This window comes from Streptomyces luteolifulvus, from assembly GCF_008806595.1.
Classification (GTDB): domain Bacteria; phylum Actinomycetota; class Actinomycetes; order Streptomycetales; family Streptomycetaceae; genus Streptomyces; species Streptomyces luteolifulvus.
Genome location: NZ_VZRB01000030.1, coordinates 1 through 57,671, shown reverse-complemented (window position 1 = coordinate 57,671; position 57,671 = coordinate 1). Strand labels below are relative to the sequence as shown.

The following is a 57,671-nucleotide window of genomic DNA, read 5'->3' as shown; positions in this document are numbered from 1 at the left end:
ACAGGCCTCCGCCTGGTCGATACGGCCCACCAGGTCGTCCAGATGGCTCAGCAGCTCGTCGGGCGGCAGATCGAGCGTGGAGAAGTTGTGCACCGCGGTCCGCAGCCGCCCCATCGTCGCGGCGGCATGGAGGCCGTGGCCGACGACGTCGCCGACGGCCAGCGCCACCCGGTTCCCCGACAGGGGGATCACGTCGAACCAGTCCCCGCTCACTCCCGAGTGGGCGGGGATGTAGCGGTACCCGACGTCGAGGGCGCTCTGCTCGGGCAGCGCCCGCGGCAGCAGACTGCGCTGGAGGGTGACCGCCATGGCGTGCTCGCGGGTGTACCGGCGGGCGTTGTCGATGCTGACCGCGGCACGGGCCACCAGCTCCTCCGCCAGTGACAGCTCCTCCTCGTCGAAGGGATCGTGCCGCTTGGACCGCCAGAAGTTGGCCATGCCCAGCACGACGCCGCCGGCCTGGATCGGGGCGCTGATCAGTGAGTGGATGCCGTAGTCGACGATCTCCCGGGTGCGCTCCGGGTCCTGTGCCTGCCAGCCCGTCGCGCTCGCCAGGTCGGTGACCAGCTCGGCGCGGCCGGTGCCGTAGCCGCGTGCCTGCGGTGTGGAGGGCAGGAAGTCGATCAGCCGGCCCTTCTCGTAGAGCGGGTGGTCCTCCCGGAAGCCGTAGACGGCGATCCGCCGCATGTCCGTCGCCGTGGCCGCCGGCTCCTCGCCGTGCACCACGCCGTCGGCCAGGTCCACGGTGACGAAGTCGGCGAAGCGCGGCACGGCGACCTTCGCCAGCTCGTCGGCCGTACGCACCACGTCGAGGGTGGTGCCGATGTTCAGTCCCGCGTCGTACAGCAGCTTGAGCCGCTCACGCGCGACCTCCGCCCTGCCGGACACCGCCTGGAGCTCGGTGGAGTCGCGGAGGGTCACCACGGTGCCTCTGGGTCCTCCGTCGCGGTCCGTGGGCCGCTGGTTGACCGCCAGCAGCCGTTCCCCGGCGAGATGCACCTCGTCGGTGGCCTCCCGCCCGGAGGCGAGCAGGGCCACCATGTCCTGGTCGAGGCCGCACAGCTCCCACACATGCCGCCCCTCGGCGTCCGGGGACAGCTCCAGCAGCCGTCTGGCCTCGTCGTTGGCCAGCAGCAGCCGTCCGTCGTCCGCGACGATGAGCACTCCTTCCCGCACCGAGTGCAGCACCGTGTCGTGGTGCGCGTACATACGGGTCATCTCGTCCGGTGCGAGGCTGTGGGTCTGCCGTCGCAGCCGCCTGCTCACCAGTGCCGTGCCGCCGGTCGACACGACGAACGCACCGGCCCCGGCGGCCAGGATGATCGGCAGCTGACGGTTCACCTCGCTGGTCACGTTCTTGACCTTCAGCCCGGCGGAGACGAGGGCGGTGACCGTGCCGTCGGCGGCACGGATGGGAACGGTCGCCTGCACCTCGTGGCCCAGCGGGCCGTGGACGCTCTCGGTGTAGACCCTGCCTGCCAGGGACGGCTCGATCGTGCCCACGAACCGCTTGCCGATCCGGTCCGGCATGGGATGGGTGTAGCGGATGCCCTTGGTGTCCATGACCACGATGAAGTCGACGCCCGCGGCCCTGCGCCCCGCCTCGGTGAGCGGCTGGAGCACCTTCGACGGCTCGGTGGTCTTCAGCGCCTGAAGGACACCGGGGGAGTGCGCGAAGGTCTGGGCGACGGCTATGGAGCGGCGCTTGGCCTCGGCATTGGTGTCCCGCTCCGACTGCAGGACCAGGGCGATGACCGCGCAGACCACGAGCACGACGACCAGCGCCACCTGCAGGACGAAGACCTGTCCGGCGACGCTCCGGGGGCTCTTACGGACCAGGGAGCGCAATGAGAAGCGCCTATATCGGCCGGATTGGTCCGACATGCGGGTATTTCTAGCAGCGGCGAATCCTGGCTGGCTATGGATGGTCCACCAGTTGGACACCGTAGGTGCGCTCCTGTGGTCGCGCCTGTACGGGCCGTACGGAGCGTCCACCAGGGCGCCCCGGCTTCACGGCAGGGGCGGGAGTGCTCCTGTCGCGGCTGCGAGTCCGCTGTGGCTGGGCGCGCAGCTCCTCGCGCCCTTTGGGTGGCTTGTGGCGACGCGCGCGGTGCGACAACGTTGTCGGATGGTCCGGACATGACTCTACCGCCCGAACCGACAACGATGTCAAGCGAGGTGCAGCTCTCTTGTACGCGCCCTTCCGTGCCACCGGTGGCGCACGCTACTGTCCCTGCGGCTTGTGCGACCCGTGGTGCGCGACCCGTCCGAAGGAGAAGAGCCGCGCCATGCGCTTACGTCCCCTGTCCCTGCTGCTGGCCGCAGTTCTGGCGGCCGGCGGTGCCACCCCCGCCCTCGCGGCGCCCGACGCACCGCCCGAACTCGTCGACGATCCCATCGCATACGTCGATCCGCTCATCGGCACCAAGAACGGCGGCAATGTCTTCCCGGGCGCCGTCGTCCCGTTCGGCATGCTCTCCTGGAGCCCCGAGAACACCCGGGGCGACGCCACCCGGACGGCCGCCCCGGGCGGCTACCACTACGACGCCACCCGCATCCGCGGCTTCAGCCTGACCCATATGTCCGGCACGGGCTGCGCGGGCGGCAGCGGCGACATCCCGTTCTTCCCGTACGCCGGCCAGGTCACCTCCTCCCCGGCGAGCGACACCAAGGACGCCGTGTACGCGTCGGGCTTCGGCCACGCCGACGAGACCGCGGAGCCCGGCCACTACAAGGTGGGCCTTTCCTCAGGCGTCACCGCCGACCTGACGGCCACGGCACGCACGGGTTCCGCCCGCTTCACGTACCCGGGCGACAAGCCGGCCTCCCTGCTCATCCGCACCGCCAACTCCGAGGTGGGTTCCACCGACTCCTCGGTCGAGATCGACCCGGTCACCCGCACCGTCTCCGGTTCCGTCACCTCGGGCAACTTCTGCGGCTATCTCGACCCCGAAGGGCGGCGCGCCTACTACACCCTCCACTTCACCGCCCGCTTCGACCGCCCCTTCAAGGCGACCGGCACCTGGCAGGACGACAGGCTGAACCCCGGCTCCACCTCCGCCGGCGGCGGCACGGGCGGCTTCTCGAACGGCGGGCGGCCCGTCGCGGGCAAGGGCGCGGGCGGCTACGTAGAGTTCGCGCCCGGGACCGACGCGGTGGGCGTGAAGGTCGGCATCTCCTACGTCAGCCGCGCGGGCGCCGCGGCGAATCTCGCGGTGGAGAACCCGTCGTACCGCTCCTTCGAGGCCGTCCGGGACGCCGCCCGCCGGGCCTGGCGCGACCGACTCGACGCGATCCGGGTCGGCGGCGGCACCGAGGCCGAGCGCACCACCTTCTACACGGCCCTGTACCACTCCCTGCTGCACCCGAACGTCATCAGCGACGCCGACCGCAGATACCGGGGCGGCGACGGAAAGGTGCACACCGTCACCCGCGGCCACCAGGCCCAGTACGGCACCTTCTCCGGCTGGGACGTCTACCGCGACCAGGTGCAGCTGCTGACCCTCCTCGGCCCCCGCACCGGCTCCGACATCGCCCAGTCGCTGTACGAACTCGCGCGCCAGAACGGCGGGATCTGGGACCGCTGGCTGCACGGCGCGAGCGGCACCCATGTGATGAACGGCGACCCCTCACCCGCCGCCCTGGCGGGCATCCGGGCCTTCGGCGGCACCGGCTTCGACCTGCGCGGCGCCCTGGACTCCCTGGTCCGGGCGGCGACGGTGCCCACGGAGCAGGATCTGTCGTCGGCCGGAAAACCCGTGATGTCCGTGGGCCAGCGGCCCTCCCTCGACAAGTACCTGAAGCTGCACCACATGCCGTCCGTCTCCAACGCCTGGGGCGGCGCGGCCGAGACGCTGGAGATGTCCGGCGCCGACTTCGCGCTGTCCCAACTCGCCCGCGCCGCGGGGGAGAAGGAGACCGCCGACACCTTCGCCCGGCGCTCGCAGTGGTGGCAGAACAACTTCAACATCGCCGCCGATCCGGGCGGCGGTTACATCGCCAACCGCAAGGCCGACGGCAGCTGGGTAACGGGCTTCACCCCGGCCACCGGCAACGGATTCGTCGAGGGTACGGCGGCCCAGTACACCTGGATGGTCCAGCACAACCCGGCCGGACTGTTCGCGGCGATGGGCGGCACGGACAAGGCCTCGGCCCGCCTCGACGCCTTCTTCCACGACGCAGACGGCGGCTGGGCCTTCACAGGCAGCGGCGGCGAGAAGTCCGAGCTGGACAACGAGCCGTCGATCAACGTGCCCTATCTGTATGCCTACGCGGGCACGCCGTACAAGACGCAGGAGACGGTCCGCGCCGCGATGCGCGAGCTCTGGTCGACCGGACCCGGTGGAATCCCCGGCAACGACGATCTCGGCGCGATGTCGTCCTGGTACGTGTTCTCCGCGCTCGGCATGTACCCCCAGGTGCCCTCCCGCGCCGAACTCGTCCTCGCCTCACCGCTGTTCCCGCGCGTCGAGATCGACCGCCCGTACGGCAACGACATCTCGGTGCGCGCGGAGGGTGCCGGCGCCGACGCGCCGTACATCAGGTCCTTGAGGGTGAACGGCCGTACCAGTGACCGTCCTTGGCTGCCCGCGTCCTTCGTGCGGGAGGGCGGACGGCTCGACTACACGCTCTCCGGTACGCCCGACAGGGCCTGGGGGAGCTCCCCGTCCGACGCCCCGCCCTCCTTCCGCGCGGGCGAACAGCCGTACCAGATCGGGGTCGGCCCGACCACGGCGACCGTCGCGCCCGGCGGCAGCACCGAGGTGGGCATCCGCGCCCTGTCGCTGAGCGGCGGCACCGGCCCCGAGGTGCGCTTCCGTGTCGAGACCCCGGACGGCATCACGGCCACTCCGGCCGAGGGCTCCGTGACCGACGGCTCACAGGAGATCACTCTGACCGCGGCCGACGACATCCACCAGGGCTTCGACACCGTCAAGGTCATGGTGACCTCGGGGGACACCGCGTACGAACAGCCGGTCTCGCTGACCGTGGCCGCCCCCGGCACTCTCCTCGCGGCCTACAACAACACCGGCATCTCCGACGACACCGGCGACCACGACGAGGCCGACTACGACGGCGGCGGCTGGAGCTACTCCCGCCGGGCGCTCGGTGCGGCAGGGCTCACGCCCGGCGCGCAGGGCACGGTGAACGGCCTGGCCTTCACCTGGCCCGACTCCCCGAGCGGCCGCCCGGACAACGCCTCGGCGGCCGGTCAGGTCGTCGAACTCACCGACCCCGCAGGCACGTTGTCCTTCATCGGCAGCGGCGTCAACGGCAACCAGCAGTCCAAGGCCACCGTCACCTACACGGACGGCACCACCGACACGATCGACCTCTCCTTCACCGACTGGACCGTCGGCGGAGGCGGCGGCACCGTCCAGTACGGCAACGAGGTCGTCGCCAAGAGCGCGTACCGCAATGTCGCGGGCGCGGACAAGGACCCGGTGGCGACGTACGTCTTCGCGACCAAGCCCTACGAGGCGCCGGGCGGCAGGACCATCAAGAGCGTGAAGCTGCCGCAGGACACGGACCTACACGTCTTCACCCTCGCCACCGGCTGAGCCTGCACACCCGAGGGGGCGGACCCGGCTCGCGGGTCCGCCCCCTCGTCCGTCAGGCGGATCAGGCCAGCAGCTCCACCTCCGCCAGCGTCGGCTCGCCGTCGAGGACCAGTCGGTACTTCGCGTAGGTCCCCGGTGCGCCGATGGTGAACGCCCTGGTCTGCCGGTCCCACCTGAACGATTCACCGGAGCGGTGGTCCAGGGTCTGCCAGGTGGTGCCGTCCGAGGAGCCCTGGAGGGTCCACCCGGTCGGTGCCTTGGTGTGATCGGCGGACGAGGTCAGGGTGTACTGGACGGGCTCGGCGGCCTCGGCCACCGGCAGGTCCACGGAGCCGGACGCGCTCGCATCCGTCGCCGAGGTGTTGTCGAACAGGGCGCCGTCACCCTTCAGCACGTCCGCACGGGGCGTGGGCACCTCGTCGTCCCGGGTGATGGACACCGGCGCCGCGTTCTTGCCGGTGCCCCAGGAGGACGGCCGCGGCCCCATGTCGAAGTCCAGCACCCCGCCCTTCGCGAGCAGCGAGTGGGGCAGCGAAGTCGACGTCCAGGTACGGCCGTTGACCTTCAGGCCCTGAACGTACAGGTTCCGCGCGCTGTTCCTGGGCGCCCTGACGACCAGATCCCGGCCGTTCTCCAGATGGACCGTCGCCTCGGTGAACAGCGGGGAGCCGATCGCGTACTCGCCGCTGCCCATCACCAGCGGGTAGAAGCCCAGCGCGGAGAACAGGTACCAGGCCGACTGCTCGCCGTTGTCCTCGTCGCCGTGGTAGCCCTGGCCGATCCTGCTGCCGGTGTACAGCCGCGAGAGCACCTCGCGGACGTTCCGCTGTGTCTTCCACGGCTGTCCGGCCGCGTCGTACATGTAGTTCACATGGTGCGCGACCTGGTTGGAGTGCCCGTACATGCCCATCCGGACATCCCGTGCCTCCGTCATCTCATGGATGACCCCGCCGTAGGAGCCGACGAAGTCGGGCGAGGCCGTCTCCGGGGTGGCGAAGTACTCGTCCAGCTTCTCGGCGAGCCTGCTCCGGCCGCCGTACAGATTGGCCAGGCCCTGGCTGTCCTGCGGGGCGGTGAAGGCGTAGCCCCAGCCGTTGGTCTCGGTGTAGTCGTAGCCCCACACACGCGGGTCGTACTTCTCCGACGCGACGCGCCACTCGCCCTTGTGGTCGCGGCCCTGGAAGAAGCCGGCCTTGGAGTCGAACAGGTTGACGTAGTCCTGGGCGCGGTCGAGGAAGTACGCGGACTCCTCCTGGTAGCGCTTCTCGCCGGTCTTCTCGTACAGGGTCCGGCCCATCCCGGCGATGCCGTAGTCGTTGAGGAAGCCTTCCAGGGCCCACGACAGGCCCTCGTGCGTGTCGGTGCTCGTGTAGCCGAGGAAGGGCGAGGTCGCCATGCCCTTGCGGCCGACGCCCGAGGTGGGCGGCACGACCGTCGCGTTCTTCAGGGCCGCCTCGTACGCCGCCTTCGCGTCGAAGTCCACGCCCTTGACGTACGCGTCCGCGAACGCGACGTCCGAGGAGGTGCCCGTCATCAGGTCCGCGTACCCGGGCGAGGACCAGCGCGAGGTCCAGCCGCCGTCCTTGTACTGCTGCACGAACCCGTCCACCATCTCGCCCGCCTGACCGGGTGTCAGGAGTGAGTAGGCGGGCCAGGTCGTCCGATAGGTGTCCCAGAAGCCGTTGTTGACGTACACCTTGCCGTCCACGATCTTCGCGCCGGTGTGCGTCGGGGTGTCGGGACCGGGCATCGGCGAGAAGGGGGAGGCGTACTGGTCCTTCGAACCGACCTTCTCGAAACCGGAGTTGGGGTACAGATACAGCCGGTACAGACTGGAGTACAACGTGGTCAGCTGCTCCGGCGTCGCACCCTTGACCTCGACCTTGCCGAGCAGCCGGTCCCATGCCCGCTGGGCCCGCGACCGCACCGTCTCGAAGGAGGTGCCGTCCGGGACCTCCTGGCGCAGGTTGTCCTTCGCCTGGTCGATGCTGATGAGCGAGGTGGCCAGGCGCAGGGTCACCGTGCGGTCCTCACCGGCGGCGAACCGCAGATACCCCTTGACCCCGCTGGAGTCGCCGGCGGTCACCGGCCTGTCGAACACCCCGTACACGAAGAGCCGGGTGGCCCCGGTCGACAGGCCGGACTTCACGTCCGAGTAGCCGGTGATCACTGAGGCGTCCTTGTCGAGCGTGAGGCCCGCCTGGTCGGTCACGTTGTCGAACAGGACGCTCGCGTCGCCGCCGGGGTAGGTGAAGCGGAGCACGGCCGCGTGGTCGGTCGGGGTCATCTCCGCCTTCAGCCCGTTCTCGAACCGGACCCCGTAGTAGTACGGCCGCGCGGTCTCGTTCTCGTGCCGGAAGGCGAGCTCACGGGCCGCACGCCCCGTCTCGGGCGTCCCCGCCGCGGCGGACGGCATGACCTGGAAGGTCTGCCGGTCGCCCATCCAGGGGCTCGGCTCGTGGCTGGCGCTGAAGGCCTGGACGGTCGGCAGATTGTCCGCGTTGTTCGCGCGTGCATAGTCGTACAGCCAGTTCAGCGAGGACGCGTTGGTCACCGGCGTCCAGAAGTTGAAGCCGTGCGGGACCGCGGTCGCCGGGAAGTTGTTGCCGCGGGAGAAACCGCTGCTGGAGTGGGTGCCGCGGGTGGTCAGCGCGTAGTCCGACAGATGGGCCTTGCGCTTTTGTGCAGGGGCGACCCGCAGCGTCACGTCGTCCAGCCAGCCGCGGAACTTCGCCGGGCCCTCGGGCGAGTCGTATGCCACGAGGATCCGGTCGACCGTCCTTCCCGCCGCGACCGACCCGATCCGCGAGACCACGTCGTTCCACTGGTTGACGTACAGCACCTTGGCGGCGCCCTGCCCGCGCGGCGACAGCGCGAATCCGTGCTGGTCCCTCGCGGCGAGGTCGCTCAGATATGTCCCGTCCGTGAAGGCCAGGTCCACCGCCACGTTCGTGGCGTCGTAGTCGCGGTCGCCGCCGGCCATCGACGGGAAGATCCGGTACGCCAGCTCGGTGTCCCTGCGCACCGCCACGTCCACGTCGAAGACCTTGTTGTACGAGTACGCCCGCCCGTCCGCCGTGTGCCGGCCGGCGTAGCGCAGGGCCCGCTTGCCGGTGAAGCCGGCGCCCGCCTTCGCGGTCGGCGAGCCGCTCGGGCCGCGGTCCACCAGGGAGAGCATGTCCTGCGGTACGGGCCCGTCGCCGCCGCCCGTGGAGAACTGGACGTCGGCCAGCTGCAGGATGCCCGGGGCCCCGGCGTTGCCGGTGATGTCGAGCCGGAAGTGCTGGTACTCGGCCGGTGCGGCGAGGTCGTACGTCTTTGTCTGGAACCGCTCGCCGAAGGATTGCCCGGCGCGGGTGTCGAGGGTCTTCCAGTCCTTGCCGTCGGCGGAGCCCTGGAGGGTCCAGTCCTTCGGGTCGCGCTCGGCGTAGTCATTGGCCGAAGTGAGTGCATATGTCACGATTTTCACCGGTTTGGCCAGGTCGAATTCGACCCAGCCGGCGGGCTCGAAGGTCAGCCACTTGGTGCCCGGCTCTCCGTCGACGAGGTTCTCCTTCACCTCGCCGGCGCCCGAGTGCTCGCCGCTCGCCCGGACGTCGGTGACCTGGTCGGTCACATTGCCCGGAATGCCGCTGCTGTAGCCGCCGTCGACACCGGAGGCCCGCTTGCCGCCGTCCGCTGCCGTGTCGACCGTGTTCAGCCAGTCGGGCGCCGGATCGCCCGCCTCGAACGACGAGGCGAACTCCCGGTCGGCGCCCGGCTTCGCCACCGGCAGCGCCACGGCGGCCCCCGGTAAACCCACCGCCAACACGAAGGCGGCCACACCGAGGACCGCCGATCTGTACCGAGTTCCGTGCTGCATCTGCGAGCACCCTCCCTGCGCTGTGGATCGTTCGAACTGGACAACGTTGTCAGTCACTTGGCGCAAGGATCAGTTGTGGCTCAAGTACTCAGGCATGTCAAGGGTGTTGGATGAGGTGTTCGGGGCGTATGTCGCGGATTTTTCCGGCAAGGCGCGCACAGCCCGTTCATATGTCCGAGAGGTCTCAACTCGGAAACTCCCATGACCAACCTTGCATTCGATCTTGCCCAGTCGGCCGGAAGTGGACTATACCTGTCGGCGATTCACCACGATTCGCACTTCCTGCACGACCCAGCTTGACCCGACCGCGGTGCCGGTAAGGATCCGGTTCACCGCCTGAGTCCTGGAGAAGGCGAGGACTTGAGCATGGGATCCAACTCCGCAGCGAACAACGGCTCCACAGGGGTGGGCCGCCGCGATCTGATCAAGCGGTCGGCCGCCCTCGGGCTGATCTCCGTACCGACGATGAGCTTCCTGTCCGCGTGTGCCAGCGGCGGGGGCGACGACTCCACCGACGACTCCCAGGGCAAGACCTCCAAGTCCAACCCCTTCGGCGTGCAGAAGAACAGCAAACTCGACGTGGTCATCTTCAAGGGCGGCTACGGCGACGACTACGCCAAGGCGTGGGAGACCAGCTTCCAGAAGAAGTGGGGCGTCACCTCCACCCACACCGGCACCCAGGAGATCACCGGCAAGCTCCAGCCCCGCTTCAACGCGGGCAACCCGCCGGACATCGTGGACGATTCGGGCGCCCAGCAGATCCCGATCGACGTGCTCCACAAGAACGGCCAGCTGCTCGACCTCGCCGCGGTCCTGGACGCCCCGTCGATCGACGACCCGAGCAAGAAGGTCCGCGACACCCTCATCCCCGGCACGCTCGACGCGGGCATGCAGGAGAACAAGGTCGTCGCCCTCAACTACATCTACACGGTCTGGGGCCTGTGGTACTCCGGCAAGCTCTTCAAGGAGAAGGGCTGGGAGGAGCCCAAGACCTGGGCCGACTTCCTCGCCATCTGCAAGGACGCCAAGTCCCAGGGCATCGGCGGCCTCGCCCACCAGGGCAAGTACCCGTACTACATCAACGTCGCCATCATGGACCTGATCGCCAAGAAGGGCGGCCTGGACGCCATGAAGGCGATCGACAACCTCGACCCCAAGGCGTTCGTCGGCTCCGAGGCGGCGCAGGCCGGCGTCGAGGCGATCTACGAGGTCGTCGAGAAGGGCTATCTGATGCCCGGTACGAACGGCCTGACCCACACCGAGTCCCAGACCCGCTGGAACCAGTACAAGGCGGCCTTCATCACCTGTGGCTCCTGGCTGGAGAACGAGCAGCTCAAGCAGACCCCGGACGACTTCGACATGAAGTTCATGCCGATGCCGCTGCTGCCCGACAGCAAGCTGCCCTACGAGGCGATCCGGGCCGGCTCCGGCGAGCCCTTCATCATCCCGGCCAAGGCCAAGAACCTGCCCGCGGCCAAGGAGTTCATGCGGATGATGCTCTCCAGGGAGTGGTCGACGCTGTTCGCCAAGGAGGCGAACTCGCTCACCATCGTCAAGGACGGCGTCGACACGAACGTCCAGCTGCGTCCCGGCACCCAGTCCACGGTCGTCGCGTCCAAGGCGGCCGGCGACAACACCTTCCGTTACCTGTACACCGAGTGGTACAGCGAGATGGGTACGGCGATCGAGAACGCGTCCAACGAGCTCATGGCCAAGCGCATTCAGCCCAAGGAGTGGCTCAAGCGCGCCCAGGCCGCGGTCGACAAGCAGGCCAAGGACCCGGCCTCGAAGAAGAACCACCGCGACTGATCTCGATCGGCCGACCGCATTCCGGGCCGGGAAATCCCCGGCCCGGAACGGGACACCAGGGGCAGGAACGCCAATGCGCAAAGGGCAGTACCGGTTCGTCGCGGGATTTCTGTTCGTTCCCGTGGCGCTCTATCTGATCTTCGTGATCTGGCCGTATGTCCAGACGTTCGGCTATTCGCTGACCGACTGGAAGGGGCAGTCCCAGACCTTCAAGTTCGTCGGACTCGACAACTACAAGGCGCTGTTCCAGGACGACATCTTCATGGGTGCCATCTGGCACAACATCCTGTTCCTCGTGTTCATCCCGGTGATCACCATTCTGCTGGCCCTGTTCTTCGCCTTCATGCTGAACGCCGGCGGACGCGGCCGGGCCGGCGGGGTTGCGGGTGTCGCCGGGTCCAAGTTCTACAAGGTCGTCTACTTCTTCCCGCAGGTGCTCTCCCTGGCGATCATGGCGGTGCTGTTCGGGGCCGTCTACCGCAGCGACAGCGGCGGCATGCTCAACGGCGTCCTGATCAAGCTGGGCCTGGTCGACGCCGAGAACCCCGTCGAGTGGCTGAACGAGCCGAGCCTGGTGCTGTGGGCGCTGATCCTGGTGGTCGTCTGGCACGGCGTCGGCTTCTACCTGGTGCTGTTCTCCGCCGCCATGCAGTCCATCCCCCGGGACATCTACGAGGCCGCGCTGATCGACGGCGCCGGCCGCGCCCAGTCCTTCTTCCGCATCACCCTGCCGCTGCTGTGGGAGTCCGTGCAGACCGCCTGGGTCTACCTCGGCATCGCGGCGATGGACATGTTCATCCTGGTCTCCACCATGACCTCCGGGGACTACGGCGGCGGCCCCGACCACCACAGCGAGGTCATGGCGACCGTGATGATGCGCAACTTCCTCCTGTACGGCAAGAGCGGCTACGCCTGCGCCATGGGCGTGATCATGCTGCTCCTCACCCTGATCGTGTCCGTGGTCATGCTGCGCGCCACCCGCCGCGACCGTATCGAGTTCTGAGCGGGAGATACGACGATGAGCGCACCCCTCAAGGAGACCGCGGCCGTCCCCGCCCAGCGGTCCGCCGGCAAGACCCCCCTGCGCCCCGGCGACAGCCGCACCGAAGGCGTCACGCTGAACGTCTTCTCGCACGGCTTCCTCGCCCTGTGGGCGCTGCTGATCGTGCTGCCCCTGCTGTGGCTCGTGCTGAGCTCCTTCAAGACCGACGCCCAGATCGGCGGCTCGGCCTTCGGCTGGCCGGAGACCTGGTCCCTCGACGTCTTCTCGCGCGCCTGGGACAAGGGCATCGGCGACTACTTCCTCAACACCGTCATCGTGCTGGTCTTCTCCGTGCCGCTGACGATGCTGTTCGGCTCGATGGCCGCGTACGTCCTCGCCCGCTACCGGTTCTGGGGCAACCGCCTGCTCTACTACTTCTTCGTCGCGGGCGCGATGTTCCCGGTGTTCCTGGCCCTGGTCCCGCTGTTCTTCATGGTCAAACGGCTGGACATGCTGAACACCTACCAGGGTCTGATCCTGGTGTATGTCGCCTACTCCATGCCGTTCACGGTGTTCTTCATGCACGCCTTCTTCCGGACCCTGCCCACGGCCGTCTACGAGGCGTCGATCCTGGACGGGGCCTCGCACACCCGGACCTTCTTCCAGGTGATGCTTCCGATGGCGAAGCCGGGCCTGCTCAGCGTCGGGATCTTCAACACACTCGGCCAGTGGAACCAGTTCATCCTGCCGACGGTCCTGATGCAGCCGCAGAGCGGCGACGACCCCGAGCGCTATGTGCTCACCCAGGGCCTCATCCAGCTCCAGCAACAGCAGGGATACGCCTCCGACCTGCCGGTTCTCTTCGCAGGCGTGACGATCGCCATGATCCCGATGCTGGTCGTGTACCTGTCCTTCCAGCGCCAGGTGCAGGCGGGTCTGACCTCGGCCACGCTCAAATAGACAGCGCTCCGCAACCCCGCGTGTGCACGCCGTACCCAAGCCTAGGGGGACGGCGCGCACCCGTGTGGGCAAACTCCGGATCCAGTTCAACCTCTTGACGTGAGGCAACCCGAACGGCTCAGCTTAGAGTTCACTAGTTGGACATAGACGGGGCCTCACCGAAGCGGCCCCGCGCGCAGGAGGTCGTCGTGGAGACTCCGGGGTCGCAGTCGTCGCTGCACCGAGCCAACCTGGAGCGGGTCGTACGTGCCGTGCGGCTGGCCGGGTCCCTCACGCAGGCGGAGATCGCGAGGACGACGGGTCTGTCCGCTGCGACCGTCTCCAATATTGTGCGCGAACTCAAGGACGGCGGAACCGTCGAGGTGACGCCGACTTCGGCGGGTGGACGCAGGGCCCGCAGCGTGTCCCTGAGCGGGGACGCCGGCATTGTCATCGGCGTCGACTTCGGGCATACGCATTTGCGCGTCGCGGTCGGGAACCTCGCCCACCAGGTGCTGGCGGAGGAGTCCGAGCCGCTCGATGTGGACGCCTCCTCGACGCAGGGCTTCGACCGGGCGGAACAGCTGGTCAGCCGGCTGATCGCGGCGACGGGGGTGGACCGTTCCAAGATCGCCGGCGTGGGCCTCGGCGTACCCGGACCGATCGACGTCGAGTCCGGCACCCTGGGCTCGACCGCCATCCTGCCCGGCTGGACCGGCACCAGGCCCGCCGAGGAGCTGCGGGGGCGGCTCGGCGTGCCGGTGCACGTGGACAACGACGCCAACCTCGGTGCCCTCGGAGAGATGGTCTGGGGCAGTGGCCGGGGGGTGCGGGACCTCGCGTACATCAAGGTCGCGAGCGGTGTCGGCGCCGGTCTGGTGATCAACGGGAAGATCTACCGGGGTCCCGGCGGCACCGCCGGTGAAATCGGACATATTACACTTGATGAATCCGGTCCCGTCTGCCGTTGCGGAAACCGGGGCTGCCTGGAGACCTTCGCGGCCGCCCGCTATGTGCTCCCGCTCCTCCAGTCCAGTCACGGCACCGACCTGACGATGGAAGGTGTCGTACGGCTGGCCAGGGACGGAGACCCGGGCTGCCGTCGGGTGATCGCCGACGTCGGCCGCCATATCGGCAGTGGAGTTGCCAATCTCTGCAATCTGTTGAACCCGAGCCGGGTGGTCCTCGGCGGTGATCTCGCCGAGGCCGGCGAGCTGGTGCTCGGGCCGATAAGGGAGTCGGTCGGCCGCTACGCGATCCCTAGTGCGGCACGTCAACTGTCCGTTCTTCCAGGGGCACTTGGGGGCCGTGCGGAGGTACTCGGAGCGCTTGCTCTCGCACTGAGCGAGATGGGCGATTCGACCCTTTTGGACGGCACGCTGCATGCAGTAACTCCTGCCTTCACTTAGAGAACGCAGACGCCGTTGCCATCTCGTTAAGTATTTACTTCTTGACGTCGCTCGCGTGGCCGAGTTGACTTCCAGCCACCTCGGCCGCAACGACGCGGCCTCGTCAGGGAGGTTTGTGAAGTGAACACGCACATGCGTCGTGCCGCCGTTGCCGTAGTCGCCGGGGCGCTCGCCGTCTCGGTGGCCGCTTGTGGCAAGGCCGGTGACAACGAGGACAGCGGCAGCGACTCCGGCAACAAGTCGATCGGTCTGCTCCTGCCCGACAGCGTCACCACCCGCTACGAGAAGTTCGACCGGCCGCTGTTCGAGGCGAAGGTCAAGGAGCTCTGCTCCGACTGCACCGTCAACTACGCCAACGCCAACGCCGATGCGGCCAAGCAGGCCCAGCAGGTCAGCAGCATGGTCACCAAGGGCGTCAAGGTCATCGTGATCAGCGCCCAGGACTCCGCCGCGATCAAGTCCTCCATCCAGGCCGCGGTCGACAAGGGCGTCAAGGTCATCGCGTACGACCGCCTCGCCCAGGGTCCGGTCTCCGCCTACGTCTCCTTCGACAACGTCAAGGTCGGCGAGCTCCAGGGCCAGGCCCTGCTCACCGCCATGGGCTCGAAGGCCACGCCGAAGTCCAAGGTCGTCATGATCAACGGTGACGACGCCGACCCGAACGCGGCGCAGTTCAAGTCCGGTGCCCACAAGGCCCTGGACGGCAAGGTGGACATCGCCTACGAGCAGTCCGGCCTGTGGAAGGACAGCATCGCCGCCCAGAAGATGTCCGCCGCCATCACCCAGCTCGGCGCGAAGAACATCGCGGGCGTCTACTCCGCCAACGACGGCATGGCCGGTGGTATCGCCACCACCCTCAAGGGCGCCGGCATCAGCGGCATCCCGCTGACCGGTCAGGACGCGGAGCTCGCCGGTATCCAGCGCATCGTCGCCGGTACCCAGTCCAGCACCGTCTACAAGGCCTTCAAGCCGGAGGCCGACGCGGCCGCCCAGCTCGCGGTCAACCTGCTCGAGGACAAGGACATCAAGTCCCTCGCCACCGAGACGCTGACCAGCGGCTCCGGCGACAAGGTGCCCTCGCAGCTGCTGACCCCGGTCTCCGTGACCAAGGACAACATCAACGACACCGTGGTCAAGGACAAGCTGTACACGATCCAGGAGATCTGCACCCCCGCCTACGCCAAGGCGTGCAAGGCCGCAGGCCTCGAGTAATCGCCGCCCGGGCGTGTTCTGCGGAGTCGGGTACTCGTAGGACACGCCCCGCGGCAGCAGAGCCTGTCCGGCGCCCGCCCCACCTCAACCCCGCTGCGGGGCGGGCGCCGGACGGAAGCATGAGGCGCAGCCGTTGCCAAATGGCACGGCCGCGCGCATGTTCATCTTGTAAATCAGTGCCTTCGCGGCACAACCCTCCGCGCCTTTCGACAAGCGCGGCATCCCCGCCGGTCAGGCGGCGAAGGAGATGGTTCACGTGTCCGCTACGCCCGTGCTGGCGTTGCGCGGAGTCTCCAAGCGATTCGGTGCGGTGCAGGCCCTCACCGACGTCGAGCTGGAGGTCCACGCCGGAGAAGTAGTCGCACTGGTCGGCGACAACGGTGCCGGAAAGTCCACTCTGGTCAAGACCATCGCCGGTGTGCACCCCATCGATGAGGGAGTCATCGAGTGGGACGGCAAGCCGGTCAGCATCAACAAGCCGCACGACGCCCAGGGACTCGGCGTCGCGACGGTCTACCAGGACCTCGCCCTGTGCGACAACCTCGACGTCGTCGGGAACCTCTACCTCGGCCGTGAGCTGCTCCACCGCGGCGTCATCGACGAGGTCTCGATGGAGAAGAACGCGCGTGAACTGCTGAGCACGCTCTCCATCCGCATCCCGAGTGTGCGCATCCCGATCGCCAGCCTCTCCGGTGGCCAGCGTCAGGTCGTCGCCATCGCGCGTGCCCTGATCGGCGACCCCAAGATCGTCATCCTCGACGAGCCCACCGCCGCCCTCGGCGTCGAGCAGACCGCGCAGGTCCTCGACCTCGTCGAGCGGCTGCGCGAGCGCAACCTCGGCGTCATCCTCATCAGCCACAACATGGCCGACGTCAAGGCGGTCGCGGACACCGTCGCCGTCCTGCGCCTGGGCAAGAACAACGGCTCCTTCCCGGTGAAGGACACCACCCACGAAGAGATCATCGCCGCGATCACCGGTGCCACGGACAACGCCGTGACCCGCCGTGCGGGGCGTCGCACCACGGAGGCGGCAAAGTGAGCGACACGTCCAAGACCGTGAAGAAGGACCCCGAGCTCCAGGAGACGGTGGCTCCCAGCGACGACCCCACGGCCGCACCGGTCTCCATCGTCGACCCCCGCCTGCTGGTCCGCGAAGAGGGCCTGAAGGGCTACTGGACCGAGTTCAAGCGCAAGGTGAAGGGCGGCGAGATCGGCTCGCTGCCGGTCGTGCTCGGACTGATCGTCATCTGGACGATCTTCCAGCTCCAGAACGACCGCTTCCTCAGCGCCGACAACCTGTCCAACATCAGCTACTACATGTCGGCCACCGGCATGCTCGCCATCGGCCTGGTGTTCGTACTGCTGCTCGGCGAGATCGACCTGTCGGTGGGCTCGGTCAGCGGCCTGGCGTCCACGCTGTTCGCCGTCTACGTGGTCAATCACGGGTGGAACGTCTGGCTCGCCCTGTCGCTGACGCTCGTCATCGGCGCCCTCATCGGCGCGCTGCAGGGCTGGTTCTTCGCGAAGATCGGCGTACCGGCCTTCGTGGTGACCCTGGCCGGCTTCCTCGGCTGGAACGGTCTGATGCTGTGGCTGCTCGGTGCGAGCGGCACGATCAACATCCCGGACGAGGGTCCGGTGCACCTCTTCGGGCAGAGCTCGTTCTTCATGGACCAGGCCGTCATCGGTGCCTACCTGCTGGCCGGCCTCGGTGTCGCGTCCATGCTCTTCGGCTCGCTCATCGAGCAGCGCCGACGCCGCGCGGCCGGAGTGCCGTTCAGGCCCACCAGCGAGATCGCGCTGCGGGTCGGTCTCCTCGCGGTGGCCGCGTTCGTCTCCGCGTACGTGCTGAACCAGTCCGCCGGTGTCACCAACTCCCTGGTGATCTTCCTCGCGGCGCTGGTGATCGTCGACTTCGTGCTGCGGCGTACCCCGTACGGCCGTAAGGTCTTCGCGGTCGGCGGCGGCATCGAGGCGGCTCGCCGTGCGGGTATCAACGTGCCCATGATCCGTATCACCGTGTTCGCCCTCTCCGGCTTCTTCGCGGCGGTCGGCGGCATGTTCTTCGCCGGGCAGACGCAGAGCGCGACGCTGAACGCCGGCGGCGGCAACACGCTGATGCTGGCGATCGCGGCGGCGGTCATCGGTGGGACGAGCCTGTTCGGCGGGCGGGGGACCGTCTGGTCCGCGCTGCTGGGCATGCTGGTCATCCAGTCGATTCAGACGGGTCTCGACCTGCTGAACATGAACACGTCGATTCAGTACATGATCACCGGTGCGGTGCTGCTGGGTGCGGTGGTCATCGACTCCGTCTCGCGCAAGTCGCAGAAGGCTGCGGGGCGCGCGTAGCGCGTGGCGCGTGGCGCATAGCGCCGTAAGGGGTGCGGTGGTTCGGCGGGTGCCGGTCCGATGTGGCTGGTCACGCAGTTCCCCGCGCCCCTGAGGGGGTGACTGTTGCCCGGTACCAATGGGGGTACCGGGCAACAGTCGTGTCGTAGGGGAGGGCCTTCCTGGGTAGGGCCGATCGCGTGATGTATGACGCACTGCCCGGGCTCCGGGCGCGCAGGCGGAACATTAGACTCGACAAGCCCGGCAACAGCTCGATCAGCTCTACTGCAAGGAGGCACGGGTGCCGCTGCTGACCCGCATCAGGGGACCGCGCGATCTGGACCGGCTCAGCCTGGAGCAGCTGGACCAGCTGGCAGAGGAGATCCGGAGCTTCCTCGTCGACGCCGTCTCCAAGACCGGCGGCCACCTCGGCCCGAACCTCGGCGTCGTCGAGCTCACCATCGCCCTGCACAGGGTGTTCGATTCCCCCAAGGACAAGGTGCTCTGGGACACCGGACACCAGTCCTACGTCCACAAGCTGCTCACCGGCCGGCAGGACTTCTCGAAGCTGAAGATGAAGGGCGGCCTGTCCGGCTACCCCTCGCAGGCCGAGTCCGAGCACGACGTGATCGAGAACTCGCACGCCTCGACCGTCCTCGGCTGGGCCGACGGTCTCGCCAAGGCCAACCAGGTGCTCAAACGCGACGACCACGTCGTCGCCGTGATCGGTGACGGCGCCCTCACCGGCGGTATGGCCTGGGAGGCGCTGAACAACATCGCCGACGCCAAGGACCGCCCCCTGGTCATCGTCGTCAACGACAACGAGCGGTCGTACGCGCCGACCATCGGCGGCCTCGCCAACCACCTCGCGACCTTGCGTACCACCGACGGCTACGAGCGTTTCCTGGCCCGTACCAGGGACCTCCTGGAGCGCACCCCGGTCGTCGGCAGGCCGCTCTACGAGACCCTGCACGGCGCCAAGAAGGGCCTGAAGGACTTCATCGCCCCGCAGGGCATGTTCGAGGACCTGGGGCTCAAGTACGTCGGCCCCATCGACGGGCACGACATCGAGGCCCTGGAGTCCGCCCTCGCGCGCGCCAAGCGCTTCGGCGGACCGGTCATCGTGCACTGTCTGACCGAGAAGGGCCGCGGCTATCAGCCCGCCCTCCAGGACGAGGCCGACCGCTTCCACGCCGTCGGCAAGATCCACCCCGACACGGGCCTGCCGATCGCCACCTCCGGCGCGGACTGGACGTCCGTGTTCGGCGACGAGATGGTCGAGCTCGGCAGGGAGCGCAAGGACATCGTCGCCATCACGGCGGCCATGCTCCAGCCGGTCGGCCTGGACAAGTTCGCCAAGGCCTTCCCGGAGCGGGTGTACGACGTCGGCATCGCGGAGCAGCACGGCGCCGTGTCCGCCGCGGGCCTGGCCACGGGCGGTCTGCATCCGGTGTTCGCGGTGTACGCGACCTTCCTCAACCGGGCCTTCGACCAGGTGCTGATGGACGTCGCCCTCCACAAGTGCGGCGTGACCTTCGTACTGGACCGGGCCGGTATCACCGGCACCGACGGCGCCTCCCACAACGGCATGTGGGACATGTCGATCCTCCAGGTCGTCCCGGGTCTGAGGCTCGCCGCGCCGCGCGACGCCGAGCAGGTGCGCGCCCAGCTGCGCGAGGCCGTCGAGGTCACCGACGCGCCGACCGTGGTCCGTTTCTCCAAGGGCGCCGTCGGTCCCGCCGTACCCGCCGTGGGTCGGGTGGGCGGCATGGACGTGCTGCGTGAGGCGGGCACGGACACGCCCGACGTGCTCCTCGTCTCCGTGGGAGCCCTCGCCCCCATGTGCCTGGAGATCGCCGGACTGCTCGACCGGCAGGGCATCACCACCACCGTCGTCGACCCGCGCTGGGTCAAGCCCGTCGACGAGGCCATGGCCCCGCTCGCCGAGCGGCACCGGGTGGTCGTCACCGTCGAGGACAACTCCCGCGCCGGCGGAGTCGGTTCGGCGGTCGCGCAGGCCCTGCGCGACGCGGGCGTCGACGTCCCGCTGCGCGACTTCGGTATCCCGCCGCGCTTCCTCGACCACGCCTCCCGCACCGAGGTCATGGCCGAGATCGGCCTCACGGCCCCGGACATCGCCCGCCAGGTCACCGGCCTCGTCGCCAAGCTCGACGGCCTCCCCCACTCCCGGCTTCGCTCGAGCGGGGGGACCCCCACCGACCGTACGGCGGCCGCCATCGACTCAGTGGAGCCCGCACGCGACTGAGGCCTGTCGTTTGGATCACGCCTGGGCCGCGGGTCTTGGCACGCACATCTGCGGCGTTGTCGTCGGTTGCCAACGCTCCGCGTTGACGCCCTCCTCCGCCTTGCAGCTGCACGCACCAAGACCCGCTCACCGGCAGCCATGCGGCACCGTGGCCAGAAGCCGGAGTGATCCAAACGACCGACCCTAGCCCGCCACGTCTCGTCCGGATGGGCCGGTTCCGCCACGTCGAAGGGTGGTGAAACCGGCCCATCTGCGTGAATCCCCTCGCGTCGGGGCATACGCACCACGCCCCCTCTCGATCATGTCGGGGACGACAAGCGTGGGAGGTACGCCCGTGAGCAGCACCCTCTTCCGGACCAAGAACGTCGAGCAGTCGATCCTCGACACCGAGGAGCCAGAGCACGCGCTCAAGAAGTCCTTGTCCGCGGTGGATCTGACCGTCTTCGGCGTCGGTGTCATCATCGGCACGGGCATCTTCGTTCTGACCGGCACGGTGGCCAAGAACAACGCCGGTCCCGCCGTGTCCCTGGCCTTCGTCGCGGCCGGCGTCGCGTGCGCGCTCGCCGCGCTCTGCTACGCCGAGTTCGCCTCGACGGTCCCGGTGGCGGGCTCCGCGTACACGTTCTCGTACGCCTCTCTGGGCGAACTGCCCGCCTGGATCATCGGCTGGGACCTGGTGCTGGAGTTCGCGCTCGGCACCGCGGTGGTCGCCGTCGGCTGGTCGGGCTACATCGCCTCGCTGCTCGACAACGCGGGCTGGCATCTGCCGGATGCCCTGAGCGGGAGAGAGGGAGCCGAGGGCTTCGGCTTCGACATCCTCGCCGCGGCCCTCGTGCTGGTGCTCACCGGCATCCTCGTGCTCGGTGTGAAGCTCTCCGCGCGGATCACCTCGCTCGTGGTCGCCATCAAGGTGACCGTGGTCCTCACCGTGATCATCGCGGGTGCGTTCCTCATCAACGGCGACAACTACGATCCGTTCGTCCCGAAGACGCAGACCGTACCGGCCGGTGAAAGTCTCCAAGCCCCGCTGATCCAGCTGATGTTCGGCTGGGCCCCGTCCAACTTCGGGGTGATGGGCATCTTCACCGCCGCCTCCGTCGTCTTCTTCGCCTTCATCGGCTTCGACGTGGTGGCCACCGCCGCCGAGGAGACCCGCAACCCGCAGCGGGACATGCCCCGCGGCATCCTCGGCTCCCTCCTCATCTGCACCGTCCTGTACGTCGCCGTCTCGATCGTCGTGACCGGTATGCAGCACTACAGCAGGCTGTCCGTGGACGCCCCGCTCGCCGACGCGTTCAAGTCGACCGGGCATCCCTGGTTCGCCGGCTTCATCAGTTTCGGCGCCGCGGTCGGCCTGACGACCGTCTGCATGATCCTTCTCCTCGGGCAGACCCGGGTCTTCTTCGCGATGAGCCGCGACGGACTGCTGCCCCGGTTCTTCTCCCAGGTCCACCCGAAGTTCAAGACCCCGCACCGGCCGACCGTCCTGCTCGGTGTGCTGATCGCGATCCTGGCGGGCTTCACCAGCCTCAGCGAGCTGGCCGAGCTGGTGAACATCGGCACGCTGTTCGCGTTCGTGGTCGTCGCGATCGGCGTGATCATCCTCCGCAGGACCCGCCCCGACCTGCCCCGGGCGTTCCGCACCCCGTGGGTGCCGGTCCTGCCGATCCTCTCGGTCCTCGCCTCCCTGTGGCTGATGCTGAACCTGCCCGCCGAGACATGGCTCCGCTTCGGCATCTGGATGGTCGTCGGCTGCGTCGTGTACTTCCTCTACGGCCGCTCCCACAGCCGAGTGGGCCGCCACGAGGAGACGACCCGGGCGGAGGTGCTGCGGGGGAAGCCGGGCGGTCCCCAGTAACCGGAGTGACCTACGGCCGGACCGTCCGCGGTCCCGCCACCCTCGATCCCAACTGCTCGACCCTGCGGCGCAGTTCGCGGTCCGCTGTGACCGTCAGGACGGGGCGGCCGCCGGCCTCGGTGACCAGGGCGACGATATGGTCGTCCCCGCTGCCCGGTGCCGACTCGACCCGTACGCCCGGTGCGGACTCCACGCCGCGCGCCGCGCCCTCCACCACGAGGACGATCTCCACGGGGCCCTCGTGCCCCGGCACCCCGTCCGCCGCCAGCCGGTCCCGCAACCGCTCCGCGGCACCGCGCCGGTCGCGCCACCAGCCGTCGGGCACCGATCCGACGACGTTCGCGGCATCGACGATCACCAGGAGCGGGGTCATGGGAACAGGGTGGCACGCCCGTCGTCCCACCCGGAGCGAGCCGGGCGGCCGCGCCATAGAGTGATCCGGTGAACGGCGACTGGCTCGTACGCGGCCGAGACGGGCGGCTCAGTGTCTATCTGTTCTCCGAGGACGCCGTCCTGTGCCGGGCGGAGCACGGACCCGGCGGCCCCTGGGACCCGCCGCGCACAGTGGGCGGCGGCCAGAAGCTGCACCCGTCGGTCGCCGTCGGCCGGGGCAGTGACGGCTACGCCCATCTGGTCGCCTGGCGGCCCACCGTGCCCGGCGAGTCCGGCCTCGTCCACTCCACCCATTTCCGGCCCCGGCTGGCCGCCCTGGACTGGAACCCCCTCGGCCACCCCGACGGGAGGGGCGACCGCACCGGCACACCCGCCGTCGCCGTGGACGCCCAGGGCCGCGCCCATGTCTTCGTCCGCAACGCCTCGGGCGGGATCGGCATGCTGGCGCAGAAGGAGAAGGGCGGCTGGGACCCTTGGCTCGACCTCAAGGGACGTGATGTCCAGGAGGGGCTCGCCGCGGTCACGGGGGAGTCCGGCCGGGTCGAGCTGTACGCCGCCGTGCCCGGCGCGATCCTGCACTGGAGCCAGGAGGAGGCGGGCGCACGACCGGTGCTGGACGAGGCGCTGGAGGCCGCGGTCCGCCCCGGCACCCTCCGCGCGCTGGCGACGTCCCCGCAGAGCACGACGCTCTACTTCACCGACGACTCCGGCCATCTGTGCGCCTGGCGCCCCGGTGCCAAGCCCGCCACCCTGCTCACCGCCGCCGGCCCCGGCCCGGTCTCCGCCGTCCGCTGCGAACTCGACGGCCACGACTGCACGCTCCTCGCCCAGCGCTCGGCAGGCGGCCGCGTCGCCTTCGCCGCGTACCCCACCGAGCAGGAGACGGCCGGCGCCTGGTGGACCGAGTCGGGTCCGCAACTGCCCCCCGACGCCGTGGTGTCCCTCACCCTGGACGAGACGGACCGCGTGGTCGCGGCGACCTCGTCCCCGTCCACCGGGCAGCTGCTCCTGACCCGGCGCAAGGAGGAGCCGGGGCTGGCGCTGACGGCCTGGCAGGAGATCTGAGCGCGGGACCGGCCTCGTGGTCGCCCACGTGGGCGTCGCACACTGTTCACCGAACGATCATCTTATGATGGGCCCGCTCGGCCTCCCGTACATGGGTTCGGGGCAGGCAGGTAAGCCGCGCCGAGACTCATGGAAGGGGCAGGTCTCGTCATGCGGACCAGATCCGGGCGCGGCGCCGCCCGCGAGAGAGCGGTCGGGGGTACGGACCGCACGGCGACCGGGCGGTACGCGGCCCCGGGCACCCTGCTCGGTCGCTGGCTGGTCCGCGGCAAGGACGGCAGGCTGACCGCCTACGCCCGCACCGACGCCGGCCTGCTGCGCTGGACCGAGATCCGGCCGGGCGGCCCGGACTGGACCGGCCCCGATGTCTTCCCGGTCGCGAACCTGACCGACCTGTGGGTGACCCAGGGCGCCGACACCTACGTCCACTTCCTCGGCCGGCGCGAGGTCCGTCAAGGCGACGGTCCGCCGGCCGTCGATGTCGTGCACGCCATCCAGTACCAGAGCGGACGCCCCGTCACCGAGTGGCGCTCGCTCGGCAATCCGCACAAGGAACGGGAGAAGGCGGCCCGCCTCGGGATTCCGGCGGCGGCGGTGAGCTCGTCCGGCATCGTGCACGTCTTCGTGCGCAACGCGGGCGGCGGCCTGATGCTCCGGCGAGAGCTGCCGGGCGGCAAGTGGGGTCCGTGGACCGACCTCCAGGGCAGCCTGGTCCAGGACCCGCCGGCCGTGGTCGCGCATTCCTCCGGACACGTCGAGGCGATGGCCGGCGGCCAGGACCTGATCATGCGATGGGTGCAGGACCAGCCCGACGGCGAGTTCCGCCGAGCCCTCAACATCCCGGTCGCGGTGACCCGGGGTACGGCGGCGGTGCTGGAAACCGCCCCCGACCGCGCCACGTACTACTGGACCGACCCGGCCACCGGAGGGATCGTCGCCCACCGCCCCGGCAGTTGGCTGATTCCCCTCGGCGGCGCGCCGGCCGGGGCGCCCGTGGCGGTGCTGCGGGCCGTGCTGGACGGCTACGACTGCACGGTGCTGGCCCATCGCGACGCCGAAGGACAGATCCTGCTCGCCGTCTGCGGGACGGAGCAGGAACAGTCCGGGCTGTGGTGGTCACCGGCCGGCGACCGCGGTGTCGGTGCGCCGGCGCTGGAAATCGACGCGTACGGCCGTGTGGTGCTCGCCGTGATCGGCGAGGACGGGGGGCTGCACATCGCCCGCCAGACCGACGAGGGGGGCCTGGCGATGGCTCCCTCCGTCCGGGTCTGAAGCGCCGCGCGCACGAGGCGGGCTCCACCACGTGGTGGAGCCCGCCTCGTCACATCCCGGACCTCCGGTGCCGCCTCGGGTCAGGAAGTGCCGCCGGTGGCCGGGGACTTCTTCGCCGACTCGGGAATCTCCGCGTCCGTGCGGATCGCCTTCCACAGCTTCGTCGCCTGCGGTTCGGCGGCCACGACCCGGTTGGGGTCGGTCTTGTCGTACTCGACCGGGAGCATGATCGTCTCCATGTTCTCCGGGTCGACGCCGTTCATGCTCCGGCCGAAGTCGGACAGCGCCTTGAGCGAGGCGAGGTCGGAGTCGGTGGTGAGAGCCGAGGTGAGCTCGTCGGCGATCTTGTAGGTCTTGGTGGGGCTGCCCAGCAGGTCCTGCTTCTTGATCTCGGAGAGCAGCGCGGTCATGAACTGCTGCTGGAGGGTGATGCGTCCGAGGTCGCTGCCGTCGCCGATGCCGTGCCGGGTGCGCACGAACTGCAGGGACTGGGTGCCGTCCAGCTTGTGGGTGCCGGCGGTCAGGTCCAGGCCGCTGGAGGTGTCGTGGATGTTCTGGTCGACGCTGACGGTCACCCCGCCGATCGCGTCCACCAGCCCCTTGAAGCCGGCGAAGTCGATCTCGACGTAGTGGTCCATGCGGACCCCCGAGATCTGCTCGACGGTCTTGACCACACAGGCCGGACCGACCTGCGAGTAGATGGAGTTGAACATCACACGCTTCGCGGATGCGACCGTCGAACCGTCCGACGTGCTGCACTCGGGCCGGGTCACCAGGGTGTCGCGCGGAATGCTGACGGCGACGGCCTTGGTGCGGCCCTCGGGTATGTGCATCACCAGCGCGGTGTCGGAGCGCGCCCCCGAGACGTCGGCCTTGTCCAGCGCGGCGTTGGCGCCGGAGCGGGAGTCGGATCCCAGGATCAGGATGTTCTGGCCCGACGTGGGCAGCTTCTCGGGCCGGTCGTCGCCGAGCGCCTGGTCGAGGTCTACGCCCTTGATGTTGCCGTCCAGGCTGCTGTACAGCCAGTAGGCGGTTCCGGCGCCGGCCAGGACCAGGACGACGAAGCCCAGAGCGATCCAGCGCCACACCCGGCGGCGCGGCGGCTTGGAGCGTCCGCCGTTCGGCGCACGCCTGGATCTGCGGGGTTGTTCCGACTCCGTCAGGGCGTGCGTCATGCGGCGCTGTCCTCTCTCACTGGTGGCTCGTTGCCGTACGGACTTGGGGAGGGCACGAGTGGGGGGAGAGGCCGGGCCCGGAGGCGGCTGCGGACGCCGCGATCTTTGTCCGAACTATAGACCGACTTCCGGACATCACCGTCGGCGCCCGCGTCACCCGCCGGACACCCTCTGTTGAACCGATGTGTCGATTGCTGTGCGTTTGCTGTCATTGCGGTGTGTTGTTGACACGCGAGTAACCACTAGTGATGATGTGACGGACGTGTGAATGGTTAAGTTTTGGTGTGAATGACGCCGGCAGTGTTGCCGGCGTAGGAGTGACCGCGTTTTTCGAGCCGGGGGGCTGGAGGGCGCGCGGTCAGGGGGGTTCCCGGCCCACGGGCCGGGATGCAGAAGGAGAGGGTGTCTGTGTTGCTGCATGCGTTCGCCCAGGAAGGGCGGCGGGTGTGACAACTGTTTCCGAACCTGCCGTCCAACGGGCGGTGGGCGGTGTCGGGCGTGCCCAGGGGGGCGCCGACGGTGTTCCACGCCAGACCCGGGCCCGGCAGCCGCATCCGGCGGGCTCCACGGAACGCGACGACGTCTATGTCGAGCCCGGCCTGACCCCGCTGGCGGCCAGGGAGGCCAACCGCTCCGCGGTCACCGCGCTGCTCGACTCGGTGGGGGTGCCGCACTTCGCCGTACGCGGCACCTCGGACCACGGGACCGTCGTCGCCGTTGCCGAGGAGCACCGTGAGCGGGTGCTCGGCGCTGTGTTCCAGGGACTGAGCCGGTACCCCGGGCACCTCAGTGTGATCGACCCGGACGCGCCGCGGCCCGCCCGCCCGGTCTCCTCGCGCGACTCGAAGGCCTGGCGCGATGTCGTTGCCGCCCGCATCCTGCAGATCAGCTGGTACCGCACCGATCCCGGCCGGCACCTGCTCCTCGGGCACGAGTACGGCTGCGCCATCGAGTTCTGGAGCCCGCACGGCACCCACCTCCTGGCCCCCCGCGCCAACCGCGCCTGCTGGGCCGTCGCGGCGGCCGGCCCCCATGTGCTCGGCGCCGCCCGCCTGTTCAGCCGCTTCGTGTCGGACTGGACCCCGCAGCACCTCGCCCCCGCGCTCCCCACCCGGCCGGAGTTCCTGGTGAAGTGCGCGGACGACATCGTTTTCCCCGTGGACGCCGTGTACACCTGGGTCGACGGCAACGACCCCGCCTGGCAGCAGCGCAAGGCGCAGGCCAAGGGTGAGGTGTACCACGCCGAGTCGGCGAGCGACGCCCGCTTCATCAGCCGCGACGAACTGCGCTACTCGGTGCGCTCACTGCACCTCTTCGCACCCTGGATCCGCACCGTCTACCTCGTCACCGACGACCAGGTCCCGGCCTGGCTGCGCGAGGACGTGCCCGGGCTGCGCATCGCGACCCACCGCGAGATCTTCCGCAACCCCGCGGACCTGCCGACCTTCAACTCGCACTCCATCGAGAGCCAGCTGCACCACATCGAGGGGCTCGCCGAGCACTTCCTGTACTTCAACGACGACATGTTCATCGGCCGGCCGGTGGCGCCGCACGCCTTCTTCACCCCGACCGGCACCGCCCGCTACTTCCCCTCGCGCAACCGCATCCCGCAGGGCCCGGTGGTCGAGACCGACACCCCGGTCGACGCGGCCTGCAAGAACAATCGCGCGCTGCTGAGTGAACGATTCGGCAGAGTGATCACCCAGCCGATGGAGCACATTCCGTACGCCCTGCGGCGCTCGGCGATGGAGGAGGCGGAGCGCGACTTCCCCGAGGCATGGGCGAGAACCGCGGCGAGCCGGTTCCGCGCGATGACCGACCTCTCGCCGACCTCGTCCTTCGCGCTCTACTACGCGGCACTCACCGGACGGGCCCAGCCCGGTTCGATGCCCTTCACTTATCTCCAGCTGGCGGTGCCCGACCTTGCGGAGCGGCTGCAGAAACTCCTCGACGGCAGGGACCAGGACTCGTTCTGCCTCAACGACGCGTTCTCGACTCCCGAGGACATCGAGGCCCAGCAGGAACTGCTCGACGGATTCCTCCATTCCTATTTCCCCACCCCCAGTCCCCACGAGCGATGAAACGGAGTTCATGACGTGTCCGATGCGACGTCGATGAGCTCCGCCGCCCACGTCTACAAACGTCTCGTCCCCCAGCCCGTGCGCTCGGCCGCCGCGACCACCGTGCCCGCCGGCGTCCGGCGCAAGGTCAAGCGCGGACTCGCCCGGACCCTCGGCCGCCGTGAAGCACGGCTGCACCGGCGGGCCCTGCGACGGGTCCGGAAGGTGGAGTTCGGGCATTCCGAGCGCCGGACCAAGGCCCCCGACGGCCGGATCGGGCACGTCCACAGCGGGCTGACCGTCGATCTCGCCCGCCGCCTCGACCACGACCTGGTCACCTACGCCCTCGACGCCGCGGACATCCCCTGGTTCGCGGTGCCCGCCCTCGACGACCGCCGCATCTGCCTGGCCGTGGAGCAACGGGACAAGGGAGCCGTGCGCCGCGCAGTACGCGCGTTGCTGGAGGAACACACCGGCTACGTCGTCTCCGTGTCGCCCGCCCACAGCGACACCCGGGAGATCCCGGGCAGTCATCTGAAGGCGTGGAAGAACTTCGGCAAGTCCCGGGTGATCCGCCTCACCTGGCTGCGCACCGACCCGACCGAGACCCTGTGGCTCGGCGAGGACCAGGGCGTCGAGATCGAGTTCTGGACGGCCAACACCGACCTGCCCCAGGAGCGGCTCGTCGGGCCGCGTCCCAACCGGGTCCAGCGCGCGGTGCCCAGCGATGCGATGGGCATCGAAATCGGGCTCGACCGGCTCTCCGGCTACCTCGACATCGACGGCGACCTGGAGCCGACGATCACGCTGGAGACCTTCGACGTCCCGCGCCTGGAGGAGATCACCTTCCCCGTCGACGCGGTCCTGCAGTGGCAGCACCCCACACCCTGGGGCGAGCAACTCCTGCGTGCCGCCCTGCGATCCCTGCACCAGTACGCGCCGTGGGTCGACGTCGTCCACGTCGTCGCGCAGGCACCCGTGCCGTCGTGGCTGGGCGGCGACGACCGGCTGAACGTCGTCCATGCGCAGCCGGGCGCCGAGTGGCGGCTGCACCAACTGCCCGATCTCGCGGACGCCTTCCTGCTGCTGCGCCCCGGGGCTCTGCTGGGCCGTCCGGTGCGGCCGTTCGACTACTTCACCCCGCACGGTGCGACCCGGCCCCGCCGCGGACCGTGGAGTGCGCAGGAGTCCTTCAGCCCCTGGACCCGCGCCGCCTACACCGCCACCGGCTGCGTCACCGCGCACGGCTACGCCGAGGGACCCCAGCCCTACAGCTGTGAGGTCCTGGACCGCCTCGCCCGCACGGGCGCCGAACCACTGCAGACCGCCGACGGCCAGATGATGAGCACGGTGCCCGGCACCCACCCGATGGACGGACTCGTCCACCACTTCGGGTACGTCGCCGGTCTCGCCGACCCGTCGGGCGAGGCGTCGTTGGTGCTGCACGCGGCGCTGCCCGGCATCGAGAACCATCTGGAGCGTCTCCTGGTACGCCGGGACACCCAGCAGATCCAGTTCTTCGGCCTCGGCTCCGAGCAGGCCCTCACCCAGGGCGGCACCGACGCCGTCCGTCACTTCCTGAGCCGCTACTTCCCCGTCGCCAGTGTCTTCGAGCGCGGGGAACCCGAGGAGCCGGACACCTACTCGTGAGCACTGGCAATCCCGAGGCGACCGCCGCGGTCGGGATGTACCGCACCCTTGTCCCCACGGGCCTGAGACGCCGTATCGCACGCCGTGTCCCGATGCGGCTGCGCATGGCGCTCAAGCAACTGCTGCGCCGGCTGGCGCTCCTCACTCTGGGCGCCCGGACGCTGCGTGCCGTGCGGGCCCGCCGCCGCTGGCCGCACCTGTTCCGCGAGGGGGAGCGGCTCGCCGTGCTCGCCGGACACGGAGCGCACATCGCCCTCGTACGGCCCACCGTGTCCCCGCTCGGGCTGCGCGAGGCCAACCTCGAACTGGTGGCGTCGCTCCTGGAGGACGCGGAGGTCGACTACTTCGCGATCCGCGGCAACTCCGACTTCCGCTCCTGCCTCGCGGTCGCCGAGGCCGACCGGCACCGGGTCGTCCAGGCACTGGAACGCTGTGCCGACAGCGCACCCGTCTATCTGACGGCCTGCCGGGGCGACGCCGCGGTCGGCCGGCGCGCCCTGTGCGCCTCCCGGCGCGGCCGCCGGCTCGGCCGGGAGGCCGCGATCCTGCGGGTCGGCATGGTGTGGAGCGATCCGGCCGGGTCCCTCGTGCTCGGTCTGGAGCACGGGTGCGACATCGAGTTCTGGCGCCCGGAGGCGGGGCGCCTGGTCGCGCCCCGCCGCAACCGCGTCACCGAGGACGTCTCGTTCGACGAGCCACGTGTCACCGTCCCCGTCAGCCGGCTGACGGGCTTCGCCGCCCTGCACACGCGGCGCACCCGCCAGGTGCGCACCATCCGGGCGTGCGCCGACGCGCTGCCCGAGGACGTGCGCTTCCCGATCGACGTCGTCTACACCTGGGTCGACGGCAACGACCCCGCCTGGCAGCGGCGGCGCGGCGAGTACGGGGACGGCGGGTACCACACCGAGTCCGCGAACGCGGCCCGCTACATCAGCCGTGACGAACTGCGCTTTTCGCTGCGCGCCCTGGAACAGAACGCACCCTGGGTCCGGCACATCTACCTCGTGACGGACCGTCAGCGCCCGGCCTGGCTCTCCGACCGCCACCCGCGCATCACCGTGGTGGACCACTCCGAGATCTTCGACGACCCGTCGGCCCTGCCCACCTTCAACTCGCACGCGATCGAGAGCCGGCTGCACCACATCGACGGGCTCGCCGAGCACTTCCTGTACTTCAACGACGACATGTTCCTGGGCCGTCCCGTGACCCCCCAGGACTTCTTCCTCTCCAACGGCATGACCCGCACCTTCTTCTCGCCGTCCCAGGTGCCCCGGTGGGACCTCACCCAGGGCGACCGCCCGGTCGACGCGGCGGGCAAGAACAACCGGCTGCTGCTGCTGGAGAACTTCGGCACCGCCATCGTCCAGAAACTGCGGCACGCGCCCTACGCGCTGCGCCGCAGCGTGCTGCACGAGATCGAGCGCGAGTTCGCCGAAGCGCACTGGCAGACCGGGCACAGCCGGTTCCGCAGCCCCACCGACATCTCGATCCCGTCGTCGCTGTACCACTACTACGCGTACTTCACCGGACGTGCGGTGCCCTCCGACATCGGCTTCGCCTACCTCGACCTGGCCAGGCCGGAGATCCAGCGGCGTCTCGGCATCCTGCTGGCCCAGCGCGACCGGCAGGCGTTCTGCATCAACGACACCCTCTCCGACGGCCACGACGTCGAGCGCCAGACGGCGATGCTCGGCCGGTTCCTGCGGTCCTACTACCCCGTACCGAGTCCCTTCGAGCGGAAGGAGCATGAGGTCCGGTGAAGATCTCCTTCCTCATCAACAACATCTACGGCATCGGCGGCACCAACCGCACGGTCATCAACCTCGCCGAAGCACTCTCCGCACAGCACGAGGTGGAGATCGTCTCGGTCTTCCGCCGGGCGAGCACGACGAAGTTCTCCATCTCCCCACGCGTCACCGTCCGCGCCCTGGTCGACCTGCGCCCCGGCTCCGCCGACCGCAACGGGGCGGGCAGTGACGAACCCAGCGACGTGGTGCCGCGCCAGGAGGAGTTCTCCGCGCAGTACAGCCGGTTCACCGACGGGCGCATCATCCGGGAACTGCAGAAGACGGACGCCGACGTGGTCGTCGGCACCCGGCCCAGCCTCAACCTGTTCGTCGCCGCCCACACCCGCGACGGGGCCCTGCGCGTCGCCCAGGAACACATGACGCACCTGGCCATTCCGCCCGCGGTGCGCGCCGAGATGGCCCGTGTCTATCCGCGGCTCGACGCGATCACCACGGTGACGGAGGCGGACGCCCGCTCGTTCAGGGAGAACACCCCGATCCCCGGCATTCCCGTGGTCGGCATCCCCAACAGCGTCCCGCAGCCCTCCGTACCGCCCTCCGACTGCTCCCGCAAGGTCGTCGTCAGCGCCGGGCGTATGCACCACATCAAGCGGTACGACCTGCTGATCCGCGCCTTCGGCATGCTGGCCGCGGACTTCCCGGACTGGCAGCTGCGCATCTACGGCGACGGCGGCGAGGCCGGAAAGCTGCGCGCCCTCGTCACCGAACTCGGTCTGGCGGGCCGGGCACTGCTGATGGGCGGCTTCTCGCCGATCGAGTCGGAATGGGCCAAGGGGTCCGTCGCGGCCGTCACCTCCAGCGCCGAGTCCTTCGGCATGACCCTGGTCGAGGCCATGCGCTGCGGGCTCCCCGTGGTGTCCACGGACTGCCCCGTCGGGCCCAGGGAGATCCTCACCGACGGCGAGGACGGCTTCCTCGTACCGAACGGCGATGTCGCGGGAATCGCCGAGGGGCTGCGGCGGCTGATGGCCGACGAGGCCCTGCGCCGTGAGATGAGCGCCGCCGCGCTGCGCAACGCCGCCCGCTACGACCCCGAGGCCGTCGCCGCCCGCTACGTCGAACTCTTCGAGGATGCCGCCCGCCGCCGCGCCGCCGCCGTGCGCGGCTACCGGACCCCGGGCGGTCCCCGCAGGACCGCCGCCGCCCAGGCCGCCGTACCCCCGGTGTCGCTCGGCGCGGCCACGGTGGACGTCACGGCGGACGACGCGGGCTGGCTGCGGCTGGCCGCGGACGGACCGGGCGAGGGACGCCACCGCTGGCAGTTCGTGCTCCGTCACAAGCCCTCCGACGGCGAGGCACGTCCCGAGCTGCCGCTGCGCACCGTACGCAAGACCCTGGCGAACGGCGGCACCCGCTACACGGCCGCCGTCACTCCCTCCGCGCTCGGCGAACTCGGCGACGGCCGCTGGCAGGTCACCATGCGCACGCCGAAGTCCGGAGCCGTCCATATGAAGGCCGGCCTGCGTGACACCAGGGCGCTGATCGACGCCCGGGGACGGCTGGTGGCCCGGCCGACGTCCGGGCCGGTCGGCTGGAATCTCCCCTACGCGCAGCCCAACGGCCGGCTGATGCTGCGCACCGTGCTCCGGCAGGAGCACGTCGAATGTGTGGCCACCGAGGTGACCGACACCGGCATCGTGCTGGAGGGCGTCCTGTACGGCAGGCTCCTGCTCAAGCCGGGCGCGCTCTTCGTGGTCAGCCGGCGCGGCCGCCATGCGGCGAACTTCTCTGTGCCCGTACGGCTGATGGGCAACCGGCGGTTCAGGGCCGAGGCCCCGGTACGGAAGGTCGTCGACCACCGGCTGGAGCGCTGGGAGGACTGGGACTGGTGGCTCCAGCCGGCCCCGGACGACCACCGGAAGATCCGTGTGTGTCATCTGCTGGAGGACTTTCCCGACGTCAAGGGCGCCTACGCCTACCCGCCGGTGCCGCTCGTGGGCGACGAGTCCTCCGCATACGCCGTGGTCCACCCGGCCCGGCCGGTGTGGGTGCGGCCCTACTGCTCGGCTTCCGGAGCCATGGCCATGAACGTGGTCGACCGATAGGGATGGATGAGAAGTGAACCGGACGATATTTGTGCTGGGGGACTCCGTCCCTGCTCCGCGGACGGACGAGGAAGCGCCCATGGCGGGCTGGGGCCAGAAGATCGAGGACCTCCTCGTGGGCCCGGTCGAGGTCGCCAACTACGCGCGCAGCGCCATGACCGCGCGGAAGTACTTCACCGAACGCTTCCCGGCGATGCTCAACCGTATGAAGCGCGGGGACATCGTCCTCATCGGCTTCGGCTGCGTGGACCACATGATCCACAACGGTATGCGTTACGTGCCCGTCCCCGAGTACCGGGAACTGCTGCGGCTCTTCGTGACCTACGTGCACCAGGAGGGCGGGGTCCCGGTCCTGGTCACCCCCATGGCGCGGTACGCCTTCGCCGCCACCGGCGAGGTGATCAACACCATGGGCGACTATCCGCGGGCCATGCTGGAGGTCGCCGACCAGCTGGGCGCACCGGTGATCGACCTCAACCGCCGTACCACGGAGCTGTGGGCCGAGCTCGGGCCGATGCGGCTGCGGCAGTACTTCTGCTGGGTGGACGCCGGCGACCACCCGCTCCACCCCGACGGGAAGATCGACTCCACCCACCTCAATCACACCGGGGCCTTCGAGGTGGCCCGTATCGTGGTGGGCGGGCTGTGCAACCTCGGCGTTCTGGACAAGGCCGACGTCAACGCCCCCCTGCTCATGGAGCCCCCCGTACTGCCGCCCGTGTCGGGCGAGTTCACCATTCAGTCCCCCGACGCGGCCCTCTACGCGCAGCGGGCGGGCGGGGCCCCGGACGTCACCAAGCCGGCCCCGGGTGCTCTCGCCGGACCGATGGTGAAGTTCTCCGGACTCGCCGCACCCGGCACGGACTACATGCTCTTCTTCGAGCAGGGCCAGTACCTCGGCGGCGCCGGCGTGGGCAGTTCGGGCCAGTGGACGTGGCGGCGGTCGGTGAACTGGACGCCGGGAGAACACGTCGTCCAGTGCGTGGGGCTGCGCTCCGACGGCTGCTCACCGGTGCTGGAGCGCCAGTTCACCGTGCTGACGGACGTGCCGGCACCGGTGGTCACGGGTCCCGCCGAGGGGACGTTCTCCGGCCCGCGGCCGCGCTTCTCCGGGAAGGTGCAGCAGGGCGTGACGAAGATCGTGCTCATGGAGAAGGGCGTGCTCATCGGGGCGACCGGAGTCAACGACAACGGCGAGTGGGCGTTCACCCATGCCCACGCCTGGCGCCCCGGCACCCACACGGTGGAGGTGATCGCCCTGTTCGGCGCGGCCGAATCCGTACCGACGGCCCGCACGTTCAAGGTCGTCGGCATTCCCGACAACAGCCCGATCAGAACGCTCGGAGCCTCCCGGGACTCCTGCGGTGAGATCTGTGAGCACCGGCCCTTCACCGGAGACTGGTGAGCAGGCTGAGGGCTTGGCCGACCGCAACTGCCCTCGGGCTTGCGGTGCTTCTCGCGGTGGTGCTCGCCGTACCGGGTGACCGAGAGCACACGGCGTCCCGGCTGCGGGTGGTCCGGGTGCTCCAGTACAACCTGTGCGGAGCGGCCGCGGTGTGTCCGGGGAATGCGGGCGGGTCGGGGCGCGGCACGTCCGTGGCGCGGCTGGTGCGGGAGGCCGTGAGGTTCCGGCCGGACGTCGTCACCGTCAACGAGATCTGTCTGACGCAGTACGCGGCGCTCAAGCAGCACCTTGCGCGCGCCGGCTGGCGGATGGACGGCACCTACGCCTCGTCCCAGGACAACGTGCCCGCCTGCGGGACGACCGGCCGGTTCGGTACTGCGGTGCTCAGCCGGGGCAACGTCCCGGACGGACAGCAGGACTACCGCCCGTTCGTCCACACGGGCGGCGAGACCTACACCAACGGCGGCCGCACCGTCCGGGTCCGCCGGGGGCTGCTGTGCGCCGACACGCGGTTCGACGGTGAACGCCTCGTCGCGTGCACCGCGCACACCTACTCCAAGGCGTCTGAGCAACTCCGGGAGATCAGGGACTGGACGGCCGGATTCCCGAAGAGCGTTCCCGTCGTGCTCGCCGGAGACCTCAATCTCCCGCCCGACGCCCCTGCCCTTTCCTGGCTGACCGGCCGCTTCGCGGAGGCCGACGGGGAGCCCGGAGAGGCCACGGCCGACGGGCGGAAGATCGACTACGTCTTCGCCACCAGGCGGCATTTCACCGTCGCCGACGGCGACGCCCGGTGGTTCCGCGAGTCCGACCACGCTCTCCTCGAAGGGCGGTTCGGCCTCCGGAGGGGGCGATGACGGCGAAGGGCCCCCGCCCGAAAGCGGAGGCCCTCCTCACCTACGACGACGTAGGACGCCGCACGACGACGTACGACGCCGCACCACCGTCACGCCGGAACCGAAGCAACCCCCGGTGCCAGGAACTTCTTGCCGTTCACGCGCTCCGAGACACCTTCCCGGTCCAGGTACGGCGTGATGCCGCCCAGATGGAAGGGCCAGCCGGCGCCCGTGATCAGGCAGAGGTCGATGTCCTGGGCCTCGGCGACGACGCCCTCGTCGAGCATCAGACCGATCTCCTGCGCCACCGCGTCCAGGACGCGGGCGCGGACCTGCTCCTCGGTCAGGACGACATCGCCCTGCTTCAGCAGCGCGGCGACCTCCGGGTCCAGCTCCGGCTTGCCGCTGTCGTAGACGTAGAAGCCGCGCTTGCCCGCCTTGACGACGGCCGCGAGGTTCGGGGAGACCTTGAAACGCTCCGGGAAGGCGCGGTTGAGGGTCTCCGAGACGTGCAGACCGATCGCCGGGCCCACCAGCTCCAGCAGGACCAGCGGGGACATCGGCAGGCCCAGCGGCTCGATGGCCTTCTCGGCGACCTCGACCGGGGTGCCCTCGTCGATCACGTTCTGGATCTCGCCCATGAAGCGGGTCAGGATGCGGTTCACCACGAACGCCGGGGCGTCCTTGGTGAGGACCGCGGTCTTCTTCAGCTTCTTGGCGACCGCGAAGGCGGTGGCCAGCGAGGCGTCGTCGGTCTTCTCGCCCCGGACGATCTCCAGGAGCGGCAGGACCGCAACCGGGTTGAAGAAGTGGAAGCCCACGACCCGCTCGGGGTTCTTGAGCTTCGACGCCATCTCCGTCACCGAGAGGGAGGAGGTGTTGGTGGCGAGGATCGCGTGCGCCGGGGCGACCGCCTCGACCTCCGCGAACACCTGCTGCTTGACGCCGATCTCCTCGAAGACGGCCTCGATGATGAAGTCCGCGTCGGCGAAACCCTCGGCCTTGTCCAGGACACCGGTCACCAGCGCCTTGAGGCGGTTGGCCTTGTCCTGGTGGATACGGCCCTTGCCGAGCAGCTTGTCGATCTCGGCGTGGACGTAGCCCACACCCTTGTCGACGCGCTCCTGGTCGATGTCCGTGAGGACGACCGGAACCTCCAGGCGGCGCAGGAAGAGCAGCGCGAGCTGGGACGCCATCAGACCGGCGCCGACGACACCGACCTTGGTGACCGGACGGGCCAGGCTCTTGTCCGGGGCACCGGCCGGGCGCTTGCCGCGCTTCTGCACCAGGTTGAACGCGTAGATGCCGGAGCGCAGTTCGCCGCCCATGATCAGGTCGGCGAGGGCCTTGTCCTCGGCGTCGTAGCCCTGCTGCAGGTCGCCGTTCTTGGCGGCGGCGATGATGTCCAGCGCGCGGTAGGCGGCCGGGGCCGCGCCGTGCACCTTGCCGTCCGCGATGAAGCGGCCCTTGGCGACGGCCTGGTCCCAGCCCTCGCCGCGGTCGATCACGGGACGCTCGACCTCGATGTCACCCTTGAGGACCTGGGCGGTCCAGATCAGCGACTGCTCCAGGAAGTCGGCGCCCTCGAAGAGGGCGTCGGCGATACCGAGGTCGAAGACCTGCTGGCCCTTGAGCTGCTTGTTCTGGTTGAGGCTGTTCTCGATGATCACCGAGACGGCCTTGTCTGCGCCGATCAGGTTCGGAAGGATCGTGCAGCCGCCCCAGCCCGGGACCAGACCCAGGAAGACCTCGGGGAGGGAGAAGGCCGGCAGGGCCTTGGAGACGGTCCGGTACGAGCAGTGCAGACCGACCTCGACGCCACCGCCCATCGCCGCGCCGTTGTAGTACGCGAAGGTCGGCACCGCGAGGCCCGCGAGGCGCTTGAAGACCTCGTGACCGCCCTTGCCGATGGCCAGCGCGTCCTTGTGTTCCTTCAGCAGCTCGACGCCCTTGAGGTCGGCGCCGACCGCGAAGATGAACGGCTTGCCGGTGATGCCGACACCGACGATGTCGCCGGCCGCGGCCTCCGCCTCGACCTGGTCGATGGCGGTGTTGAGGTTCGCCAGCGAGGCCGGGCCGAAGGTGGTCGGCTTGGTGTGGTCGAAGCCGTTGTCCAGCGTGATGAGCGCGAAGCGCCCGGCGCCGGCCGGCAGGTCGAGGTGGCGTACGTGCGCGGACGTCACGACCTCGTCGGGGAACAGCTCGGCCGCACCCTTCAAAAGCTCAGCGGTGGTGCTCACTTGCTGCCTCCGGCGTTTTCGAAGTGCGGGTTCTCCCAGATGACCGTCGCGCCCATGCCGAAGCCGACGCACATGGTGGTCAGGCCGTAGCGGACGTTCGGCTGCTCCTCGAACTGGCGGGCCAGCTGCGTCATCAGACGGACACCGGAGGAGGCCAGCGGGTGGCCGTAGGCGATCGCGCCGCCGTACTGGTTGACGCGCGCGTCGTCGTCCGCGATGCCGTAGTGGTCGAGCAGGGCCAGGACCTGGACGGCGAAGGCTTCGTTGATCTCGAACAGGCCGATGTCGGAGATGGACAGGCCCGCTTTGGCGAGGGCCTTCTCCGTGGCCGGGATCGGGCCGTAGCCCATCACCTCGGGCTCGACGCCGGCGAAGGCGTACGAGACCAGGCGCATCTTGACCGGCAGGTTGTTCTCGCGGGCGAAGTCCTCGGACGCGATGATCGAGGCGGTGGCGCCGTCGTTCAGACCGGCCGCGTTACCGGCGGTGACCCGGCCGTGCACACGGAACGGGGTCTTGAGACCGGACAGGTTCTCCAGGGTCGTACCCGGGCGCATCGGCTCGTCGGCCGTGACCAGGCCCCAGCCGGTCTCGCCGGCCTCGGGGTTGGTGCGGCGCACCGAGATCGGCACCAGGTCCTGCTGGATCTTGCCGTTGGCGTACGCCTTGGCGGCCTTCTCCTGCGAGCGCACGGCGTATTCGTCGGCGCGCAGCTTGGTGATGTGCGGGTAGCGGTCGTGCAGGTTCTCCGCGGTCATGCCCATGAACAGGGCGGACTCGTCGACCAGCTTCTCGCTGACGAACCGCGGGTTCGGGTCCACGCCCTCGCCCATCGGGTGGCGGCCCATGTGCTCGACACCACCGGCGATGACGGCGTCGTAGGCACCGAAGGCGATCGAACCGGCGGTGGTCGTCACGGCGGTCAGGGCGCCGGCGCACATACGGTCGATCGAGTAGCCCGGGACGGACTGGGGGAGACCGGCGAGGATGCCGGCCGTGCGGCCGAGGGTCAGGCCCTGGTCACCGATCTGCGTGGTCGCGGCGATGGCGACCTCGTCGATCTTCTTCGGGTCGAGACCCGGGTTGCGGCGCAGCAGCTCCCGGATCGCCTTCACGACGAGGTCGTCGGCGCGGGTCTCGTGGTAGATGCCCTTCGGGCCCGCCTTGCCGAACGGGGTGCGGACGCCGTCGACGAAGACGACGTCCCTGACGGTACGAGGCACGATGGCTCTCCTCCAGGGTGCGGGATGGCACTGCTGCGATGCGCTGAGCGCGCGCTCAGAACCCATGCTACTTATGAGTAACGTAGCTGCACAGCCCTGGCGGCTGGAGCGGCGAAGGTCACACCCGGCGGGCAGGCGCCCCGAAGGGGGCGCGGGGAACTGCGCGACCGGCCACAACAAACCGCAGCCGCCGAACGAGAGAACTCCTACGGCGGCTGGGCGCACTCTCACGCAGACAACGCAGCCACCAGCACCGGCGTCACCTGCTCCACCTGCCAGGCCCGCGCGCCGTACCCCGCAAGCGCCTCCGCAACGGCCTCTTTGTCGGCTTCCTTCGGCGGCTCCCAGCAAACCCTTCGCACCGTGTCCGGAGTGATCAGGTTCTCCTGCGGCATGTTCAGCGCCTCGGCCAGCGCCGACACCGCCGCCCGCGCGGCGGTCAGCCGGGCCGCGGCCGCGGGATCCTTGTCGGCCCAGGCCCGCGGCGGCGGGGGCCCCGCCACCGGCTGTCCCGGCTGCGGCAGTGCCGCCTCCGGCAGTGCCTTCGCCCGGTCCACCGCGGCCTGCCACTGCTCCAGCTGACGCCGTCCCATCCGGTGCCCGAACCCGGTCAGCCCGGCGAGCGCGTGCACCGTGGCGGGCAGGGAGAGCGCGGCCTCGACGATGGCCGCGTCCCCGAGGACCTTGCCCGGCGACACGTCCCGCCGCTGGGCGATCCGGTCCCGCGTCTGCCACAGCTCCCGCACCACGGCGAGCTGCCGGCGCCGGCGCACCTTGTGCATGCCCGACGTCCGGCGCCAGGGGTCCTTGCGGGGTTCGGCGGGCGGCGCCGAGGCGATCGCGTCGAACTCCTGCTCTGCCCACTCCAGCTTGCCCTGCCGGTCCAGCTCCTTCTCCAGCGCGTCCCTGAGGTCGACGAGCAGTTCGACGTCGAGTGCGGCGTAGCGCAGCCAGGGCTCGGGCAGCGGGCGGGTCGACCAGTCGACGGCCGAGTGGCCCTTCTCCAGGACGAAGCCGAGCACGCCCTCGACCATCGCGCCGAGGCCGACCCGCGGGAACCCGGCGAGCCGCCCGGCGAGCTCGGTGTCGAACAGGCGGGTGGGCACCATGCCTATCTCGCGCAGACACGGCAGGTCCTGGGTGGCCGCGTGCAGCACCCATTCCACTCCGGCGAGCGCCTCGCCGAGGCCCGACAGATCGGGGCAGGCCACCGGATCGATCAGCGCCGTCCCGGCACCCGCGCGGCGCAGCTGGACGAGATAGGCGCGCTGGCCGTAGCGGTAGCCGGACGCGCGTTCGGCGTCGACGGCGACGGGGCCGGAGCCGGCGGCGAAGGCGGCGATCACCTCGGCGAGGGTGTCCTCGTCGGCGATCACGGGCGGAATGCCCTCGCGGGGCTCCAGCAGGGGGATCGGCGCCTCCACAGCAGAAGATCCGTCGTCGTCCGGAGGGGCGCCCCCGGTGGTTCGCAGTGTGCTGGCTGCTGCGGTCTCTTGGGCGTCGGTCACCTGTCAAGGGTATCTGTGTATGGACAGCGCCCGCCGACGGAACGTTCCGTCGGCGGGCGCCTGGGGGTCGTAAACCAGTCAGGTCGGTGAAACATCCGGTTCACGACGGGTGGGGTGGTCGGACGGGGAGCGGGTGTCGATCCGGTTCACGTCCGTGAACTGCCACGGGAGTCGGGGTCAGTGGATGATGCCGGTCCGCAGGGCCACGGCGACCATTCCGGCGCGGTCACCGGTGCCGAGCTTGCGGGCGATACGGGCGAGGTGGCTCTTGACGGTCAGCGCGGACAGGCCCATGGAGACGCCGATCGCCTTGTTCGACTGGCCCTCCGCCACCAGCCGCAGCACCTCGACCTCACGGCCGGACAGTTCGCGGTAGCCGCCCGGGTGGCTCGGGGCACCCGGGGGGCGGCGGTGCATACGGGCGGCGACCGCGCCGATGGGGGCGGCACCCGGCCGGGTGGGGAGCCCGAGGTTGGTGCGGGTGCCGGTGACGACGTAGCCCTTGACACCGCCGGCCAGCGCGTTGCGTACGGCGCCGATGTCGTCGGCGGCGGACAGGGCCAGGCCGTTGGGCCAGCCCGCGGCGCGGGTCTCCGACAGCAGCGTGAGACCGGAGCCGTCGGGCAGGTGGACGTCCGCTACGCAGATGTCGCGGGGGTTGCCGATGCGGGGACGAGCCTCCGCGACGGACGAGGCCTCGATGACATCGCGCACACCGAGCGCCCACAGATGGCGGGTGACGGTGGAGCGGACGCGGGGGTCGGCCACGACCACCATGGCGGTCGGCTTGTTCGGGCGGTAGGCGACCAGGCTTGCGGGCTGCTCGAGGAGAACGGACACCAGGCCTCCTGGGATGCGGGTCGGGGCCGGCTCGTGGGGATCAAGCCGGTACGAACCGTGCTTTCAAGGTCACAGTCGTCTTCGGCACCAACCCCGTCCGCCTTTAGGGGATGATCACGATCTAGTGAGTAACAATCCGTGCAATTCGGACGCGCGATCGATCATCCGAAGATCGAGTCGGTTCGGACAGGCTCACTTCAGTGGCAGAAAGTGGCCGTATCGACAAAGAGATCACCAAGAATGTTTTACGCGGGGACGGTGCGTCAGCGTGACTGCGGTCCCCGCCGCTGCGGCAGCGTCACCACCGACGCGTCGCCCGGCCCGGCCGGCGGCAGACCCGCGACCTGGGCGAGCAGATCGCACCAGGAGGCCAGATGGGCCGCCGTGTCCGGAACACCGCCGAGGCCCTCACGGGGCGTCCAGGAGGCCCGGATCTCGATCTGCGAGGCGGCCGGACGCTCCGACAGTCCGCCGAAGTAGTGCGAACTCGCGCGCGTGACGGTGCCGCTCGGCTCGCCGTACGACAGTCCGCGCGCCTGGAGCGCGCCGGTCAGCCAGGACCAGCACACGTCGGGCAGCAGCGGGTCCGCCGCCATCTCCGGCTCCAGCTCCGCGCGCACCAGCGTCACCAGCCGGAAGGTGCCACGCCAGGCGTCGTGCCCGGCCGGGTCGTGCAGCAGGACCAGCCGGCCGTCGGCCAGGTCCTGGTCGCCGTCGACGACCGCGGCCTCCAGCGCGTAGGAGAAGGGGGCGAGCCGCTGCGGCGCGGGTGTCGGCTCGATCTCGACCTGCGGCCGCAGCCGCGCGGTCCTCAGCGCGTCGACGGCCGCCCGGAACGCGGGCGGAGCCGTACTGCTCGCATTCCGGTCCCCCTCCTTGGTGTCGTCCATTCCGTCAGCGCCGTCCGACAGTCGTCCCTGAGCCGCAGCCATGCGGGGAAGATTAAGGGGAACGGAGCCTTCGTGCAGGGAGAGACACCCGTCCGGAAGCCGCCTGTCCGGAACATGCCGCACGAACGGGGCGGAGGCATGCCCCCGTGGTCCGGTACGGTCGGCGGGGCGTGGGAGACTTTTCGTCGTGAGCGCCAACGAAAGCCCCTCGGGCAAGCACCCGACAGCGACGTCCGAAGCGGTCAGGGACTCCGCCTTCCTGAAGGCGTGCCGGCGCGAGCCCGTGCCGCACACGCCGGTGTGGTTCATGCGGCAGGCCGGGCGCTCGCTTCCGGAGTACCGCAAGGTGCGCGAGGGCATCCCGATGCTCGAGTCCTGCATGAGGCCCGAGCTGGTCACCGAGATCACCCTCCAGCCGGTGCGCCGGCACAACGTGGACGCGGCGATCTTCTTCAGCGACATCGTCGTCCCGCTCAAGGCCATCGGCATCGACCTCGACATCAAGCCCGGCGTCGGCCCGGTCGTCGAGAACCCGGTCCGCACCCGTGCCGACCTCGCCCGGCTGCGCGACCTCACCCCCGAGGACGTCTCCTACGTCACCGAGGCGATCGGCCTGCTGACCCGGGAGCTCGGCGCCACCCCCCTCATCGGCTTCGCGGGCGCCCCGTTCACCCTCGCGAGCTACCTCGTGGAGGGCGGCCCCTCCCGCACCTACGAGAACGCCAAGGCGATCATGTACGGCGACCCCGGGCTGTGGGCCGATCTGCTCGACCGTCTCGCCGACATCACGGCCGCGTTCCTGAAGGTGCAGATCGAGGCGGGCGCCTGCGCCGTCCAGCTCTTCGACTCCTGGGCCGGCGCCCTCTCGCCCGCCGACTACCGGCACTCGGTGATGCCCGCCTCGGCGAAGGTCTTCCAGGCGGTCGCCGGGTACGGCGTCCCCCGCATCCACTTCGGCGTCGGCACCGGCGAACTGCTCGGCCTCATGGGCGAGGCGGGCGCGGACGTCGTCGGCGTCGACTGGCGGGTCCCGCTCGACGAGGCCGCCCGCCGCGTCGGCCCCGGCAAGGCGCTCCAGGGCAACCTCGACCCCACGGTGCTCTTCTCCACCCGGGAAGCCGTCGAGACCAAGACGCGTGAGGTCCTGGACGCCGCGGCCGGACTGGAGGGCCATGTCTTCAACCTCGGCCACGGCGTCATGCCGGCCACCGATCCGGACGCGCTGACCCGCCTCGTGGACCACGTCCACACACTGACCGCCCGCTGAGCCGGGTCCACGCCCAGACCGCCTGCTGAGCCGGCCCCGCGATCACCAGGTGTGCCGGGGCCGCGCCTTCCTGCCGAACAGCAGACCGCGCGGCTCCGGTGGCGGTGGCGTGCCCGGCCTCAGCGGCCAGGCGATCAGCATCCCGGCGAGGAAGCCGACGATGTGCGCCGCGTACGCCACCGTGCCGGCGTCGGAGACGCCCTCGCCGGACGAGTACACCGCCTGGAGCACGAACCAGGAGCCCAGCACCAGCCATGCGGGCAGCCTCAACGGCAGGAAGATCAGGAACGGGACGAGGACCCAGACCCTGGCCTTCGGGTACAGCACCAGATAGGCGCCCAGGACCCCGGCGATCGCTCCCGACGCTCCGATCAGCGGGTCGGCCGACTCGGAGTTGAGGAGCGCGAAGCCGTACGACGCCGCGTAGCCGCAGGCGAAGTAGAAGAGCGTGTACCGCACATGACCCATGCGGTCCTCGACGTTGTTGCCGAAGATCAGCAGGAACAGCATGTTGCCCAGCAGATGCAGCCAGCCGCCGTGCAGGAACATCGCCGTGAAGACGCTCAGGGGCGGGGACTTGTCGTAGCCCGCCGGCCCCACCACACAGCCCGCGGCCCCCTGCGGGCTCAGCGCGACCTCGCCGGTCGGGACGAACCGCGGCAGCTGATCGTGGATCAACTCCCGTGGCACGGCCGCGTAGTGATCCAGGAACGCATGCAGATGGCACAGCTGGGACAGGCTGCTGTCGCCCGCCACGGAACCGGCGAGTCCGGGCGTGAACAGGAAGACGAGGACGTTCGCCGTGATCAGCGCGTACGTCACCCAGGGGGTGCGGCGCACCGGATTCACGTCATGGACGGGGATGACCACAAGGAAGTACTGCCCCCGATGCGCCCGCCGAATCGGTGAACGCGGCCGTCCGCGGGCCCGTATGTCTGTTCAACCGCCCGCGGCACGGGCAAGGCGGGTCGCGGGGACGACGTGAGGAACAGGCGATGAACGACCGAGTGACCCCCGCGATGCATGCGTTGCCCGACGGCGAGGCGGAGATCGCCCTCGTGGTCCGTCTGCCCTGGGAGGACGTGGCCAGGCTCGGCCAGGAGGCCGGACGGCTGGCCTCGCAGATGCAGCGTCCGGTGACCCTCGACGAGGCGGTGAGCCACCGGCTGCGGTCCAGCAGGACCGCCACGCACGCGAAGCCGGCGGGCGAGCAGCCGCCCGCGGTGACCTCCAGCGCGTCCGTCTCGTCGCTGCCGTCCCGCCCGCCGGCCGAACAGGCGCGCCAGGCGATAGAGAGGATCAACGGGACGGCTTAGGGCCTGTCCGCCAGGCCCTGGCGTCAGGACGCCCGCACCTTGGACACGGCCTTGCGGGCGGCGACCAGTACCGGGTCCCACACCGGAGAGAACGGCGGGGCGTAGCCCAGGTCCAGGGCCGTCATCTGTTCCACCGTCATTCCGGCGGTCAGGGCCACCGCCGCGATGTCCACCCGCTTCGCCGCGCCCTCCCGGCCCACGATCTGCACGCCGAGCAGCCGCCCCGTGCGGCGCTCGGCGAGCATCTTCACCGTCATGGGGGAGGCGCCGGGGTAGTAACCGGCGCGGCTGGTGGACTCGACGGTGACCGTCACGAACTGGAGGCCGACCCGTCGCGCGTCCTTCTCCCGCAGACCCGTACGCGCGATCTCCAGATTGCACACCTTGCTCACCGCGGTGCCGACGACACCGGGGAAGGTGGCGTAGCCGCCGCCGACGTTGGTGCCGATGACCTGGCCGTGCTTGTTGGCATGGGTACCCAGGGCGATGTGGCGCTGCTGCCCGGAGACGAGGTCGAGCACCTCGACGCAGTCGCCGCCGGCCCAGATGTTCTCGTGCCCGCGCACCCGCATCGCCAGATCGGTCAGCAGCCCGCGATGGGTGCCGAGGGGCAGCCCCGCCGCCGCGGCGAGCGCCGTCTCGGGGCGTACGCCGATGCCGAGGACGACCACGTCCGCCGGGTACTCGGCCTCCTCCGTGGCCACCGCACGGACCCGGCCGTCGTCGCCGGTGAGCACCTTGGTGACCTCGGCGTCGTCGATCATGGTGATGCCGAGGCCCTCCATGGCCTCGTGGACGAGCCGGCCCATGTCCGGGTCGAGCGTCGCCATGGGCTCGCTGCCGCGGTTGACGACCGTCACCTCGTAGCCGCGGTTGATGAGCGCCTCGGCCATCTCCACGCCGATGTACCCGGCTCCGACGACCACCGCACGACGGCCACGCGTGCGTGCCAGCGTGTCCAGCAGGGCCTGGCCGTCGTCGAGCGTCTGCACCCCGTGCACCCCGGGCGCGTCGGCGCCGGGCATGTCGGGGCGGATCGGCCGCGCCCCCGTCGCGATCACGAGCTTGTCGTACGACGTCCACGACTCGGCGCCGGAATCGACGTCACGCGTGCGTACCCGCCCCCGGCCGGCGTCGATCTCCATGACCTCGGTCCGCAGGCGCAGGTCGATGTCACGCGCGCGGTGCTCCTCGGGAGTGCGGGCGATGAGCCGGTCCCGTTCGGTGACGTCGCCGCCGACCCAGTACGGGATGCCGCAGGCCGAGTAGGAGGTGAAGTGGCCGCGCTCGAACGCCACGATCTCCAGCTCGCCGGGCCCGCGCATCCTGCGTGCCTGCGACGCCGCGGACATGCCCGCGGCGTCGCCGCCGATCACGACCAGTCGCTCCGCCCCGTGGCCCTTTCCGCTCATACTCATGCGAACACGCTACGGGGACAGGGCATTTCACACCCGCTCGGCCCGGGCTCCGCCGTGCCCGGTGCGTCTCCTCAGTCCTCCTGGCCGCCCTCCTGCGGGCGCGTGGGCCGAGGGGCCGGCGGGGCCATCGGCAGCGGGCCCGCAGCGGCCGGAGCGGCCACCGTCCGCGGCCGGCGCCCCGACCGGGCGCGTACGACCCGCAGCCACAGCAGCACGATCAGCGCCGCCACCGCGGCGAACGGCAGCACCGCTGCGACAGCCACCGCGATCCAGCGCAGCATCGTGACGAACGCGTCCCAGCCGCCCGTCAGCGCGTCGACGATCCCCGGGTCGTCGTCCTCGACCGGCTTCTGCACCGGCTTCTCGGACAGCGACAGGGTGATGGTGGCCAGGCTGGTGCGGTCCTTGAGGGATGCCTGCCGGGCGAGCAGCGCCTCCAGATCGGCCTGGCGGGTGCTCAGCTCGCCCTCCAGCGTCACCACGTCCGTGAGCCGGGTGGCCCGGTCCATCAGTTCCCGGATCCGCGCCACGCTGGCGCGCTGCGACGTGATGCGGCTCTCCACGTCGACGACCTGGTCGGTGACGTCCTGCGCCTTCGAGGTGCGCTCCAGGAGCTTGCCCGCGCCCTCCAGCTCGGTGAGGACCTCGTCGTACTGCTCGACCGGCACGCGCAGCACCACGCGCGTGTACTCGTTGCCCTCGTCGTCCCGGGAGGTCGACTCCCTCCCGACGTAGCCGCCCGCGTTCTCGGTGGTGGTGCGGGCCTCGTCGAGGGACTTGGTCACGTCCTTGACCTGCACGGTCAGGGTCGCCGTGCGGATGATGTGCGCGGTGAGCTTCGGCGGCGCGGTCGCGTTCCGGCCGCCCGCGCTGTCGGCGGCGCCGCCCGGGGCGGCCGCCTTCGCGTCGCTCTGCGCCGCTTCCTGCTGGGCGGCGCTGCCGCCGGAGTCGGAGCTGGAGTCGTTCGCACCGCTGCAGCCGGCCAGCGCGAGGGCCGAGGCCAGCAGGAGCCCTGCAAGGGCCTGAACGGGTCGTACGGAACGTGCTCGCATGTGGGAGTACCCCCCGGGGTCGTGACGACTGACATCACTTCGACGCGGGGCCGGGGCCGGACGTTGGGCGGTAACGGTCCCGATGCGGTCACGGTCGGGACTCGGCAGGGCCACATGGCCCTGGCGGGACTGTCGGAGCCGTCTGAGAAGGTGGAGCCATGAGCGGATCAGGTACGGGTACGGGGCATGTCGTCGTCGTCGGAGCCGGGATCGCGGGGCTGGCGGCCGCCCACCGGCTGTTGCGGGACGGGACACGCGTGACCGTGCTGGAGGCCTCGGACCGCGTCGGCGGCAAGCTGCTGCCCGGCGAGATCGCCGGCGGACGCGTGGACCTCGGCGCCGAGTCGATGCTGGCCCGCAGACCGGAAGCCGTGGCCCTGGCCCGCGAGGCGGGCCTCGCCGGCCGCCTCCGGCCGCCCGCCACGGCGACGGCCTCCCTGTGGACCCGCGGTGCCCTGCGCCCCATGCCCAAGGGCCACGTCATGGGCGTGCCCGGCACCGCCGCCGCCCTCTCCGGAGTCCTGTCCGACGAGGGCCTGCGCCGCATCGAGCGCGACGCCGACCTGCCCCGCACGGAGGTCGGCGACGACGTGGCCGTCGGGGAGTACGTGGCGGCACGGCTCGGCCGCGAGGTCGTCGACCGCCTCGTGGAGCCGCTGCTCGGTGGCGTCTACGCGGGCGACGCGTACCGCATCTCGATGCGCGCGGCCGTCCCCCAGCTCTTCCAGGCCGCGCAGAGCCACGACTCCCTGACGGAGGCGGTCCGCGAGATCCAGGCCAGGGCGGCCGCCGCCCAGCAGACCGGGCCGGTGTTCATGGGCATCGAGGGCGGAGTGGGCACCCTGCCGCTCGCGGTGGCGGAGTCCGTGCGGCAGCGCGGCGGCGAGATCCTGACCGGGACACCGGTGCGGGAACTGCGCAGGACCGAGGGGGATGCGCTGTGGCGTGTCGTCGCCGGTGACCGGGTGCTGCACGCGGACGCCGTCGTCCTCGCCGCCCCCGCCCCGGTCGCCGCCGGGCTCCTGCGCGCCGAGGCCCCCGCGGCCGCCGCCGAGCTCGCCACCGTCGAGTACGCCTCGATGGCCCTGGTCACCCTCGCCTACCGCCGCGACGAGATCACGCTTCCCGAAGGCAGCGGCTTCCTGGTGCCCCCCGTCGACGGGCACACCATCAAGGCGTCGACCTTCGCCTCCCGGAAGTGGGGCTGGATCGCCGAGGAGAATCCTGACGTGGTCGTCCTGCGCACCTCGGTCGGGCGGTACGGCGAGACGGAGATCCTCCAGCGCGAGGACGCCGAGCTGGTCGACGTGTCGCGGCACGACCTCGAGGCGGCGACCGGCCTCACCGCCGCGCCCCTCGAAACCCGCGTCACCCGCTGGGACGAGGGCCTGCCCCAGTACCCGGTCGGCCACCACACGCGCGTGGCCCGCATCCGCGAGCACCTCGGCAAGCTGCCGGGCCTCGCGGTGTGCGGAGCGGCGTACGACGGCGTGGGCATCCCGGCCTGCATCGCGAGCGCGTACGCCGCAGCCGGCCAGGTCGAGGGCGACCTGCGCGGCGGGGAGGAGCTCACCGCCCACCCGGTGCAGAGCCTGCACGGCGGAGCGGGAGAATAGGGACCATGAGTGACGACGCGCCCACCACCGAGTCCGGCAGGATCCCGAACAAGGGCAAGCTGGCCAAGGATCTGAACGAGGTCATCCGCTACACCCTCTGGTCGGTCTTCAAGCTGAAGGACGTGCTGCCCGAGGACCGCGCGGGCTACGCCGACGAGGTCCAGGAGCTGTTCGACCAGCTCGCCGCGAAGGACGTGACGATCCGCGGCACCTACGACGTCTCGGGCCTGCGTGCCGACGCCGACCTCATGATCTGGTGGCACGCCGAGACCAGCGACCAGCTGCAGGAGGCGTACAACCTGTTCCGCCGCACGAAGCTGGGCCGCGCCCTGGAGCCGGTCTGGTCGAACATGGCGCTGCACCGCCCCGCCGAGTTCAACCGCTCGCACATCCCGGCGTTCCTCGCCGACGAGACGCCGCGCGACTACATCAGCGTCTACCCCTTCGTGCGCTCCTACGACTGGTACCTGCTGCCCGACGAGGACCGCCGCCGCATGCTCGCCGACCACGGCAGGATGGCCCGCGGCTACCCGGACGTGCGCGCCAACACGGTCGCCTCGTTCTCCCTCGGCGACTACGAGTGGATCCTCGCCTTCGAGGCCGACGAGCTGTACCGCATCGTCGACCTCATGCGCCATCTCCGCGCCTCGGAGGCCCGCATGCACGTCCGCGAGGAGGTGCCCTTCTTCACGGGCCGCCGCAAGTCCGTGGCGGAACTGGTCTCGGGCCTGGCCTGACCGCAGCCCTGACACAGGCTCTGAAGGGCGCTTCCGGACTGCCTCACCGCGAAGGGCTCGGCTCCGGGTGCGGCGCGCAGGCCGCGCGCCGTGCCGGGAGTTCCCCTTCCAGCAGATACGCGTCCAGGTGGCCGTTGACGCAGCTGTTGGGGCCGCCCGCGATGCCGTGCGTGCCCGCGTCGCGTTCGGTCACCAGGACCGAACCGGACAGCCGCCGGTGCATTTCGAGCGCTCCGTCGTACGGCGCGGCAGCATCCCGCTCGGCCGCGAGGATGAGGGCCGGCGGCAGCTCCCCCGGCCCCGTCCGCACATCCAGGGGCTCCTGCCGCGCCGCCGGCCAGTAGGCGCACGGCAGGTTCATCCACACGTTGTCCCAGGTCTCGAAGGGCGCCACGCGCGCGAGCCGGGTGTTGTCCCGGTCCCAGACCTTCCAGTCCGTCGGCCAGGCGGCGTCGTTGCACTCGACGGCCGTGTAGACCGCGCTGGTGTTCTCCGCCTCGGCCGCCGCCTCCGGATGCGGCCCGGCCTGCTGGATCAGCGGCTTCGGGTCACCCTTCAGATACGCCGACAGCGCCTGCGCCCGGTGCGGCCAGAAGTCGTCGTAGTACCCGGCCGACAGGAACGCGCCCTGCAACTGCCCCGGCCCCACCGTGCCGCCCGCCGGTTCGGCGGCGAGCCCGGCCCGCACCTTCTCGTAGCTGCGCTGCACCTTCTCCGCCGTGTCGCCGAGCCCGTACACCGTGTCGTGCCTGGCGACCCACTCCCGGAAGTCCGCCCAGCGGGCCTCGAACGCGGCCGACTGGTCGAGGTTGTTGCGGTACCAGATCTGCTCGGGGTCCGGGTTCACCGGCGCGTCGAACACCATCCGCCGTACGTGCGAGGGGAACAGCGTGGCGTACAGGGACCCGAAGTACGTGCCGTAGGACGCGCCCATGAACGTCAGCCGCGGCTCGCCGAGCGCCGCGCGCAGGACGTCCAGGTCGCGGGCGTTGTTGAGGGAGGTGTAGTGCTTCAGCACGCTGCCCGCCCGCTGGGCGCAGCCGGCCGCGTACGCCTTGGCCTCGGCGATGCGCTCCTTCTTGTACGACTCCGAGGGATGCGTCGGCGACTGGGAGGGCGCCTTGAAGAACTGCTGGGGATCCCGGCAGGACAGGGGAGCGGAACGGCCCACCCCGCGCGGCTCGTAGCCGACGAGGTCGTACGCCGCGCCGATGCGCTTCCACTCCGGCAGCAGGCCGGCCAGCGGGAAGTACAGCCCGGAACCGCCGGGCCCGCCCGGGTTGAAGACCAGGGCGCCCTGACGGGGCACCAGGCGCTTGCTGTTGTGCGGGTCCTTGTGGGTGGCCCGCACCCGGCTGACGGTCAGCCTGATCTGCTTGCCGTCGGGATGCGCATAGTCGAGTGGGACGGACACCGTGCCGCACTGCAGGGCGGCCGGCATGTCCTCCGCGTCGGGACAGGCGCCGAAGGTGATGCCCTTGGCCTCGGCCCGCGCGGCGGCGATCGCGGTGCCGCCCAGCTGGAGTGCGTCGCCGGGCGTCCCGGGGATGCCGCCGGCCGGGGCGGCGGCGAGTGTGGTCAGGAGCAAGGACCCGGCGGCCGTGTAGAGGGCGGGGGCTCTCATCGCGTATCCCTTCGGTGCGCGGCAGCGACAAAAGGGATGTTTCGTTCGCGGATGGGGGAAGGCAAGCACCGTCGGCTGGTGTCGCCCCCAAAACCCCTGTGCGCGCTCGGCCGATCAGTCCCGCCCGGACTGCTCCCGGTGCTCGAAGGCGGCGCGCAGGTCCGGTTCGCCGATGGCGCGGACACCGCGTACGGCGACGGAGGTGAGGTAGCCCCGGTCGTCGCCCCCGCCGGTGTGCCGGGTCAGCGTGCCGAGCAGCCGCCGGCCGGCCGGGGAGGCCCAGCGTGAGTACGGGTGGACCTCGATCCGCGCGAGGGCGAGGCAGCTCAGGGTCAGGGTGAGGGGAAGCGCGAACCAGAGGGCGACCAGGGTGCGCGGCATGTCGGACTGAGCGGGCATCAGCAGCGCTGCGGCGCCCAGCGCGAGGACGGCCACCGCGGCGGCCCGCACCTGGCGTACTCCGGCCGCGATGCTCGTCCGGTCCCCGTCGGGCACGGCGAGGCCCGCGCTGACCAGCCGGTCGCCGATGCCGCGCACCGGGTCCGCGGCCGCCGCGGCGGCCCGTACCGGGGCAATCCGGGACTGGCCCTCCGGGCCTATGGCCCCTATCACCGAGCGCTCCATGTCGTCCCGCCCACGTGGGTCGACGACGGTCGCCCAGCCGGTGTGCGCGAGCAGCAGCCGCTGCTGGCGCGCCATGGACACGAGCGTCAGGTCGGCGACCCGCCGGGGGCCGCCGGACAGGAACGCGGCCTCGTAGAGCGTCAGGTCGTGTCGCCGGCCCGGGTTCACATCGATGGCCGCCGAGCGTACGGCGGCCAGGCACAGCCGTGTACACGCCGTGCCGGCGGCGGCCCAGGCAAGCAGCAGGAGAAGGACCCAGAACATGTGGATTTTCTATGCTCGGGGTCCGGGAAAATCCATGCCCTGCTCACGATCCGGACGATGCGTTGTCGGGATGTGACGTTCCGCTTGCCGCTCCGGTCACTGCTCGTCGGACGGCTCCGGGGGAGGGCTGGTGGCGGGCGGGGGCAGGGAGTAGCTCGGTGCGGCCGTCGGCGTCACGGGTACTGCCGGGCCCGGGTCGGAGGCGGGGCCGGGCGGGGCCGGGGAGTTGCTGATCGGTGGGGTGCTCGCGGCGGCCATGTCCCGGGCCAGGGCGTCGAAGTCGACGTATCCGGTGGCCTCCAGGATCTTGATGTGGTCCAGCACGGTGGTGTTCGCGTCGTCGGCGAGGGCGCGGACCAGGGAGTTGCGGGTGGCCGCCCGTACCTGCGCGACGACCGAGAACACCTTGCCGTGGGCCAGGCGCAGGATGTTGGCGAACTGGCGGTCGTACTCGATGCCCTGGGCCGCGTCCAGGGTCGCGAGCCACTGCTTCTGCTGGTCGTTCGGCTGGTTGGGCAGTTCGAGGCCGAGCTTTGCCGCGACGTCGCGGACGCGGGCGTCGAGGAACGCGTGGCCCTCGATCAGGTGCTGTCCCGCCGTGCGTACGGCCTGGGTGGTGCCCTTCTGCTGCGCCTGCTGGCCGGCGGGCAGCTCCCACAGGCCCGCGAGGCGCACCTTCGTGACGAACTCCCGGTCCAGGGCGGACAGTGGACCGTATCTCGTCGACACGGTCGTGGCGTTCAGTACGTCGACGCCGGTGCCGGAACGGTCGGCGTACGACCAGATCGGGAAGATCAGCGCCAACAGGGTCGCCGCCAGGCCGGTGATGATGAGCCCGGTTCCACTGAGTATGCCTTTGCCCTTGACGGGGGGTCGCGGTCGCATGGTGCCTCCTGCTTGCGGCACCGCACGCTAGTGGGTTGGGGGGTGCGGCATGGGCATGTTACTGCGGGGTCCATGCGGGCTGGGGGTGGGGCGAGGGTGGGCTGGGTGGGGCGTGCGCTGAGTGGTGGGCCGGGGTCGGTGCTGGGGGTGGGTTGCGCGGCCCGGCGCTTGCGGGGTGCCGCCTGCGCCCACCCGTGCCACCCCAGGCGGCACGATTGCCCGCAGTTGGGCGGGCGATGCTCGCGAGCTGGGCGGGATGCGGCTGCCCGCGGCTGGGTGGGGCGATGGTCCGCAGTTGGGCGGGGTGTGGCTGTCTGCGGATGGGCGGGTGGCCTGGATGTGTGGGGTCAGTGGCCCAGGAGGGCTCGGCGGGTGGCCTGGGTCAGGCGGGCGGTCCGGCGGTGGGGGCGGGGGGTGGGGCCCGAGCGGTCCAGCCACCACTCTCGTAGCTCGCGGCGTGTCCGGGTGTCCTCGGGGCGGCCCGTCTCGAGCAGGTGCGCGGCGAAATCCAGGGCGTCGCGGCGGTAGCCGGCCGTCATCGGGTGGCCGCTTGCGTACGCGAGGAACGCGGGGCGGTAGGCGTCCCGGAGGATGTCCGGCAGTTCGGGCGCGAGCTTGGCCACCACGTCGGCCCGCTTGCCGGCGAGCGCCCGTGCCTGGACGCCCAGCCGCACCCGGTCGAAGCCCTCGGGCACCGGCGTCCCGGCGACCAGCGCGGACAGCAGCGCGGCCTGCGCGAGGGCGAGGCGCTGACGGGCCGGGTCGGTGGTGGCGGCGGGGGACGGTTCCGCGAGGCCCAGTGCCGGCCCGTCAGCGGGCTCCGGGGCTCGCCGCGTCCCGCCCGCCGCCAGCGCTTCCCGTATCGCCGCCAACTCCCCCTCCAGCTCCGCCGGTGCGGGAAAGTTCTCGTCCCTCTCCAGGAGCACCCCGGGCGGGGAGACCCGGGAGGCGAGGTCGGTCAGGATGTCGAGGACCGGCCGCGGGACCGGGTGGGCGTGGCTGTCGTGCCAGACGCCGTCGCGTTCGAAACCGCCCGCGACATGGACGTACGCGATGGCCTCCAGGGGAAGCTCGGCGAGCGCCTTCTCGGGGTCCTCGCCCCGGTTGACGTGGTTGGTGTGCAGATTGGCCACGTCGATCAGGAGGCGTACCCCGGTGCGGTCGGCCAGCTCGTACAGGAACTGTCCCTCCGTCATCTCCTCGCCCGGCCAGGAGATGAGCGCGGCGATGTTCTCCACGGCGAGCGGCACCGGCAGCGCGTCCTGTGCGATGCGGATGTTCTCGCACAGGACGTCGAGGGCGTCCTGGGTGCGCGGGACGGGCAGCAGGTGCCCCGCCTCCAGCCGTGGGGAGGCGGTCAGCGGCCCGCCCGCGCGGACGAACGCGATGTGCTCGGTGACCAGCGGCGAGCCCAGCGCCTCGGCACGCTCCGCGAGGGCCGTCAGACGGGCCTCGTCGGGCCGGTCGGCGCCGCCGAGGCCGAGCGAGACACCGTGCGGCACGACCGTGACCCCGCGCTCCCGCAGACGCCGCAGCGACTCGGGGAGATGCCCCGGACAGGTGTTCTCGGCCACGGCCTCGACCCAGTCGATGCCCGGCATGCGCTCCACGGCGTCCGCGATCTCCGGCCGCCATCCGATCCCCGTCCCCAGTGTCCCCGGTCGCTTCATGGTCCCCTCCTCGCGTCTTTCCGGATCCCCCGTGCGGTCCGCCTGGATGTGACGGGGGTATGGCCCCGGCGCCCGGGGCCGAACCCTGCCCCGCAACGTTCAGAGCAACATTTGAGGTTCGGGAGGCCGGGCGCGCGGCCGTCATCACCCCAGCACGCCCTGCGAGTCCACCGGGTCCGGCCGCTTCGTGTTGACCGTGCCCGGCGCGCCGGGAGACGGCCGCGAGGTGGTCTTGATGTCCCCGGTTGCCTGCGCGGCCGGCGCCGAGGGCACGAGCTGGCCGGGCACCGGTGCCGGGGGGCCGGACGGGCTGGCGGTCGTGCCCGCCACCATGTCGTTGGCGATGGCGTCGAAGTCGACCCGGCCGGTCTTCTCCAGGACCGTGATGTGGTCGAGCACGGTCTGGTTGGCATCGGAGGCGAGCTGTCGTACGAGCGTGTTGCGGGTGCTGTTCCGGACGGCGCCGATCGCCGGGAAGATCTTGCCGTGGGCGGCCCGCAGCAGGTTGGCGAACTTGTACTCGTACTGCACACCGCTCGCCGCCGTCATCTCCCGCAGCCAGCCCTGCTGCTGCTCGTTCGGCTGGTTGGGCAGCTCGACGCCGAGCTGCGCGGCGATGATCCGCACCCGCCTGTCGAGGTCGGTGTGACCGACGATCAGATGGTCCGCGGCCTCCTTGATCGCCTCGCTGGGTGCGCGTTCCATGGCCTGCTGCCCGGCCGGCAGTTCCCACAGGCCGGCCAGCCGGACACGCACGATCAGATCGCGGTCCGCGGCCGACAGCGGCCCCCACTGCGTGGCGACGGTGCCGGCGGCGAGATTCGCCTCGCCGGTGCCGGAGCGGTCGGCGTAGGACCACACGGGGAAGGCGAGCGCGCCCACGGTGGCCACGAGGGCCGCGACGAAGAGGGCCGTACCGTTGATAGGCGGCAAAGGAGCCTCCCGGATATCGGACTGGTCGTTGGGGCAGGTGATGCTGCGCCGGTGCCAGGGGGTACGCGGGGAGCGGTCCCGATGTTCAAACAGAGAGTAAAAACTCACAAAGGGCAGGCAAAGTGATACGGCCGCTGCTGTGGGCCTCTCCTGACTCGTACACTCCAACCATGACGCAAGCACTGCCCCAACGTGCCTGTGTCTACTGCCGGTTGAGCGACGCCCCGGACGTTCGCTGGAGAAAGTGGACAGGCAGGAAGCCGACTGCCGCGACTTGGCCCAGCGTCTGGACTGGCCGATCTCCGAAACGCACATCTTCGTAGACAACTCGCGCTCCGCGTGGCAGCGCGACCGCAAGCGGCCCAGAGGGGACGCCATGCTCCCGGCGATCGAGGATGCATGAGACAGCCGTTCGACTTGGAGAGGCTGCTGTCCGTCGCGGAGAGCAGGGGCATTCGCATCGCCTCGCCGTCCGGGGCGCGTGATCTCGACAATCCCGACGACCGCTTCATTCTCCGCATCGAAGTCGCCCAGGCCTGCAGGGAGTCCGACAACACGTCCTGCCACGCCCCGGCATGCCGATGCCCACGCCGAGCAGATCTACCAGGATTCGAGCAGGGCAGCCCCGTGCACGGCGCCGGCAAGGGAGCGTGCGGCTGCGCGGTGCGGTCCATCACGAGGTCGCTCCTGGTCAAAGTTCGGCGGCCATGCCTACGACAGCGCGCGCTCTTCCCGATCACGGTGACCTACGGCCCGTACGCCAACCTCATGCCCTGGACCAACCAGATCAACTGGATCCCGGCGCCCAGCCCCGACCCCAGCATCACCGCCAACGTGATCCTCATGATCCCGCTCGGCATGCTGCTGCCGCTGATGTCCGCCCGGGTCGGCTCCATGGGGCGGGTCACCGCCGTCACGGCCGCAGTGAGCCTGTCGATCGAGGTGACCCAGCTCCTCATGTACGTCGTGTGCAACAACGCCCGTCTGACGGACACCACCGACCTCCTCGTCAACACGCTCGGCGGATACCTCGGTTGCGTGGTCCTGTACCGCGCGGCCCGCATCCCGGCCGTTGCCCGTCTGCTCAACCCCCTTGCCCTGCCGGGCTCCGCGTTCGCGTCGAAGGGGCAGACCGGCGCCCGTCCCACGATTCGTCCCGCGGCGGATGCCACCACCGCCCGCTCCTGACCGACCACTCTCCCGACACCCATGCGAAACATGCCGAAGTGATCGCCGGCATGCCCGGCATCGGGCCCCTGGCCGCTGCCGCGTGCCCGTCTGTCCCGCCCGGTCCGGTGGCTTTGCGCCGGAGGCCGTCGAGGCGTTCGGGCCCCCACCCCGTGGGGTCGAGGGCGAGGCCGTCGTAGATCGTGGGTCTCGTGGTCGGGGTTCCAGGCCCAGGGGCGCACCGAGCTGTGGTCGACGAGCAGGAGCGCCCGGGGTGAGGGCGTGCGCGGCCCGGCGCAGGACCTCGGCGCGGGGAAGGGCGAACGGGGTGTGGGCCTGGCCGAGACCACCGGCATCTCTGAGAGCACGCTGTCCCGGCTGGAGAGCGGTGGGCGCAAACCCAACCTGGAACTGCTGCTCCCGCTCGCCCGCGCCTACGGCCTCCCCCTGGACGAACTCGTT

Annotated in this window: 41 protein-coding genes (1 of these 41 running past the window's edge); 24 read left to right on the top strand and 17 right to left on the bottom strand. The window is 70.4% G+C overall.

Features of this window, described 5'->3' with window-relative positions; translation table 11 throughout:
• Positions 1 to 1,884, bottom strand: the 5' portion of a protein-coding gene (locus F7R91_RS31985) for a SpoIIE family protein phosphatase (RefSeq protein ID WP_150954912.1). Its footprint begins 798 nt before the window's first position; only the first 1,884 of its 2,682 coding nucleotides appear in the window; the start codon lies at positions 1,882 to 1,884; its stop codon lies off the left edge, out of view.
• Between the two features lie 404 nt (positions 1,885 to 2,288).
• Here F7R91_RS31985 and F7R91_RS31980 point away from each other — a divergent pair, with 404 nt between their 5' ends.
• Complete coding sequence (locus F7R91_RS31980) at positions 2,289 to 5,561, top strand: GH92 family glycosyl hydrolase (protein WP_150954909.1); 3,273 nt, start codon at positions 2,289 to 2,291, stop codon at positions 5,559 to 5,561.
• A 61-nt stretch (positions 5,562 to 5,622) separates the two neighbouring features.
• On the opposite strand, the gene F7R91_RS31975 is transcribed toward F7R91_RS31980, so the two are convergent.
• Positions 5,623 to 9,423, bottom strand: a complete 3,801-nt coding sequence (locus tag F7R91_RS31975; RefSeq protein ID WP_150954906.1) for a GH92 family glycosyl hydrolase — start codon at positions 9,421 to 9,423, stop codon at positions 5,623 to 5,625.
• A 366-nt stretch (positions 9,424 to 9,789) separates the two neighbouring features.
• Here F7R91_RS31975 and ngcE point away from each other — a divergent pair, with 366 nt between their 5' ends.
• From ngcE to F7R91_RS31925, 9 genes are all read left to right on the top strand, one after another.
• A complete protein-coding gene (gene ngcE, locus F7R91_RS31970; protein WP_150954903.1) occupies positions 9,790 to 11,232 on the top strand; it encodes an N-acetylglucosamine/diacetylchitobiose ABC transporter substrate-binding protein in 1,443 nt (480 codons plus the stop codon).
• Between the two features lie 73 nt (positions 11,233 to 11,305).
• Positions 11,306 to 12,235 carry a carbohydrate ABC transporter permease gene (locus tag F7R91_RS31965; RefSeq protein WP_150954900.1) on the top strand — a complete coding sequence of 310 codons (930 nt, stop codon included), beginning with the start codon at positions 11,306 to 11,308 and terminating at the stop codon, positions 12,233 to 12,235.
• 15 nt (positions 12,236 to 12,250) lie between these two features.
• Positions 12,251 to 13,174: a carbohydrate ABC transporter permease gene (locus F7R91_RS31960; RefSeq protein ID WP_150954897.1), complete on the top strand. Its 924-nt coding sequence runs from the start codon at positions 12,251 to 12,253 to the stop codon at positions 13,172 to 13,174.
• Positions 13,175 to 13,362: 188 nt separating this feature from the next.
• The gene (locus F7R91_RS31955) at positions 13,363 to 14,562 is read left to right on the top strand and encodes an ROK family transcriptional regulator (RefSeq protein ID WP_150955005.1); all 1,200 of its coding nucleotides are present in this window, start codon (positions 13,363 to 13,365) and stop codon (positions 14,560 to 14,562) included.
• Positions 14,563 to 14,694: 132 nt separating this feature from the next.
• A complete protein-coding gene (locus F7R91_RS31950) occupies positions 14,695 to 15,774 on the top strand; it encodes a sugar ABC transporter substrate-binding protein (protein ID WP_150955001.1) in 1,080 nt (359 codons plus the stop codon).
• Between the two features lie 247 nt (positions 15,775 to 16,021).
• Positions 16,022 to 16,813 carry an ATP-binding cassette domain-containing protein gene (locus F7R91_RS31945; protein ID WP_150954894.1) on the top strand — a complete coding sequence of 264 codons (792 nt, stop codon included), beginning with the start codon at positions 16,022 to 16,024 and terminating at the stop codon, positions 16,811 to 16,813.
• A complete protein-coding gene (locus F7R91_RS31940) occupies positions 16,810 to 18,123 on the top strand; it encodes a sugar ABC transporter permease (protein WP_150954891.1) in 1,314 nt (437 codons plus the stop codon). The genes F7R91_RS31945 and F7R91_RS31940 overlap by 4 nt, the downstream gene beginning before the upstream one ends.
• 280 nt (positions 18,124 to 18,403) lie before the next feature.
• A complete protein-coding gene (gene dxs / locus F7R91_RS31935) occupies positions 18,404 to 20,368 on the top strand; it encodes a 1-deoxy-D-xylulose-5-phosphate synthase (protein WP_150954887.1) in 1,965 nt (654 codons plus the stop codon).
• A gap of 334 nt (positions 20,369 to 20,702) precedes the next feature.
• Positions 20,703 to 22,226: an amino acid permease gene (locus F7R91_RS31925; RefSeq protein WP_150954884.1), complete on the top strand. Its 1,524-nt coding sequence runs from the start codon at positions 20,703 to 20,705 to the stop codon at positions 22,224 to 22,226.
• A gap of 10 nt (positions 22,227 to 22,236) precedes the next feature.
• Here the strand turns inward: F7R91_RS31925 and F7R91_RS31920 are convergent, their stop codons facing one another.
• Positions 22,237 to 22,599, bottom strand: coding sequence for an NYN domain-containing protein (locus F7R91_RS31920; RefSeq protein ID WP_150954880.1), 363 nt, complete (start codon positions 22,597 to 22,599; stop codon positions 22,237 to 22,239).
• A gap of 68 nt (positions 22,600 to 22,667) precedes the next feature.
• Between F7R91_RS31920 and F7R91_RS31915 the strand changes: the two genes are divergently transcribed.
• Together F7R91_RS31915 and F7R91_RS31910 are read left to right on the top strand one after the other, a co-directional pair.
• Positions 22,668 to 23,684: a hypothetical protein gene (locus F7R91_RS31915; protein ID WP_150954876.1), complete on the top strand. Its 1,017-nt coding sequence runs from the start codon at positions 22,668 to 22,670 to the stop codon at positions 23,682 to 23,684.
• A 150-nt stretch (positions 23,685 to 23,834) separates the two neighbouring features.
• Entirely contained in the window at positions 23,835 to 24,956 is a 1,122-nt protein-coding gene (locus F7R91_RS31910) for a hypothetical protein (RefSeq protein WP_150954873.1), read from the top strand.
• Positions 24,957 to 25,036: 80 nt separating this feature from the next.
• Here the strand turns inward: F7R91_RS31910 and F7R91_RS31905 are convergent, their stop codons facing one another.
• On the bottom strand, positions 25,037 to 26,131 hold the full coding sequence (locus F7R91_RS31905; RefSeq protein WP_150954870.1) for an LCP family protein: 1,095 nt from the start codon (positions 26,129 to 26,131) through the stop codon (positions 25,037 to 25,039).
• 446 nt (positions 26,132 to 26,577) lie between these two features.
• On the opposite strand from F7R91_RS31905, the gene F7R91_RS31900 reads away from it, so the two are divergent.
• The 6 genes from F7R91_RS31900 to F7R91_RS31875 are packed head-to-tail and all read left to right on the top strand — an operon-like array spanning position 26,578 to position 35,956.
• Complete coding sequence (locus F7R91_RS31900) at positions 26,578 to 28,212, top strand: stealth family protein (protein WP_225320890.1); 1,635 nt, start codon at positions 26,578 to 26,580, stop codon at positions 28,210 to 28,212.
• A gap of 15 nt (positions 28,213 to 28,227) precedes the next feature.
• Complete coding sequence (locus F7R91_RS31895) at positions 28,228 to 29,841, top strand: sugar phosphotransferase (protein ID WP_150954868.1); 1,614 nt, start codon at positions 28,228 to 28,230, stop codon at positions 29,839 to 29,841.
• On the top strand, positions 29,838 to 31,601 hold the full coding sequence (locus tag F7R91_RS31890; protein WP_150954865.1) for a stealth family protein: 1,764 nt from the start codon (positions 29,838 to 29,840) through the stop codon (positions 31,599 to 31,601). Before F7R91_RS31895 ends, F7R91_RS31890 begins: the two co-directional genes overlap by 4 nt.
• Positions 31,598 to 33,694: a glycosyltransferase family 4 protein gene (locus F7R91_RS31885; RefSeq protein WP_150954860.1), complete on the top strand. Its 2,097-nt coding sequence runs from the start codon at positions 31,598 to 31,600 to the stop codon at positions 33,692 to 33,694. Before F7R91_RS31890 ends, F7R91_RS31885 begins: the two co-directional genes overlap by 4 nt.
• Positions 33,695 to 33,707: 13 nt before the next feature.
• Positions 33,708 to 35,099, top strand: a complete 1,392-nt coding sequence (locus F7R91_RS31880; RefSeq protein ID WP_150954857.1) for a GDSL-type esterase/lipase family protein — start codon at positions 33,708 to 33,710, stop codon at positions 35,097 to 35,099.
• 44 nt (positions 35,100 to 35,143) lie between these two features.
• A complete protein-coding gene (locus F7R91_RS31875) occupies positions 35,144 to 35,956 on the top strand; it encodes an endonuclease/exonuclease/phosphatase family protein (protein WP_225320889.1) in 813 nt (270 codons plus the stop codon).
• Between the two features lie 89 nt (positions 35,957 to 36,045).
• Here the strand turns inward: F7R91_RS31875 and F7R91_RS31870 are convergent, their stop codons facing one another.
• The 5 genes from F7R91_RS31870 to F7R91_RS31850 form a co-directional block, all read right to left on the bottom strand.
• Positions 36,046 to 38,175, bottom strand: coding sequence for a 3-hydroxyacyl-CoA dehydrogenase NAD-binding domain-containing protein (locus F7R91_RS31870; RefSeq protein ID WP_150954851.1), 2,130 nt, complete (start codon positions 38,173 to 38,175; stop codon positions 36,046 to 36,048).
• On the bottom strand, positions 38,172 to 39,398 hold the full coding sequence (locus F7R91_RS31865) for a thiolase family protein (RefSeq protein ID WP_150954848.1): 1,227 nt from the start codon (positions 39,396 to 39,398) through the stop codon (positions 38,172 to 38,174). Before F7R91_RS31865 ends, F7R91_RS31870 begins: the two co-directional genes overlap by 4 nt.
• A gap of 227 nt (positions 39,399 to 39,625) precedes the next feature.
• Positions 39,626 to 40,906: a ribonuclease D gene (locus F7R91_RS31860; RefSeq protein WP_150954845.1), complete on the bottom strand. Its 1,281-nt coding sequence runs from the start codon at positions 40,904 to 40,906 to the stop codon at positions 39,626 to 39,628.
• 177 nt (positions 40,907 to 41,083) lie between these two features.
• Positions 41,084 to 41,746, bottom strand: coding sequence for a response regulator transcription factor (locus F7R91_RS31855; RefSeq protein ID WP_150954843.1), 663 nt, complete (start codon positions 41,744 to 41,746; stop codon positions 41,084 to 41,086).
• Positions 41,747 to 42,009: 263 nt separating this feature from the next.
• On the bottom strand, positions 42,010 to 42,678 hold the full coding sequence (locus tag F7R91_RS31850) for a DUF3000 domain-containing protein (protein ID WP_150954840.1): 669 nt from the start codon (positions 42,676 to 42,678) through the stop codon (positions 42,010 to 42,012).
• A 145-nt stretch (positions 42,679 to 42,823) separates the two neighbouring features.
• Here F7R91_RS31850 and hemE point away from each other — a divergent pair, with 145 nt between their 5' ends.
• Positions 42,824 to 43,903, top strand: coding sequence for a uroporphyrinogen decarboxylase (hemE, locus tag F7R91_RS31845; protein WP_150954837.1), 1,080 nt, complete (start codon positions 42,824 to 42,826; stop codon positions 43,901 to 43,903).
• Positions 43,904 to 43,945: 42 nt separating this feature from the next.
• Here hemE and F7R91_RS31840 read toward each other — a convergent pair whose 3' ends face one another.
• Complete coding sequence (locus tag F7R91_RS31840; RefSeq protein ID WP_150954835.1) at positions 43,946 to 44,773, bottom strand: rhomboid family intramembrane serine protease; 828 nt, start codon at positions 44,771 to 44,773, stop codon at positions 43,946 to 43,948.
• A 125-nt stretch (positions 44,774 to 44,898) separates the two neighbouring features.
• On the opposite strand from F7R91_RS31840, the gene F7R91_RS31835 reads away from it, so the two are divergent.
• Entirely contained in the window at positions 44,899 to 45,219 is a 321-nt protein-coding gene (locus F7R91_RS31835; RefSeq protein WP_150954820.1) for a hypothetical protein, read from the top strand.
• A gap of 23 nt (positions 45,220 to 45,242) precedes the next feature.
• Here F7R91_RS31835 and F7R91_RS31830 read toward each other — a convergent pair whose 3' ends face one another.
• Positions 45,243 to 46,637, bottom strand: coding sequence for an FAD-dependent oxidoreductase (locus F7R91_RS31830; protein ID WP_150954817.1), 1,395 nt, complete (start codon positions 46,635 to 46,637; stop codon positions 45,243 to 45,245).
• Positions 46,638 to 46,708: 71 nt separating this feature from the next.
• A complete protein-coding gene (locus F7R91_RS31825; RefSeq protein WP_150954814.1) occupies positions 46,709 to 47,689 on the bottom strand; it encodes a DUF4349 domain-containing protein in 981 nt (326 codons plus the stop codon).
• A gap of 158 nt (positions 47,690 to 47,847) precedes the next feature.
• On the opposite strand from F7R91_RS31825, the gene hemG reads away from it, so the two are divergent.
• Together hemG and hemQ are read left to right on the top strand one after the other, a co-directional pair.
• Positions 47,848 to 49,305: a protoporphyrinogen oxidase gene (gene hemG, locus F7R91_RS31820; RefSeq protein ID WP_150954811.1), complete on the top strand. Its 1,458-nt coding sequence runs from the start codon at positions 47,848 to 47,850 to the stop codon at positions 49,303 to 49,305.
• Between the two features lie 5 nt (positions 49,306 to 49,310).
• Positions 49,311 to 50,042, top strand: coding sequence for a hydrogen peroxide-dependent heme synthase (gene hemQ, locus F7R91_RS31815; RefSeq protein WP_150954808.1), 732 nt, complete (start codon positions 49,311 to 49,313; stop codon positions 50,040 to 50,042).
• Positions 50,043 to 50,085: 43 nt separating this feature from the next.
• Here the strand turns inward: hemQ and F7R91_RS31810 are convergent, their stop codons facing one another.
• The 5 genes from F7R91_RS31810 to F7R91_RS31790 form a co-directional block, all read right to left on the bottom strand.
• Complete coding sequence (locus tag F7R91_RS31810; RefSeq protein WP_150954805.1) at positions 50,086 to 51,666, bottom strand: alpha/beta hydrolase; 1,581 nt, start codon at positions 51,664 to 51,666, stop codon at positions 50,086 to 50,088.
• Positions 51,667 to 51,780: 114 nt separating this feature from the next.
• Positions 51,781 to 52,554: a TIGR04222 domain-containing membrane protein gene (locus tag F7R91_RS31805; RefSeq protein WP_150954802.1), complete on the bottom strand. Its 774-nt coding sequence runs from the start codon at positions 52,552 to 52,554 to the stop codon at positions 51,781 to 51,783.
• A 96-nt stretch (positions 52,555 to 52,650) separates the two neighbouring features.
• Entirely contained in the window at positions 52,651 to 53,439 is a 789-nt protein-coding gene (locus F7R91_RS31800) for a DUF4142 domain-containing protein (RefSeq protein ID WP_150954800.1), read from the bottom strand.
• A 347-nt stretch (positions 53,440 to 53,786) separates the two neighbouring features.
• The gene (locus F7R91_RS31795) at positions 53,787 to 55,109 is read right to left on the bottom strand and encodes a DUF692 domain-containing protein (RefSeq protein WP_150954798.1); all 1,323 of its coding nucleotides are present in this window, start codon (positions 55,107 to 55,109) and stop codon (positions 53,787 to 53,789) included.
• Between the two features lie 144 nt (positions 55,110 to 55,253).
• Positions 55,254 to 56,042 (bottom strand): DUF4142 domain-containing protein, encoded by a 789-nt coding sequence (locus tag F7R91_RS31790; RefSeq protein WP_150954796.1) that lies wholly within the window; start codon positions 56,040 to 56,042, stop codon positions 55,254 to 55,256.
• Between the two features lie 768 nt (positions 56,043 to 56,810).
• Between F7R91_RS31790 and F7R91_RS43730 the strand changes: the two genes are divergently transcribed.
• Together F7R91_RS43730 and F7R91_RS31775 are read left to right on the top strand one after the other, a co-directional pair.
• Entirely contained in the window at positions 56,811 to 57,230 is a 420-nt protein-coding gene (locus F7R91_RS43730; protein WP_191971711.1) for a VanZ family protein, read from the top strand.
• Positions 57,231 to 57,491: 261 nt separating this feature from the next.
• Positions 57,492 to 57,671 (top strand): helix-turn-helix domain-containing protein (locus F7R91_RS31775; RefSeq protein WP_225320888.1); only part of this gene is annotated, 180 nt, incomplete at its 3' end.

Coding starts and splice junctions, on each gene's coding strand:
- hemG (WP_150954811.1), top strand. CDS start 47,848: ATGAGCGGATCAGGTACGGGTACGGGGCATGTCGTCGTCGTCGGAGCC.
- F7R91_RS31960 (WP_150954897.1), top strand. CDS start 12,251: ATGAGCGCACCCCTCAAGGAGACCGCGGCCGTCCCCGCCCAGCGGTCC.
- F7R91_RS43730 (WP_191971711.1), top strand. CDS start 56,811: ATGCCCTGGACCAACCAGATCAACTGGATCCCGGCGCCCAGCCCCGAC.
- F7R91_RS31800 (WP_150954800.1), bottom strand. CDS start 53,439: ATGCGACCGCGACCCCCCGTCAAGGGCAAAGGCATACTCAGTGGAACC.
- F7R91_RS31920 (WP_150954880.1), bottom strand. CDS start 22,599: ATGACCCCGCTCCTGGTGATCGTCGATGCCGCGAACGTCGTCGGATCG.
- ngcE (WP_150954903.1), top strand. CDS start 9,790: ATGGGATCCAACTCCGCAGCGAACAACGGCTCCACAGGGGTGGGCCGC.
- hemQ (WP_150954808.1), top strand. CDS start 49,311: ATGAGTGACGACGCGCCCACCACCGAGTCCGGCAGGATCCCGAACAAG.
- F7R91_RS31850 (WP_150954840.1), bottom strand. CDS start 42,678: ATGGCTGCGGCTCAGGGACGACTGTCGGACGGCGCTGACGGAATGGAC.
- F7R91_RS31965 (WP_150954900.1), top strand. CDS start 11,306: ATGCGCAAAGGGCAGTACCGGTTCGTCGCGGGATTTCTGTTCGTTCCC.
- F7R91_RS31905 (WP_150954870.1), bottom strand. CDS start 26,131: ATGACGCACGCCCTGACGGAGTCGGAACAACCCCGCAGATCCAGGCGT.
- F7R91_RS31795 (WP_150954798.1), bottom strand. CDS start 55,109: ATGAAGCGACCGGGGACACTGGGGACGGGGATCGGATGGCGGCCGGAG.
- F7R91_RS31910 (WP_150954873.1), top strand. CDS start 23,835: ATGCGGACCAGATCCGGGCGCGGCGCCGCCCGCGAGAGAGCGGTCGGG.
- F7R91_RS31950 (WP_150955001.1), top strand. CDS start 14,695: ATGCGTCGTGCCGCCGTTGCCGTAGTCGCCGGGGCGCTCGCCGTCTCG.
- F7R91_RS31805 (WP_150954802.1), bottom strand. CDS start 52,554: ATGTTCTGGGTCCTTCTCCTGCTGCTTGCCTGGGCCGCCGCCGGCACG.
- F7R91_RS31810 (WP_150954805.1), bottom strand. CDS start 51,666: ATGAGAGCCCCCGCCCTCTACACGGCCGCCGGGTCCTTGCTCCTGACC.
- F7R91_RS31945 (WP_150954894.1), top strand. CDS start 16,022: ATGGTTCACGTGTCCGCTACGCCCGTGCTGGCGTTGCGCGGAGTCTCC.
- F7R91_RS31825 (WP_150954814.1), bottom strand. CDS start 47,689: ATGCGAGCACGTTCCGTACGACCCGTTCAGGCCCTTGCAGGGCTCCTG.
- F7R91_RS31980 (WP_150954909.1), top strand. CDS start 2,289: ATGCGCTTACGTCCCCTGTCCCTGCTGCTGGCCGCAGTTCTGGCGGCC.
- F7R91_RS31835 (WP_150954820.1), top strand. CDS start 44,899: ATGAACGACCGAGTGACCCCCGCGATGCATGCGTTGCCCGACGGCGAG.
- F7R91_RS31975 (WP_150954906.1), bottom strand. CDS start 9,423: ATGCAGCACGGAACTCGGTACAGATCGGCGGTCCTCGGTGTGGCCGCC.
- F7R91_RS31830 (WP_150954817.1), bottom strand. CDS start 46,637: ATGAGTATGAGCGGAAAGGGCCACGGGGCGGAGCGACTGGTCGTGATC.